Annotated in this window: 52 protein-coding genes and 3 pseudogenes (2 of these 55 cut by a window edge); 20 read left to right on the top strand and 35 right to left on the bottom strand. The window is 65.5% G+C overall.

Translation table 11 applies throughout. The features are described from left to right. Both mprF and QFZ91_RS22980 read right to left on the bottom strand, forming a co-directional pair. A protein-coding gene (mprF, locus tag QFZ91_RS22985; protein WP_429568524.1) for a bifunctional lysylphosphatidylglycerol flippase/synthetase MprF crosses the window boundary here: on the bottom strand, nt 1-663 show its beginning. The gene continues 1,929 nt to the left of window position 1, outside the view; the window shows 663 of its 2,592 coding nt (coding positions 1-663); it begins with the start codon at nt 661-663; the stop codon falls past the left edge of the window. Between the two features lie 366 nt (nt 664-1,029). Further along, the gene (locus tag QFZ91_RS22980) at nt 1,030-1,173 is read right to left on the bottom strand and encodes a hypothetical protein (RefSeq protein WP_013089588.1); all 144 of its coding nucleotides are present in this window, start codon (nt 1,171-1,173) and stop codon (nt 1,030-1,032) included. Nucleotides 1,174-1,403: 230 nt separating this feature from the next. On the opposite strand from QFZ91_RS22980, the gene QFZ91_RS22975 reads away from it, so the two are divergent. Then, nucleotides 1,404-2,807 carry an MFS transporter gene (locus tag QFZ91_RS22975; RefSeq protein WP_429568523.1) on the top strand — a complete coding sequence of 468 codons (1,404 nt, stop codon included), beginning with the start codon at nt 1,404-1,406 and terminating at the stop codon, nt 2,805-2,807. A gap of 63 nt (nt 2,808-2,870) precedes the next feature. On the opposite strand, the pseudogene QFZ91_RS22970 reads toward QFZ91_RS22975, so the two are convergent. The 5 genes and pseudogenes from QFZ91_RS22970 to QFZ91_RS22950 form a co-directional block, all read right to left on the bottom strand. Continuing rightward, nucleotides 2,871-3,366, bottom strand: a pseudogene (locus QFZ91_RS22970) (DUF421 domain-containing protein). Between the two features lie 89 nt (nt 3,367-3,455). Then, a complete protein-coding gene (locus QFZ91_RS22965) occupies nt 3,456-4,121 on the bottom strand; it encodes a glycosyltransferase (RefSeq protein ID WP_176385013.1) in 666 nt (221 codons plus the stop codon). After that, the gene (locus tag QFZ91_RS22960; RefSeq protein WP_429568522.1) at nt 4,118-4,723 is read right to left on the bottom strand and encodes an SAM-dependent methyltransferase; all 606 of its coding nucleotides are present in this window, start codon (nt 4,721-4,723) and stop codon (nt 4,118-4,120) included. The genes QFZ91_RS22965 and QFZ91_RS22960 overlap by 4 nt, the downstream gene beginning before the upstream one ends. Before the next feature lie 33 nt (nt 4,724-4,756). After that, nucleotides 4,757-5,911 carry an acyl-CoA dehydrogenase gene (locus QFZ91_RS22955; protein WP_429568521.1) on the bottom strand — a complete coding sequence of 385 codons (1,155 nt, stop codon included), beginning with the start codon at nt 5,909-5,911 and terminating at the stop codon, nt 4,757-4,759. Nucleotides 5,912-6,031: 120 nt separating this feature from the next. Next, nucleotides 6,032-8,002 carry a hybrid sensor histidine kinase/response regulator gene (locus QFZ91_RS22950; RefSeq protein WP_429568520.1) on the bottom strand — a complete coding sequence of 657 codons (1,971 nt, stop codon included), beginning with the start codon at nt 8,000-8,002 and terminating at the stop codon, nt 6,032-6,034. A gap of 281 nt (nt 8,003-8,283) precedes the next feature. Between QFZ91_RS22950 and QFZ91_RS22945 the strand changes: the two genes are divergently transcribed. Beyond that, nucleotides 8,284-8,517 (top strand): hypothetical protein, encoded by a 234-nt coding sequence (locus QFZ91_RS22945; protein ID WP_176385065.1) that lies wholly within the window; start codon nt 8,284-8,286, stop codon nt 8,515-8,517. Between the two features lie 48 nt (nt 8,518-8,565). Here the strand turns inward: QFZ91_RS22945 and QFZ91_RS22940 are convergent, their stop codons facing one another. Continuing rightward, a complete protein-coding gene (locus tag QFZ91_RS22940) occupies nt 8,566-9,624 on the bottom strand; it encodes an NAD(P)/FAD-dependent oxidoreductase (RefSeq protein WP_429568519.1) in 1,059 nt (352 codons plus the stop codon). Nucleotides 9,625-9,866: 242 nt separating this feature from the next. On the opposite strand from QFZ91_RS22940, the gene QFZ91_RS22935 reads away from it, so the two are divergent. Beyond that, nucleotides 9,867-10,304 carry a carboxymuconolactone decarboxylase family protein gene (locus QFZ91_RS22935; RefSeq protein ID WP_176126241.1) on the top strand — a complete coding sequence of 146 codons (438 nt, stop codon included), beginning with the start codon at nt 9,867-9,869 and terminating at the stop codon, nt 10,302-10,304. 53 nt (nt 10,305-10,357) lie between these two features. Here the strand turns inward: QFZ91_RS22935 and QFZ91_RS22930 are convergent, their stop codons facing one another. Further along, nucleotides 10,358-11,218: a LysR family transcriptional regulator gene (locus tag QFZ91_RS22930; RefSeq protein WP_018435610.1), complete on the bottom strand. Its 861-nt coding sequence runs from the start codon at nt 11,216-11,218 to the stop codon at nt 10,358-10,360. Between the two features lie 148 nt (nt 11,219-11,366). On the opposite strand from QFZ91_RS22930, the gene QFZ91_RS22925 reads away from it, so the two are divergent. From QFZ91_RS22925 to QFZ91_RS22915, 3 genes and pseudogenes are all read left to right on the top strand, one after another. Continuing rightward, nucleotides 11,367-12,767 (top strand): DHA2 family efflux MFS transporter permease subunit, encoded by a 1,401-nt coding sequence (locus QFZ91_RS22925; protein WP_429568680.1) that lies wholly within the window; start codon nt 11,367-11,369, stop codon nt 12,765-12,767. Nucleotides 12,768-12,861: 94 nt separating this feature from the next. Continuing rightward, nucleotides 12,862-13,328: pseudogene (locus QFZ91_RS22920) on the top strand (LysR family transcriptional regulator); the annotation flags it as partial. A 92-nt stretch (nt 13,329-13,420) separates the two neighbouring features. Continuing rightward, entirely contained in the window at nt 13,421-13,648 is a 228-nt protein-coding gene (locus QFZ91_RS22915) for a hypothetical protein (protein WP_368588725.1), read from the top strand. Nucleotides 13,649-13,688: 40 nt separating this feature from the next. Here QFZ91_RS22915 and QFZ91_RS22910 read toward each other — a convergent pair whose 3' ends face one another. After that, the gene (locus QFZ91_RS22910) at nt 13,689-13,871 is read right to left on the bottom strand and encodes a hypothetical protein (RefSeq protein ID WP_429568518.1); all 183 of its coding nucleotides are present in this window, start codon (nt 13,869-13,871) and stop codon (nt 13,689-13,691) included. A gap of 2 nt (nt 13,872-13,873) precedes the next feature. On the opposite strand from QFZ91_RS22910, the gene QFZ91_RS22905 reads away from it, so the two are divergent. Together QFZ91_RS22905 and QFZ91_RS22900 are read left to right on the top strand one after the other, a co-directional pair. Continuing rightward, complete coding sequence (locus QFZ91_RS22905) at nt 13,874-14,992, top strand: glycosyltransferase family 2 protein (RefSeq protein WP_429568517.1); 1,119 nt, start codon at nt 13,874-13,876, stop codon at nt 14,990-14,992. Nucleotides 14,993-15,146: 154 nt separating this feature from the next. Continuing rightward, nucleotides 15,147-15,368, top strand: coding sequence for a hypothetical protein (locus QFZ91_RS22900; protein ID WP_176108377.1), 222 nt, complete (start codon nt 15,147-15,149; stop codon nt 15,366-15,368). A gap of 135 nt (nt 15,369-15,503) precedes the next feature. Here the strand turns inward: QFZ91_RS22900 and QFZ91_RS22895 are convergent, their stop codons facing one another. The 13 genes and pseudogenes from QFZ91_RS22895 to QFZ91_RS22835 all read right to left on the bottom strand — a co-directional run bounded on the left by QFZ91_RS22895 (nt 15,504) and on the right by QFZ91_RS22835 (nt 34,247). Beyond that, on the bottom strand, nt 15,504-16,811 hold the full coding sequence (locus QFZ91_RS22895) for an MFS family transporter (RefSeq protein ID WP_368587241.1): 1,308 nt from the start codon (nt 16,809-16,811) through the stop codon (nt 15,504-15,506). Between the two features lie 288 nt (nt 16,812-17,099). Next, nucleotides 17,100-18,623, bottom strand: a complete 1,524-nt coding sequence (locus tag QFZ91_RS22890; RefSeq protein ID WP_176385035.1) for a SpoVR family protein — start codon at nt 18,621-18,623, stop codon at nt 17,100-17,102. 235 nt (nt 18,624-18,858) lie between these two features. Next, on the bottom strand, nt 18,859-20,130 hold the full coding sequence (locus tag QFZ91_RS22885) for a YeaH/YhbH family protein (protein ID WP_429568516.1): 1,272 nt from the start codon (nt 20,128-20,130) through the stop codon (nt 18,859-18,861). 162 nt (nt 20,131-20,292) lie between these two features. Then, nucleotides 20,293-22,215, bottom strand: coding sequence for a PrkA family serine protein kinase (locus QFZ91_RS22880; protein ID WP_176126234.1), 1,923 nt, complete (start codon nt 22,213-22,215; stop codon nt 20,293-20,295). A gap of 619 nt (nt 22,216-22,834) precedes the next feature. Next, complete coding sequence (locus tag QFZ91_RS22875) at nt 22,835-23,596, bottom strand: 2-keto-4-pentenoate hydratase (protein WP_176385037.1); 762 nt, start codon at nt 23,594-23,596, stop codon at nt 22,835-22,837. Nucleotides 23,597-23,962: 366 nt separating this feature from the next. After that, nucleotides 23,963-25,747, bottom strand: coding sequence for a methyl-accepting chemotaxis protein (locus QFZ91_RS22870; protein ID WP_429568515.1), 1,785 nt, complete (start codon nt 25,745-25,747; stop codon nt 23,963-23,965). A gap of 361 nt (nt 25,748-26,108) precedes the next feature. Continuing rightward, nucleotides 26,109-27,039 (bottom strand): annotated as a pseudogene (gene rbsK, locus QFZ91_RS22865) (ribokinase). Between the two features lie 48 nt (nt 27,040-27,087). Then, nucleotides 27,088-28,131 carry a LacI family DNA-binding transcriptional regulator gene (locus QFZ91_RS22860; protein ID WP_176385041.1) on the bottom strand — a complete coding sequence of 348 codons (1,044 nt, stop codon included), beginning with the start codon at nt 28,129-28,131 and terminating at the stop codon, nt 27,088-27,090. A gap of 115 nt (nt 28,132-28,246) precedes the next feature. Next, complete coding sequence (locus tag QFZ91_RS22855; RefSeq protein WP_176385043.1) at nt 28,247-29,362, bottom strand: ABC transporter permease; 1,116 nt, start codon at nt 29,360-29,362, stop codon at nt 28,247-28,249. Further along, entirely contained in the window at nt 29,362-30,954 is a 1,593-nt protein-coding gene (locus tag QFZ91_RS22850) for a sugar ABC transporter ATP-binding protein (RefSeq protein WP_429568514.1), read from the bottom strand. Before QFZ91_RS22850 ends, QFZ91_RS22855 begins: the two co-directional genes overlap by 1 nt. A 355-nt stretch (nt 30,955-31,309) precedes the next feature. Continuing rightward, entirely contained in the window at nt 31,310-32,284 is a 975-nt protein-coding gene (locus QFZ91_RS22845; RefSeq protein WP_429568513.1) for a sugar ABC transporter substrate-binding protein, read from the bottom strand. A gap of 315 nt (nt 32,285-32,599) precedes the next feature. Next, on the bottom strand, nt 32,600-33,577 hold the full coding sequence (gene corA, locus QFZ91_RS22840) for a magnesium/cobalt transporter CorA (RefSeq protein WP_429568512.1): 978 nt from the start codon (nt 33,575-33,577) through the stop codon (nt 32,600-32,602). 199 nt (nt 33,578-33,776) lie between these two features. Further along, complete coding sequence (locus QFZ91_RS22835) at nt 33,777-34,247, bottom strand: hypothetical protein (protein WP_429568511.1); 471 nt, start codon at nt 34,245-34,247, stop codon at nt 33,777-33,779. A gap of 238 nt (nt 34,248-34,485) precedes the next feature. Here QFZ91_RS22835 and cydX point away from each other — a divergent pair, with 238 nt between their 5' ends. Together cydX and QFZ91_RS22825 are read left to right on the top strand one after the other, a co-directional pair. Continuing rightward, a complete protein-coding gene (cydX, locus tag QFZ91_RS22830; RefSeq protein ID WP_026228716.1) occupies nt 34,486-34,632 on the top strand; it encodes a cytochrome bd-I oxidase subunit CydX in 147 nt (48 codons plus the stop codon). Next, a complete protein-coding gene (locus QFZ91_RS22825; RefSeq protein WP_429568510.1) occupies nt 34,629-35,210 on the top strand; it encodes an AAA family ATPase in 582 nt (193 codons plus the stop codon). Before cydX ends, QFZ91_RS22825 begins: the two co-directional genes overlap by 4 nt. A 110-nt stretch (nt 35,211-35,320) precedes the next feature. On the opposite strand, the gene QFZ91_RS22820 is transcribed toward QFZ91_RS22825, so the two are convergent. Both QFZ91_RS22820 and QFZ91_RS22815 read right to left on the bottom strand, forming a co-directional pair. Further along, nucleotides 35,321-36,418, bottom strand: coding sequence for a saccharopine dehydrogenase C-terminal domain-containing protein (locus tag QFZ91_RS22820; protein ID WP_429568509.1), 1,098 nt, complete (start codon nt 36,416-36,418; stop codon nt 35,321-35,323). 257 nt (nt 36,419-36,675) lie between these two features. Then, a complete protein-coding gene (locus QFZ91_RS22815) occupies nt 36,676-37,134 on the bottom strand; it encodes an Lrp/AsnC family transcriptional regulator (RefSeq protein ID WP_176108362.1) in 459 nt (152 codons plus the stop codon). 340 nt (nt 37,135-37,474) lie between these two features. Here QFZ91_RS22815 and QFZ91_RS22810 point away from each other — a divergent pair, with 340 nt between their 5' ends. Continuing rightward, the gene (locus QFZ91_RS22810; RefSeq protein WP_429568508.1) at nt 37,475-37,993 is read left to right on the top strand and encodes a Spy/CpxP family protein refolding chaperone; all 519 of its coding nucleotides are present in this window, start codon (nt 37,475-37,477) and stop codon (nt 37,991-37,993) included. A gap of 113 nt (nt 37,994-38,106) precedes the next feature. Next, nucleotides 38,107-38,544, top strand: a complete 438-nt coding sequence (locus QFZ91_RS22805; protein ID WP_176108360.1) for a PGDYG domain-containing protein — start codon at nt 38,107-38,109, stop codon at nt 38,542-38,544. Nucleotides 38,545-38,562: 18 nt separating this feature from the next. On the opposite strand, the gene QFZ91_RS22800 is transcribed toward QFZ91_RS22805, so the two are convergent. From QFZ91_RS22800 to QFZ91_RS22765, 8 genes are all read right to left on the bottom strand, one after another. Next, entirely contained in the window at nt 38,563-38,928 is a 366-nt protein-coding gene (locus QFZ91_RS22800) for a DUF3022 domain-containing protein (protein WP_429568507.1), read from the bottom strand. A gap of 96 nt (nt 38,929-39,024) precedes the next feature. Beyond that, a complete protein-coding gene (locus tag QFZ91_RS22795) occupies nt 39,025-39,930 on the bottom strand; it encodes a YhfC family intramembrane metalloprotease (RefSeq protein ID WP_429568506.1) in 906 nt (301 codons plus the stop codon). An 84-nt stretch (nt 39,931-40,014) separates the two neighbouring features. After that, on the bottom strand, nt 40,015-41,088 hold the full coding sequence (locus QFZ91_RS22790; protein WP_429568505.1) for a LacI family DNA-binding transcriptional regulator: 1,074 nt from the start codon (nt 41,086-41,088) through the stop codon (nt 40,015-40,017). A gap of 54 nt (nt 41,089-41,142) precedes the next feature. Next, the gene (locus QFZ91_RS22785; RefSeq protein ID WP_429568504.1) at nt 41,143-42,108 is read right to left on the bottom strand and encodes a 2-hydroxyacid dehydrogenase; all 966 of its coding nucleotides are present in this window, start codon (nt 42,106-42,108) and stop codon (nt 41,143-41,145) included. Next, complete coding sequence (locus tag QFZ91_RS22780) at nt 42,108-43,397, bottom strand: MFS transporter (protein ID WP_176108355.1); 1,290 nt, start codon at nt 43,395-43,397, stop codon at nt 42,108-42,110. Before QFZ91_RS22780 ends, QFZ91_RS22785 begins: the two co-directional genes overlap by 1 nt. 124 nt (nt 43,398-43,521) lie before the next feature. Next, entirely contained in the window at nt 43,522-44,505 is a 984-nt protein-coding gene (locus QFZ91_RS22775) for a sugar kinase (RefSeq protein ID WP_429568503.1), read from the bottom strand. A gap of 81 nt (nt 44,506-44,586) precedes the next feature. Further along, nucleotides 44,587-45,381 carry a sugar phosphate isomerase/epimerase family protein gene (locus QFZ91_RS22770; RefSeq protein ID WP_429568502.1) on the bottom strand — a complete coding sequence of 265 codons (795 nt, stop codon included), beginning with the start codon at nt 45,379-45,381 and terminating at the stop codon, nt 44,587-44,589. Between the two features lie 167 nt (nt 45,382-45,548). Then, nucleotides 45,549-46,439, bottom strand: coding sequence for a LysR family transcriptional regulator (locus tag QFZ91_RS22765; RefSeq protein ID WP_429568501.1), 891 nt, complete (start codon nt 46,437-46,439; stop codon nt 45,549-45,551). Between the two features lie 137 nt (nt 46,440-46,576). Between QFZ91_RS22765 and QFZ91_RS22760 the strand changes: the two genes are divergently transcribed. The 6 genes from QFZ91_RS22760 (at nt 46,577) to QFZ91_RS22735 (ending at nt 52,828) form a co-directional block, all read left to right on the top strand. Then, nucleotides 46,577-47,656, top strand: coding sequence for a YeiH family protein (locus QFZ91_RS22760; RefSeq protein ID WP_429568500.1), 1,080 nt, complete (start codon nt 46,577-46,579; stop codon nt 47,654-47,656). Nucleotides 47,657-47,859: 203 nt separating this feature from the next. Further along, on the top strand, nt 47,860-48,597 hold the full coding sequence (locus tag QFZ91_RS22755; protein ID WP_429568499.1) for a glutathione S-transferase: 738 nt from the start codon (nt 47,860-47,862) through the stop codon (nt 48,595-48,597). Between the two features lie 112 nt (nt 48,598-48,709). Next, nucleotides 48,710-50,443, top strand: coding sequence for a ClcB-like voltage-gated chloride channel protein (locus tag QFZ91_RS22750; RefSeq protein WP_429568498.1), 1,734 nt, complete (start codon nt 48,710-48,712; stop codon nt 50,441-50,443). A gap of 153 nt (nt 50,444-50,596) precedes the next feature. Beyond that, nucleotides 50,597-51,934, top strand: coding sequence for a C45 family autoproteolytic acyltransferase/hydolase (locus QFZ91_RS22745; protein ID WP_429568497.1), 1,338 nt, complete (start codon nt 50,597-50,599; stop codon nt 51,932-51,934). A gap of 216 nt (nt 51,935-52,150) precedes the next feature. Beyond that, nucleotides 52,151-52,405: a hypothetical protein gene (locus tag QFZ91_RS22740; RefSeq protein WP_368595065.1), complete on the top strand. Its 255-nt coding sequence runs from the start codon at nt 52,151-52,153 to the stop codon at nt 52,403-52,405. A 192-nt stretch (nt 52,406-52,597) separates the two neighbouring features. Next, nucleotides 52,598-52,828, top strand: coding sequence for a DUF2795 domain-containing protein (locus QFZ91_RS22735; protein ID WP_176379263.1), 231 nt, complete (start codon nt 52,598-52,600; stop codon nt 52,826-52,828). A 31-nt stretch (nt 52,829-52,859) separates the two neighbouring features. Here the strand turns inward: QFZ91_RS22735 and QFZ91_RS22730 are convergent, their stop codons facing one another. Further along, entirely contained in the window at nt 52,860-53,930 is a 1,071-nt protein-coding gene (locus tag QFZ91_RS22730; protein ID WP_429568496.1) for a LysR family transcriptional regulator, read from the bottom strand. A 266-nt stretch (nt 53,931-54,196) separates the two neighbouring features. Here QFZ91_RS22730 and QFZ91_RS22725 point away from each other — a divergent pair, with 266 nt between their 5' ends. Further along, nucleotides 54,197-54,409, top strand: a complete 213-nt coding sequence (locus tag QFZ91_RS22725) for a hypothetical protein (protein ID WP_368595067.1) — start codon at nt 54,197-54,199, stop codon at nt 54,407-54,409. Nucleotides 54,410-54,486: 77 nt separating this feature from the next. Here the strand turns inward: QFZ91_RS22725 and QFZ91_RS22720 are convergent, their stop codons facing one another. Continuing rightward, a complete protein-coding gene (locus tag QFZ91_RS22720) occupies nt 54,487-55,104 on the bottom strand; it encodes a TetR/AcrR family transcriptional regulator (RefSeq protein WP_176108343.1) in 618 nt (205 codons plus the stop codon). A gap of 217 nt (nt 55,105-55,321) precedes the next feature. Between QFZ91_RS22720 and QFZ91_RS22715 the strand changes: the two genes are divergently transcribed. Further along, a protein-coding gene (locus tag QFZ91_RS22715; RefSeq protein WP_429568495.1) for an efflux RND transporter periplasmic adaptor subunit crosses the window boundary here: on the top strand, nt 55,322-56,063 show its 5' portion. Its footprint extends 407 nt past the window's final position; 742 of the gene's 1,149 nt are visible here — the first part of the coding sequence; its start codon is at nt 55,322-55,324; the stop codon falls past the right edge of the window.

The following is a 56,063-nucleotide window of genomic DNA, read 5'->3' as shown; positions in this document are numbered from 1 at the left end:
CGCGGGAATATCGAACGACAGCCACTGCCAGCGCGTGCGAATCGGCCGCGTTTCGCGGCGGCACGCGGCGGCGGCGAGCGCCAGCGCGACCAGCAGCGCAGCGCCGCTCCAGCGCAGCGCGACCGGCGACAGATGCAGCATCGGCGCGAGCTGTGCGGCCATGCCGAGCATGCCCAGCGCGGTCATCAATACCAGGGCGAGCGCGAGCGACACGCTCGTGAACACGGTCATGCGGCCGATCTGCGCGGGCGTGATATTCGCGACGCCATACACGCGCGCGCGCACCGCTCCGCCCGTCAGCGCGCCGAAACCGGTCGCATTGCCGAGCGCCGAGCCGGCCGTCGCGCCGACCCACAGCGCCGCGCGCGGCACGCTCGCGCCGAGATAGCGCAGGCCGACCGCGTCGCGCCCGACCAGCGCGACGTAGCTAAGCGCGGTCGCGCCGAGCGCGCCGATCCACTCGCGCGGCGACAGCTCGCGCAGTTCGCGCATCACCGAACGGTAATTCACCGCCTCCGACAGATGCTGCAGCACGACCAGCAGCAGCCCGCAAATAACGAGCGCGAGCACGGGCGACAGAAGTCCCCGGCTGCCAAGCACTTTCGCTGCACGGCCGGGCAGCGCGCGCAGGCGCTCGAAGCTGTGTTGAAGTCGGTGGAACATGGTCAATGCGGGCCTTGCGAGAGCGGTCGCGGCGACGGGTGCGTCACGCGCGGTATCGCCTGTGGCGGCGATTACAAAGTGATAACGGCAAAACGTGCAAAAGGTTGACAGCAATAGCAATTTTGCTGTCGATTCACCTACGCGTCGCGCGTCAAAAGCGCGCGAGCGATATCTGGAAGGGAAACGGCGATGGCGGGCCAGAACTGGCCCGCTGGAAGGGGCTACTCTTTGGGGACCGATGTCAACGGCGCAGATGACGCGCTGAACGCGCCCTGCCTGGCGGGACCAGAAAGCACAATGCCCGCTACACGAGCGGGCATCGACACGGTTGGCGGGTCTTGCGCGGCCCGCGCGCGCAATACGCGCTTATTGCGGGCGACGATACGCTTCGGCGATCACCGCGCAGTTCTGCAGATGCAGGTTCAGCGCATGCAGCGCCAGCGCGCGCAGCTTGCCGAAGAACGTGGTGGCGGCGGGGGTGGAACGAACGACAGTCGATGCGGTGTTCATGGCGGCTCCTGACTAAGGGTTTGTACCTAAGCAATAACCCGATTATAGCCATCTCGTGCCGCAGCGCAACAAAAATCAATATTTATTGGCGGTGTCGCACCGCCGCCGTCGCGTGTCGGGTACAGAAACTGTAAAGGGTCGGCATCGGCCCAGCAGGTATTAACAATCCGCACCGTACAGGTGCAATAATGCCCCCTTTGCCTGCGACGCTTCGCCGCAGCTTCGCCGCCATGACCGTCGCCCAGACTCAGAAAGCTCTGATTGCGCCCCTTATCGTCGCGTGCGCGATGTTCATGGAAAGCGTCGACGCCAACGTGATCGTCACCGCGCTGCCGGCCATGGCGCGCGATTTCGCCCGCGACCCGGTCACGCTGAAAATCGCGGTCACGAGCTACGTGCTCGGGCTCGGCGTGTTCATCCCGGTCTGCGGCTGGCTCGCCGACAAGTTCGGCGCCCGCACGGTGTTCCGCACGGCGATCGGCATCTTCGTCACGGGCTCGCTGTTGTGCGCGGCGTCGAACTCGCTTGCCACTTTCACGGTTGCGCGTTTCATTCAGGGCGTCGGCGGCGCGATGATGGTGCCGGTCGGGCGGATCATCATCTTTCGCGGGGTGGAAAAAGCCGACTTCATCCGCGCGATGAATTATCTGAGCGTGCCCGCGATGCTCGGCCCCGCTGCCGGTCCGCTGCTCGGCGGCTTCATCACCACGTATCTGCACTGGCGTCTGATCTTCTTCATCAACGTGCCGATCGGCATTCTCGGCATTTATCTGACCAATCGCTATATCGCCAATACGCGCGAACCGGACCCCGGCCCGCTCGACTGGATCGGCTTCCTGCTGTCGGCGGCGGGCGCGGTGCTGCTGCTGCTCGGTTTGTCGCTGATCGGCGGCGAACTGATTTCAAATACCGACGCGTTCGGCATGTGCGCGCTCGGCGCGATGCTGCTCGCGATCTACGTCGTGTACGCGCAGCGCGTCGCGCTGCCGCTGCTCGACTTGCGCTTTTTCAAGGTGCCGACTTTCCAGGCGAGCGTGCTCGGCGGCTCGCTGTTTCGCATCGGTCTCGGCGCGCTGCCGTTCCTGCTGCCGCTGCTGCTGCAGGAAGGCCACGGCATGAGCGCGTTCCAATCGGGGCTGATCACCTGCGCGTCAGCGTTCGGCGGCATGTTCATGCGCACGATCGCCTCCACCGTTCTGCGCCGCTTCGGCTTTCGCCAGGTGCTCGTGTTCAACGCGGCGCTATCGGGCATTTCGATCGCCGCGTGCGGACTGTTTTTCCCGCACACGCCGACGTGGATCATCTGGGTCGTCGTGCTGCTCGGCGGCTTCTTCCCTGCATTGCAATTCACCAGCCTCAATTCGCTCACCTACGCGGAGATTGCGAGCCGCGACGTCGGCCGCGCGACGAGTCTCGGCAGCGTCGTGCAGCAGATGTCGCTCGGTCTCGGCGTGACGGTCGGCGGGATCGTGCTGCAGATTTCGCGCGCGCTGCATGGACATCCGAGCATCACGTGGTCGGATTTCTGGCCCGCGTTTGTGGTGGTCGGGCTGTGCTCGTTCGCGTCGATTCCGGTCACGCTGCGCTTGCCGCGCGGCGCCGGCTCGGAGATTTCGCGAGGCGGGCGCGGCTGAGCCGCGCGTCGAGCCCTTCCAGCCCGCCCGCACAAACGCCCCGCCCTTCCCGCGTTCAGGCGCTCACTCGCGCTTGCGTATCACGCTCACCTCGCCATTGCGTTCTAGGATCGCGGCGGCCACGTTGTCCATCGAGCGCGAGCCGGTTTTCTGCCGCACGCTTTCCTCGATGTCGGTGCGCGTGATGAGCGCCGCGTGCATTTCGTTCGCGTGGAACTTGCCGTCGCTGAACACCTCGCGCTCGACGCCGCACACCAGCAGCTCGAAACGGCGCGAACGTATGAACGCCCCACGCGAGCACCCGGTGACATACGACGATCACCAGCGACGCGACCACGGTCGCGATGAACGGCGACGCCCCGACAATCGCGCGGCTCAGCATCGCGCCGAGCAGAATCACGACGACCAGATCGAACGGCGTGCGCTGACCGAACGAGCGCCGCCCCGATACGCGAATCAGCACGATCGCGATCACGAACACGACGATCGAGCGCAGCCCCATCTGCAACGGGTCGAGCTCCCTGCCTTGGCCGAATAGAACGAAAAACACGTCCATCATGTTCGTCCTCCCCGCGGCGTATTGCCGTGCCAATGCTCCGGTATCCGGATGGTTGCGAGCGAGACCAGCTCGCGGCGCAGCGCCGTCGCTCAGGCCAGCGCGCGATCCGTCGCCCATGCGATGAGCGTATCGCCGAAACCGCCGCGCGCGCGGGCCGCGGTACGCGCGCTCGTGGTCACGCGCGGCGCGGCGCTCCACGCGATGCGCGCGCCCGTCGCGATCAGGCGATCGACGAGCGCAACGTCCTCGCTGCACCTGAGCGGCGGAAAGCCGCCCGCGCGCCGATAGGCTTGCGCGGATACGCCGAGATTCGCGCCGTGCACGTGACGATGTCCGTCGGCGTCGATATAGGTCTTGCGAAAATATTCGCGCACGCTGTGCGGATGCGCGCTCCAGTCGTCGACGGCGATCGAGCCGCACACCGCATCGGCGCCCAGCGCCAATTGCGCAGCGAGCCAATCCGGCGACACGCGGCTGTCGGCATCGGTAAACGCTAGCCAGCGCGCGCCGAGCGCGAGCAGCAGCGAGGCGCCCAGCGCCCGTGCGATCCCGACGTTGCGCGCCTTCAGCGTCAGCGTCTGCACGCCGTACGCGCGAGCGATCGCTCCGCTGAAATCGCTGCACGCGTCGAGCGCGACGACGATCCGCACCTCCTCGCCGGCGAGCGCTTCGTGTCGCGACGCTTCGAGCAAGGCCGCGAGGCACCCCGCAATCAACGCCTCTTCGTTATGAGCCGGGACGATCACGCCGATCATAGAAGCCCCTCTCGCTGCGCGACCGAACGTGCGTCGCGCGACCACACGTCGATCAGCAAGTCGGCTTCGTCGTGATGCGCGAGACGTGCGAGGCCGCAGCGCGCATCGAATAGCGCGTGCGCGCGGTCGGCCGATTCGCGCGCTTCGGCGAACGGCCGGCGCCAATGGCAGGCGAGCAGCGTGCCATCGGTCGTCAGCGAACCAGCGATGCGCGCGGCCAGCGTTTCGAGCTCGGCCGCGTCGAGGTAGTACGCAAACTCGCTGATCACGATCAGATCGAACGGCCCGTGCTCCGTCGGCCATTCGCACGGCACGCTGCGCCGTTGGATCCGCACGTTCGATGCGCCCGCGACGCGTTCGCGCGCGAGCTCGACGGCGCGCGGGTGTAGATCGGCAGCGAGCAGCGCGTCGCAGCGCGTCGCGAGCCCGGCCGTCAACTCGCCGTTCGCGCAGCCCGGTTCGAAGCCGTTGCGATAGCGCGGCCGCGGCAGCAGCGCGAGCGTCAGCGAACGCTTGCGGCGTTCATACCAGCCTTCGCGCAAACGCCACGGATCGTCGCTGCGTCGGTAAAGTTCATCGAAGTACGGCATCGGCGAGCTCATCGCAGCGATCCTCCGAAGGCTGGGGAGTAAAAGTCATAGCGTCCAGGACGTGAGTGTTTGCGACGACGCGTGATCCGATGCCGGCACTGCGGTCGTGTCAGCGCACGCAACGAGCCGTTCGCCAAGCGCGGCGAGATCGCATTCCGCGTGGCTTTGCCGCAGAAACACCGGCAGGTCGGCGAGCGCTCGGGCGAAGCGCGCGTCGCGGCACAACGGACCCGCGCCGAGCGCGCGCGTCGCATGATCGATGACGGCGCTCGCGGCCTGCTCGACGGCCAGACGCGCGCGCAACACGCGCGTCTGCGCATCATCCGAAGGTCGCGCGTCGATCCACGCGGCGGTTTCACGCAATACCGCGGCGGCCGACCGCAACGCGACATCGGTCGCGCCGAGATGAGCCAGCCGATGCGCATCCGCGCGCCGCGCGCACGCGTCGCGCAGCGTGCGGCCGATCTGCGCGGCTGCGCCGTACCAGCACGCGGCGATACCGGCGCCGCCATGCCAGAAGCCCGCGCGCCGCAGATATTCGTGCGGCGCGCCGACGAGCGTCGCCACGCTGTCGTTGAACGTGACATCGGCGCTCGCGGTTGCCCGCATGCCGACGGCCTGCCACTTCGATGTGTCGATCGAGATCGAGCTCTGGTCCAGCGCGACGGCCGCGAGCACCGGCTCGTCATCGCGCCATGCGGTCACGAGCGCATGGGTGAGCGCCTGCGCCCCGGAGCACCAGGCTTTGGTACCGGACAGGCGCACCTGAGCGCCCTCGCCGGAAACGTTCTGGATTCCTTGATTGACCGCGCGCACTCGCGCGTCCGGTGCTTCGGCGGCCCACACGCCCCAGCGGCTTGCCGGCGGCGGCAGCGGACCGTTCAGCTCGGCGAGAATCGCGAGCGCATCGGTATGGCCTTCGAACAGTTTGACGAGACCGAGGTCGCACGCAGCAACGGCGGCCAGCGCGCGCCAGCGCACCAGCGTCTCGCCATGCCCGGGCAACGGCAAGCTCGGCGCGCGATCGTAGCCGCGCTCGATCAGATCAGCGAGCAGTGCTCCGAGAGCAGCGGGATCGTTCGCATCGAAGCGCGCGTCGCGCAGGAACTTGTCGAGCGGCGGTGCGCGGCCGCCGTGTTGATTCGAGATCTGCCGTGACTGGGCGTTGAAGCTGGCCGCGTGGTCGCGCGTATCGAGCATCGTGCCTCCCTGCACCGTTTCGATCCGCGGCCCGCCGAGCGGCGGCGGACCGGAACGTATGCAGAGTCGGAGCAAACGTCATGCCCCGGCTGACGAGGCGGCCGCGCAGCGAAAAAGCGCCTACGTCCCCCCGCTTCCGCTCAATCGTCCATCCGCCTTCGTGAGCAATGCGTCGAGGACCGCCATCTCGACCGGCTTCACCAGGTGCGCATGGAAACCCGCGTTGCGAGTGCGATCGAGATCGCTCGCATGACCGAAGCCCGTCATCGCCGCGTACATCGTGCGAGCCATCTCGGGCAGCGCGCGCAACGCCGCGAGCGTCGCATAGCCATCCATCTTCGGCATCGCGAGATCGATCAGCGCGAGATGCGGCGAGAAGCGCGGCGCGACCTGCAGCGCCTGCTCGCCCTCGTAGGCGATACGCACCTCATGGCCCTTCAGTTCGAGCAGCATCGCGAGGCTGTCGGCCGAATCGCGATTGTCGTCGATTAGCAGAATCCGCAGCGGCTGCACGTGGGGCGCGGCACTGATCGCGCCGCTCTCCGCGGTGTCGGACTGCGCGGAGAGCGGCAGACTCAGCGTGAACGTGCTGCCGAGCCCCGGTCCTTCGCTGCTCGCGACGATGCTGCCACCATGCATCTCGACGAGCGACTTGCACAGCGTCAGGCCGATCCCAAGACCGCCTTCGCCGAAACTTTGCCCTTCCTTCTCCTGCGCAAATAGCTCGAAGATCTTGTCGAGCGAGCGCACCGGAATACCGCAGCCGGCGTCGCGCACTTCGAGCACCGCCATGCGAAAGTCGACCCGTCCACGCATCTCTATCACGCTGCCGTGCGGGGAAAATTTCGACGCGTTGTGCAGCAGGTTTTGCAGCACCTGCACGAGCCGCGTCATGTCGCCGCGAATGCTCACGGGGGCGTCGGTGACCTGCGCGACCACGCGCTGCTCGCGCGAGTCGGTGAACGGCCGCGCCGCTTCGATCGCGCGCGTGACGAGCTCGGTGAGGTCGACGCGCGCAATCCGCAGTTCGACCTTGTCGGACATGATGCGGCCGATATCGAGCAGATCGTCGACGAGTCGCGTCAGGTGCGTGACCTGGCGATCGATCAGATCGCGCGCACGCGCGACCACCGGGCTCAGATTGGCTTCCATCTGCATCGTGCCGACCGCGTTGCGCACCGGCGCAAGCGGATTACGCAGTTCGTGCGCAAGCGTCGCGAGAAATTCGCGCATGCGCTCACCGGAGCGCTCGAGCTCCTCGCGCCGGCGCCGCTCGGTCAGATCGCGCGTGACCTTGGCGAAGCCGCGCAAGCGTCGGGATTCGTCATAGACGGCCGTGATGATCACGTTGGCCCAGAACGTCGAGCCGTCCTTGCGCACGCGCCAGCCTTCGTCTTCGACGGCGCCGATCTGCCGCGCGATCGCGAGCTCGCGCGCGGGCTTGCCGGCCGCGGCCTCCTCGGGAACATAGAACTGCGAGAAGTGCCGACCGACGATTTCATCGTGCGTATAGCCCTTGATGCGCGCGGCGCCCGAGTTCCAGCTGACGACGAAGCCTTGCGGATCGAGCATGAAGATCGCATAGTCCTTCACGCTATCGACGAGCAGACGGAAGCGCTCCTCGCTCTGGCGCAGCGCTTCGAGATATTCGCGCTGCGCGCTCAGATCGCGCGTGATCTTCGCGAAGCCGGTGACCTCGCCCTGCCCGTTGCGTATCGCGGTGATCACGACGTTCGACCAGAACGTCGTGCCGTCCTTGCGCACGCGCCAGTCCTCGTTCTCGAAGCGGCCGGTGAGCGCCGCCTGCTCCAGCTCGTAGCCTGGCCAGCCGCGCGCGACGGCTTCCTCGGTGTAGAAGCGCGAAAAATGCTGGCCGACGATCTCGTTTTCCGTGTAGCCCTTCAGCTTCTGCGCGCCGGCATTCCAGCTCACGACGTGGCCTTTCGCGTCGAGCAGAAAAATCGCGTAGTCCGAGATCGCCTGCACGAGCGACCAATAATCGACGCCGACGAGCGCCGACGGCGCGGCCTCGGCCTGCACTCGAGCGGGCTCGCCGTGGACGCGGAGAGTAGAAGCATCAAGCTGGGTCATGGCGGACACGTAATTGGAATTGTTGTGTTGAGCAAATCTCGCGCCTGGCCGGCGCCAAAGCCTTCGTGCAAACGGTTGCGCGGCCCACGCATGGGCCGGGATACCTCGCGAAGAGCGCTCGGGCGCCGGCTCATCAGGCGCAAAGCTTATAACGGCGGGCCCCGCGATTGCTAGCCGGTCATCACTGAAAGCGTCGCCGCTCGGCGGTTTCGGCTTTCGGTTTCACCCTTCGATAGCAAAAACAGGAGTGTCAATTGAAAAACGTATTCACGACTTTCGCCATGAACTTCGCGGCCCCGTGTGCCCTCGCCGCGGCATTGAGCTTCGCCTCCACCGTCGCGCGGGCGGAAGGCTGCGCCAAAGGCGCGGTCGTGGGCGGGGTGACCGGCCACGTTGCCGGACATCATGGGACGGCGGGTGCGGCCGCGGGCTGCGCGATCGGCCACCATGAGGCGAAGAAGAAAGAGAAGGCCGCGAGCGCCGCGGCCGCCGCGAGTCAGCCCGCTGGAAAATGATGCCAATGGCCGGTCCGGCTCGACATCGCTGCGTTTGCGCGCACGCCGTCAACCGGCCGCGCCGATCTTTTCCGCGAGCTTCGTGTCGTAGCTCGAATGGACATGCACGCGTTTCTTGTCGGGATACGCGTATGCATACGCCTTGCGCAGCGCGAGCGACGCCTCGTGAAAGCCTGACAGGATCAGCTTCTGCTTGTTCGGATAGTTCGCGATGTCGCCAACGGCGAAGATGCCCGGCCGCGAGCTTTCGTAGTTCGAGGTATCGACATCGATACGCCCGCCGTGAATCTTCAGTCCCCACTGCGCGATCGGGCCGAGATCCGCGACGAGTCCATACAGCGCGATCAGGTGTTCGGCTTCGAGCTGGGTCTCGCCATGGATCTGCCGCAGCGTCAGCGAACGCAGCGCGCCGTCTTCCACCTCGAGCGCCGCGATCGCGCCGATGATGAAGTCCATCTCACCCGCCTCGACCGCGCGCCGCATCAGCTCGACGCTCGAATCGGCCGCGCTGAAGCCGGCGCGCCGATGCACGAGGGTCACCCGCCGCGAGACCTTGCGCAATGCCAGCGCCCAGTCGAGCGCCGAATCGCCGCCGCCCGCGACGACCACGTTCTTGTCGGCGAAATCGGCGAGGCGTGCCACGCTGTAGTGCACATAGCGCTTTTCCAGCGGCACGGCCTCGGGAAGCCCGAGCTTTTGCGGGACGAACGCGCCATTGCCGGCGGCGAGCAGGATCGCCGCGACGTCGAACACGAGCCCGCGCTGGGTGCGCACGGTCCAGCGGCCGTCGTCGCGTTGCTCGACCGTATCGACGCGCTGTTCGAGATGAATCGGCACATCGAACGGCTTGCATTGCGCGACCAGTCGCTCGACCAGTTCGCGCGAAGTGCACGACGGAATCGCGGGAATATCGTAGATCGGCTTGTCGGGATACAGCTCGATGCACTGGCCCCCGACCCTTCCGAGTATGTCGACGATCTGGCAGGTGAGGCCGATCACACCGGCCTCGAATGCCGCGAACAGACCCACGGGACCGGCGCCGACGATCAGGACATCGGTGCGGATCGGCGAGGTGGACACAGGGGACGGGTCGGCGGCAACGGTCATGAGGCAGGTCTCCAGGTCACGGTGAAACGCGCAAAGCAAGCGTCGATAACTTACCTTACCGAATCGGCCCGCACGCGGCAACGATGCCATCGTCGGCGGTAAGGATGCTATGCGGACCCGCTCAACGCCCCAAAGTGGCTACCTGAAAATATCTGGAATCGGCCATTTTGATGATCCAGATGACGGACTAAGCTAACACCTGTCCAATCCATCGCAGCGTCCCATCCGCCCAGGAGCCCATCATGGAACAACGTCTCGACTTCTACAAAGCCAACCCCGCCGCGATCAAAGCGCTGCTCGGCGTCGAAGAGCGCATCGGCAAGTCGGCGCTCGAAAAATCGCTGACCGAACTGGTGCGGCTGCGCGCGTCGCAGATCAACGGCTGCGCGTATTGCGTCGACATGCATACGAGCGACGCGCGCAAGGGCGGCGAAACCGAGCGGCGTCTCGCGACCGTCGTCGTGTGGCGCGAAACGCCGTTCTTCACGGACCGCGAACGCGCGGCGCTCGAGTGGACCGAAGCGGTGACGCTGGTGTCGCACGATCACGTGCCCGACGCGGTATGGCAGGCGGTGCGCCCGCACTTCAGCGACGAGGAACTGGTCGACTTGACACTGCTCATCTCGGCGATCAATGCCTGGAACCGCTTCGCGATTTCGTTCCGGAAGATGCCGGCCTGAGCGGTGAATGAGTGGCGGCATAAGCGGCGGCATGAGGTGATGCACTGCCCGCCTCACTCGCCGATCCACGACCCGCGCAGATCGCTGTCATGCAGCAACTGCAGCAGCGTGCCGGCCGGGCGGCTCAAGCGCTTCGCCGCCAGCGCAATGAATTCCACCGACGGCAACGTCGGCAACCCGGCCGCATTCAACGGCGGCGCGAGCCCGCGTGCGGCCAGATACTGCGGCCGCACGGTGATGCCGAGTCCGCCGCGCGCAGCCGCGATACAGCCGGAATGACTGCTGCTCGTGCAGACGATCTGCCAGCTCGCGCCGGCTTCGGCGAGCGCATCGAGCACGACCGCGCGCGTCACGCTCGGCTCGGCGACCAGAATTAGCGGCAACGGCTGGCTCAGATCGACGAGCGTGCCGGTTCGCGCGAGCCATTCGAGCCGCCCGGTGAAAAGCGGCACGCCGCGCCGGTCGCCGAGCCGGCGCTTGCCGACCAGCAGATCGATCGCGCCCGCGTCGAGCAGCTCGTAGAGCCTGCCGGTCATGCCGATCGTGATTTCGAGCTCGACGTCGGGATGCGCGTTGCGAAACGCCGCCAGCACGGTGGGCAGCGGGCCGAGCGCGATGTCGTCCGACGAGCCGAGCCGCACGCGCCCCTTCAGACGCGGCGCGCGAAATTGCGACTCCGCGCGCGATAACGCCTGCAGGATCACGCTTGCATGCGCGAGCATCGCTTCGCCGTCGGGCGTCATCGCGAGCGAATGGGTGTCGCGCACGAACAGGCGCCGGCCCACGCTCTGTTCGAGGCGCCGGATATGTTCGCTGACGCTCGACTGCGTCAGGTCGAGCCGCCGCCCCGCCTCGGTGAAGCTATGGCAGGCTGCGACGGTCGAGAAGGTCTTCAGCCAGATGGGATTGAGCATGCGTGATTGTCGCGCTGCTTATCGGCATTGTCGATAACAGTCAGCGAGCTTAGTGGGGTTCCCGATTGACGGGGATGTCAATAAGATGACGGAATTCCGCCTGCCCCCGCTCTGGTGGCGCTTTGCCGCCGCGCCCGCTGTCGAAACCATGACCAAGCATTCGTCTCAAACCGCCCTACTGTGGATCGTCGCCGCCGGCTTCTTCATGCAGTCGCTCGATACGACGATCGTCAACACCGCGCTGCCGTCGATCGCGAACAGCCTGCACGTCGCGCCGCTCGCGATGCAACCGGTCGTCGTCGCCTACACGCTGACGATGGCGATGCTGACGCCCGCCTCCGGCTGGCTTGCCGACCGCTTCGGCACCCGCCGCGTCTATTTCGCCGCGATTCTCGTGTTCGTGCTCGGCTCGATCTGCTGCGCGAGCGCGCACACGCTCGGCGAGCTCGTGATGGCGCGGGTGCTGCAAGGCCTCGGCGGCTCGATGCTGCTGCCGATCGGACGTCTCGCGGTGCTGCGCAGCGTGTCGGGCGAGCAATATGTATCGGCGCTCGCGTTCATTTCGATCGCGGGCCAGCTCGGGCCGATCGCCGGGCCGACGCTCGGCGGCTGGTTCGTGCAGGCGATCACATGGCACTGGATCTTTCTGATCAACGTGCCGATCGGCGCGCTCGGCCTGTACGCGGTGCACCGCTTTCTGCCGTCGCATGACGAGACGCAGGCGCCGCCCTTCGATGTGATCGGCTGCGCGCTGCTGTCGCTGTGCATGATCGCGTTTTCGCTCGCGATCGACGCGCCGGTCCCGTCGCATCGCGCGGCGTGGTCGGCGGGGCTGTTCGCGTTGGCTGTCGCCTGCGCGCTCGCCTACATTCCGTACGCGAAAAACCGCCGCAATCCGCTGTTCAAGCTGTCGCTGTTCGGCGAGCCGAATTTCAGCGTCGGCCTGATCGGCAACCTCGTATGCCGGGTCGGGTCGAGCGCGGTGCCGTTCCTCGTGCCGCTCCTGCTGCAGTTGCAGCTCGGCTACTCGCCGCTGCACTCCGGGCTGATGATGCTGCCCGCCGCGCTCGCCGGCACGCTCGCGAAACGCTGGATCGCGCCGCTCGTGCGCCGCTACGGCTACGACACGTTCCTGCTGGTCAACACGATCATCGTCGGCTCGGCGATCGTCGCGTTCTCGCTGATTTCGCGCGGCACACCGCTCGTGGTCGAAATCGCGATTCTCGCGGTGTTCGGCGCGGCCAACTCGATGCAGTACGCGGCGATGAATAGCGTCACGCTGAAGGACCTGTCGCACGAAGACGCGGGCATGGGCAATAGCCTGTTCTCGATGGTGCAGATGCTGGCGATCGGGCTCGGCGTGTCGATCGGCGGCGGGCTCGTCAATCTGTTCGCGGATCAATGGGGCTCTGCGGAACTCGGCTTCCGGCTCGCGTTCGTGTGCGTCGGCGTGATCACGCTGGTGTCCGCGTGGATCTTCCGTCATCTCGACGCCCCATCCGGTACGCGCGTGATTCGCGGCCAGGCTGCGCAGAGCGCGGGGCGTTGAGCCGCGACGCGTTTGCTCGCGTGTCGACGCATGAATTCGAAAGGTCTTCGCGTTAGCATGTCTGGCATCCATGGCTACCCGGCAGGTACCCCCGATGCCATTCGATGAGCGCGTGCTGAACGGCATCGGCGTGCTGACGGCGATCGTCGATTGCGGCAGTTTCGAGGCCGCGGGCGAAGCGCTCGACATGTCGCAATCGGGCGTAAGCCGCTCGGTTGCCCGGCTCGAAGCACGCCTCGGCATTCGCCTGTTCGACCGCACCACCCGCTCGGTTACGCTGACCGACGAAGGCCGGCGCGCAGGGTACGACCGCAGGGGCGGCTGACCGTCAACGACGTCGGCACGCTGCATAGCGTATGCGTGGCGGGCCAAGGGATCGCGCAGATTCTCGCGCTCGGCGCGGAGTCGCTGCTCGCGAGCGGCAAACTGATCGAGCTCTTTGCGGATTGGGGCGACGAGGTGTACCCGCTGTATGCGCTGTATCCGTCGCGGCACCACCCGCCGGCCAAAGTGCGCGCATTTCTCGACTTCATCATCTCGCTGACCGGCCCAAGCCGCGCCACCCGGCCGCCTGAGCGCAGGGCTGCTGTTTGCCGCCCGCCGGGGTCCGCGTCTTGCTATCGGAGCTTTGTCTTCCCTCCAGGAGAGCAGCGATGAGCAAGACGACGGAAAAACCCCAAGGCGAAACCAAAAACCCGGGCGAAAACGAAACGAAAAGCGAGGCCGGCACCCAGACCGAGGATTTAGCGCATCCGCACCACGCCGTGCATAGCGACAATGCGAAGAGCAAGATGCCCGAGCGCCACGGCGAGGGCCACAAGCAGTCCCCGGCCGACCGTCCGGGCAAACAGCGCGGCGACGACGAACCGTCGGTCGGTTGAAAAAACCCCCGTACCACGGCGGCCTGACTGCTTCATGCATTCAGGCCGCATCACTTTTGCCTTCCAGTGCCTTTCTGTAAGCAAACATTTCTTCCTCATTTTTACCGAATATTTTTTCAGCGCCTTGGACTATTTTGCTGCTAGCAGCGAAGTGTGCGCCATCCGAACCGGCCGCTCCGCTTTGCGCCAATTCATGCCGCTTCCGATCGTTAAAAGGCGTCATTCATGTCCAACGCGTCCAGTACTCTCCTCGTCCGTGCGGCCATCGCCCAAGTGTCCATCTGTGTGCCGACCTGCAATCGTCCCGAACTGCTCGTCGAGTGCGTCGACTCGTGCCTCGCGCAAAGCTATCCGCATGTGGAAATCTTGATCGGCGATGATTCGACGGACTCCCGCTCACGGCAACTGATCTTGCAGCGTTACCGCGACGAGCCGCGCGTGCACTACGAGAAGCACGAGCGGCCGCTTGGCCAGGCGCGCAATGTGTCGAGCCTGTTCGAGCGGGCGCGCGGCGACAAGATCCTGTTGATCCACGACGACGATCTGCTGACGAGCGACGCCGTCGGCAAACTCGTGTCGCTTTGGCAGCGCTATCCGGGGCTCGATGCGGCATTCGGCGCCCAGTACGAAGCGGATCACGACGGCGCGATCGACCTCGCCGCGAGCGAGCGCCTGAACGCGGCGTTCCGGCGCAGCCAGGCCAATGAGGGGCTGCAGCCGCTCGCGGGCCGCACCGGCCTGATCCAGATGTTTCCGAACAATGGCTGGATGGCCGACGCGCAGCTCGTGAAGCGGATCGGCTACGACGATCGGTACGGCGTCTGCTGCGACTACGTGTTCGGCACCGAGCTATGCCTTGCCGCGCGCGAGGTGTTTTATCTGCACGACTACGTGTCGGTGTATCGGAAGACCGCGACGTCGATCTCGCACAGCACGCGCGGCACGAACACGGCAGCGCCGTTGAGCGCCTATGGGTTCGTGAAGTCGCTGCGACTGCCGGCGCGGCTCGAAGCGTCGCGGCGGCTGGCGCTGCGGCGGCTCGTACCGATCGTCGTGTCGATTCACGCGAGAAACGGCGACGCGCGCGCGGGCTGGCGGATCGCGCGCACGCATCTGTTCGCCTACGACTACGGCTTTAGCGCGCGGCTTTACTACCACCTGCTGATGCTGGCGCGCGCGGCCTGGCGCGCACGTCTGCCGACGGCGAGCGCGGCGGCCGATGCTGCCGCCCGCGGGGCGGCCCCGTCGATGGCGACGGTCGCCGCGCATGAGGCCGCGAGGGTCGAAGAGTTTGTCGACAAGCTGGTCGATGAATTCGTCGGCGACCGCTCGAAGCCGGTGTGAGCAGCGAGAAGCGCGTCGCGAACCGGACGGAGCGCGAGCGCAAGCCGATTTTCTGCTAAGCATTCCCTGCTTAGCAAACGCGTATTCGTTACTTGGTGCCGAGCGCGCCGCTGATTACGATGGGCACGACCCGTCATCGCAGAGGTGCTTCGCCATGTCAGACAATGCGTGTTTCAGACCGCGCGTGATCGAACCGGTCGTCGAAGATCAACCCGAAGGACTCGGCCTCGCGGTCGAGCTATGGTTTGCCCAACCGATCGACGGCATCGCGGGGCGTGCGGTACAGATTCATCTGCGCAGCGGCGCGAGGATGGAACAGGCCGAGAGCTTGCGCGACCTGCTGCATGCGTGGGGGACACGGATCGTCGTCAGTTGAGCGGAGCGCGCTGCTGCCCGTTCGCGTAGTGGCGCGCGAACGTCGATGCGATGAAAAACGGCGGTCCGGTTGCCCCCGGACCGCCGCTCGAATGCTTCATCGCGGCACGGCGTTTCGCCGTGCCGGGCTAGCGGCTCACGGCTCGTGCCGCAGATACCCTTCCGTCGATGGATCACGCATGCGCAGCGACACGATACCCGCGAGTGCGCACAGCGCCGTTACATACCAGAAGAACATCGTCTCGACGCCGGCCGATTTCAGCCACAGCGCGACATATTCTGCCGAGCCGCCGAAGATCGCATTGGCGACCGCATACGACAGCCCCACGCCGAGCGCACGCACTTGTGGTGGGAACATTTCCGCCTTGATCAGGCCGCTGATCGACGTATAGAAGCTGACGATCGCCAGCGCGACGACGACGAGCGCGAACGCCGCGACCGGACTCGTCACGTCCTTCAGCGCATGCAGCAGCGGCACCGTGCCGAGCGTCGCGAACAAGCCGAAGCACAGCATCGAATTGCGTCGGCCGATCCTGTCGGACAGCGCGCCGAACGCCGGCTGCATCAGCATGTAGACGAACAGCGCGGCGGTCATCACCGAGCTCGCGGTCTTCGCGTGCATGCCGGCCGTGTTGACCAGGTATTTCTGCATATACGTGGTGAACGTATAGAAGATCAGCGAGCCGCCGGCCGTGAAGCCGAGCACCGTCATGAACGCGGCCTTGTGCTCCCACAAGCCGCGCAGCGTACCCGCCTCCTTGCGCTGACGGGTCGCGGCGGTGGTGGTTTCGTCGAGCGATTTACGCAGATAGAGCGAGACCAGCGCAGAAATCGCACCGATTGCAAACGGCACGCGCCAGCCCCACGCCTTCAGTTCGTCGGTCGTCAGCAACTGCTGCAGGACCACCAGTACGAGCAGCGCGAACAGCTGACCGCCGATCAGCGTCACATACTGGAACGACGCGAAGAAGCCACGCCGGCCCTTCAATGCGACTTCGCTCATATAGGTCGCGCTGGTGCCGTATTCGCCGCCCACCGACAGGCCCTGGAACAGCCGCGCGATCAGCAGCAGCGCCGGCGCGAGCGCGCCGATCTGCGCGTACGTGGGCAGCATCGCGATCACGAGCGAGCCGCCGCACATCATGAAGACCGACACCATCATCGCGGTGCGGCGGCCGCGCTTGTCGGCGAGCCGGCCGAAGAACCAGCCGCCGATCGGGCGCATCAGGAAGCCGGCGGCGAACACCCCGGCCGTGTTGAGCAACTGCGTGGTGGTGTTGCCGCTAGGAAAGAACGACGGCGCGAAATACAGCGCCGTGAACGAATACACGTAGAAGTCGAACCATTCGACAAGATTGCCCGATGAAGCGCCGACGATCGCGAAGATGCGGCGCCGGGTGTCGTCCGCTTGTGCGACGACGGGTTGGTCGGTTAGATCGTTCATGCTGATGTCGGTCCTTTTTTCTCTAAACGAGGATGACGCTCGTGACGCCGCCTTCATGCGCGTCGCGGACAACCGCACACGCGCGCGCGGCGAATTTTACATAAGTGAAAAGTTCAGATGGGGTTTTGTCTGCGGAACTGCAGGAAAGCCCTGGGTACGGGCCGGCTGCGAATTTAGAACTGCAACGAAAACGAAGCCCCGCCAGCCGCGAGGCTGCGGGGGCTTCGGGTAATCGACGCGGACCGCCCGGGCAAGGTTTCGAACCGTCGCCGCGCTCGGACCGAGACGTCAGATTCTCACGGACGGCGGCACGTACCGGCACTCGTAGCGCTTTCTGACGGTACCGTTTTCGTCGACGCTTTCGAGGTACACATCGAATTGCCACAAGCGCGCCATGTGCTTGAGCACTTCGTCGCTATCCGACGACAGGTGCCGGTTGTCGCTCATGAAATGCCGCAACGTCAGGCTGCGATCGCCACGCGTATTGACGGCCCATACCTGAATGTTCGGCTCGCGGTGATGCATGTCGTACTGCCGCGACAGCGCCTGGCGCACGTACTGGTAGCCGCTGTCGTCGTGAATCGCCGACACCTCCAGCGCGTCGCGCATGTCGTCGTCGAGCACCGAAAACAGGCGCATTTCGCGGATCAGATGCGGCGACAGGTACTGCGCGACGAAGCTCTCGTCCTTGAAGTTGCGCATCGCGTAGTGCATCGAGGGCAGCCAGGGACTGCCTGCCAGATCAGGAAACCACTTGCGGTCTTCGTCGGTCGGCGCTTCGCAGATGCGGCGGATGTCGCTCATCATCGAAAAGCCGAGCGCATACGGATTGATGCCGCTGTAATACGGCTTCGTGACCGGCGGCTGATAGACGACGTTGCTGTGCGAGTGGAGGAACTCCATCATGAAGCCGTCTTCCAGCTTGCCCTGGTTGTACATCGTGTTTAGCAGCGTGTAGTGCCAGAACGTCGCCCAGCCTTCGTTCATCACCTGGGTCTGCCGCTGCGGATAGAAATACTGACCGATCTTGCGCACGATGCGGATCACCTCGCGCTCCCACGGCTCGAGCAGCGGCGCGTTTTTCTCCGCGAAATACAGCAGGTTTTCCTGCGGCTCGGGCGGATAGCGCTCCTCGACCTCTTCGGGCAGCGGCGTATGGCGCGTGGGCAGCGTGCGCCACAATTCGTTGACCTGCGACTGCAGATACGCCTCGCGCTCGCGCCGCGCGGCGAACTCCTTCTCGAGCGACAGCTTCTGCGGGCGCTTGTAGCGGTCCACGCCGTAATTCATTAGCGCGTGGCACGAATCGAGCAATTCCTCGACGCGATCGAGCCCATAGCGCTCCTCGCATTCCGCGATGTAGTTCTTCGCGTAGACGAGGTAGTCGATGATCGCGTGCGCGTCCGTCCACAAGCGGAACAGATAGTTGCCCTTGAAGAACGAGTTGTGACCGTACGCCGCATGCGCGATCACGAGCGCCTGCATCGTCATCGTGTTCTCTTCCATCAGATACGCGATGCAGGGGTTCGAATTGATGACGATTTCGTACGCGAGCCCCATCTGGCCGCGACGATAGCTTTTTTCGGTAGAAAGAAAGTGTTTGCCGAACGACCAGTGACGGTAGTTCACCGGCATGCCGACGGACGCGTAGGCGTCCATCATTTGTTCAGCGCTGATGAGTTCGAGCTGGATCGGATACACGTCGAGCTCGTATTGCTCCGCAACACGGGCAATATGCGAGTCGTACTCTTCGATCAATTCGAAGGTCCAGTCGGACGGGCACGGCAGAGGCCGTCTATCGGCTACGTTCATACGGACTTCCCTTTGCCCCTCGATGGGCGTTCCGGTGTGTCCCGTGCTGCAGCATTGCGGACTGCTCCGGCGCGAGCGGCTGCCGTGCTAGCCGCTCCTGCCTCGGCATGCCCCGACAGTTGCTGCGGCACGCCTTTGTTGCGCTGCGGCGCAGTCGTACGACGGCTTGCCCCAAGTCGTACGATTCATCGCCGCACGCGTCGTGATCCAGATGCGGAGCGCAATCAGCGTTCCATCACGAAGTCGCCGCCTGCTTCTCGAACAGCTCGCGAAACACCGGATAGATATCGGCCGCGGTTTCGACCTTCTTCATCGCCATATGCGGTTGCGATAGCGCCAGTTGCGCGTATTCGAGCCACAGATTCTGCTCTTCGGGCGTCACCTGAATATACGCAAAATACCGCACCTTCTGCAGGATGTCATCCGAGAGTATCTTGCGGCACTTCGGCGAATCGTCGGTCCAATTGTCGCCGTCGGAAGCCTGCGCCCCGTAAATGTTCCATTCAGTTGGCGAGTAGCGTTCGTCCATCACCTTGCGCATCAGTTCGAGCGCGCTCGACACCACCGTGCCACCGCTTTCGGTCGAGTGGAAGAACGTATCTTCGTCGACTTCCTCGGCGCGCGTGTGGTGGCGAATGAACACCACTTCGATGCGCTCGTAGTTACGCTTAAGAAACAGGTACAGCAGGATGAAAAAGCGCTTCGCGAGATCCTTGCGCTGCTCGTCCATCGAGCCGGACACGTCCATCAGGCAGAACATCACTGCCTGACTCGACGGCGTGGGTTGCTTCACGCGATTCACGTAGCGCAGATCGAACGGATCGATGAACGGAATCCGCCAGATGCGTCCTTTCAGATGGTGGATGTCGTCTTCGAGCAGCTTGATCTCTTCGCGGCGATCGGCGGGATCGGCCTTCAGCTCTTCGAGCTGCCGCTCCATTTCGTGCAACTGGTTGACGAGCGGCGCGCCGAGCGCGATGCGCCGGCCGAGCGCGCTGCGCAGCGAGCGCACCACGTCGATGTTGTTCGGCGTACCCTCCGCGGCCCAGCCCGCGCGGATGCTTTTCCACGTCGGCACGGCCATCAGATGGGTTTTGACGAGACGCGGCAGTTCGAGGTCGTCGAAGAAATACTGCATGAACTCTTCGCGGCTCAGCTCGAACACGAAGTCGTCCTGACCCTCGCCCTCGTTGCTGGCCTGACTGCCTCCGCCGCCACCACCACCGCCTTGCGGGCGCTGGATCTTGTCGCCGCGGATGTAGTCCGAGTTGCCGGGATGCACCATCTCGCGCCGGCCGCCCGGTCCGTGACGGAACGACGGCTCCGCGATGTCCTTGCGCGGAATGGTGATGCTCTGGGTGTTCTGGATATCTTTGATGCTGCGGTCGCGCACCGCTTCCGAAACGGCGCGACGGATATAGTTCTTGACGCGGCGCAAAAAACGCTCGCGATTCGCAATACTCTTGTTCTTGCCTGCCAACCTGCGGTCGATGATTTGATGAAGCACGCCCGGTCTCCCGTCCGTGCAACCGCGTTTGCTCTGCGGCCGCACTAATATTTCCGGTGCGCGAGACGCCCGCCGCGCAGTGCATGCTATGCGGCTTGCGCCTCGCCGGTTGCCCGTACGGTCGAACCGTACGGGCGGCACATCATGAGTATCATGCGCGCATCACGATGACTTGCGCACGCGCAGATACCAGTCGCACAACAAGCGCACCTGTTTCGGCGTATAGCCCTTCGCCACCATGCGATTGACGAAGTCTTCGTGCTTGCGCTGCTCTTCGGCCGAGCCCTTCGCGTTAAACGAGATCACCGGCAACAGTTCTTCCGTATTCGAGAACATCTTCTTTTCGATCACGACGCGCAGCTTCTCGTAGCTGATCCACGCGGGGTTCTTGCCCGCATTCGCAGCCCGCGCGCGCAGCACGAAGTTCACGATCTCGTTGCGGAAGTCCTTCGGGTTGCTGATGCCCGCCGGCTTCTCGATCTTCTCCAGCTCGGCGTTCAACGCGGCACGGTCGAAGCTCTCGCCGGTGTCGTGGTCGCGGAACTCCTGATCCTGGATCCAGAAGTCCGCATACGTGACGTAGCGGTCGAAGATGTTTTGACCATACTCGGAGTACGACTCCAGATACGCGGTCTGAATCTCCTTGCCGATGAACTCCGCATAGCGCGACGCGAGCACGTCCTTGATGAAGGAAAGATACTTCTGCTCGGTTTCCGGCGGGAACTGCTCGCGTTCGATCTGCTGTTCGAGCACGTACATCAGATGCACCGGATTGGCCGCGACCTCGGTCGAGTCGAAGTTGAACACGCGCGACAGAATCTTGAACGCGAAGCGGGTCGACACCCCGGTCATGCCTTCGTCGACGCCCGCGAAGTCGCGGTACTCCTGGTACGACTTCGCCTTCGGGTCCGTGTCCTTCAGATTCTCGCCGTCGTAGACCTGCATCTTCGAGAACAGGCTCGAGTTTTCCGGCTCCTGCAAACGCGTGAGCACGGACATCTGCGCCATCATCTTCAGCGTGCCAGGCGCGCAGACCGCGTTGGCCAGCGACGAGTTGCGCAGCAGCTTCTCGTAGATCTTGACCTCTTCGCTATAGCGCAGGCAGTACGGCACCTTGACGACGAAGATCCGGTCGAGCAGCGCTTCGTTGTTACGGTTGTTGCGGAACGCCTTCCACTCCGACTCGTTCGAGTGAGCGAGGATGATGCCGTCGAACGGGATCGCGCCGAAGCCTTCCGTACCCTTGAAGTTGCCCTCCTGGGTCGCGGTGAGCAGCGGGTGCAACACCTTGATCGGCGCCTTGAACATTTCGACGAACTCGAGCAGGCCCTGATTGGCGAGGCACAGGCCGCCCGAGTAGCTGTACGCGTCGGCGTCGTCCTGCGCGTACTGTTCGAGCTTGCGGATGTCGACCTTGCCGACCAACGACGAAATGTCCTGATTGTTCTCGTCGCCCGGTTCAGTCTTCGAGATAGCGATCTGACGAAGGATCGACGGATAGCGGCGCACCACGCGGAACTTGCGGATGTCGCCGTTGTACTCGTGCAGGCGCTTGACCGCCCACGGACTCAGGATGCCTCGCAGGTAGCGGCGAGGAATGCCATATTGCTCTTCGAGGATCGGACCGTCTTCCTCGTAGTCGAACAGACCGAGCGGCGATTCGTTGACGGGCGAGCCCTTGATCGCATAGAACGGTACGCGCTCCATCAGTTGCTTCAGCCGTTCCGCGATCGACGACTTACCGCCGCCGACCGGTCCTAACAGATACAGTATCTGCTTCTTTTCTTCGAGCCCCTGGGCCGAATGCCGGAAGTAGGCGACCACCTGCTCGATCACCTCTTCCATTCCGTAGAACTCACGGAATGCGGGGTATACCTTGATGACCTTGTTCGCGAAGATACGCGATAAACGCGGATCGTTGCGAGTGTCGATCTGTTCCGGTTCTCCGATTGCCGTCAACATGCGTTCGCCTGCAGTGGCGTACGCGGCGGGATTGTCTTTGCAGAGCGCGAGATACTCCTCGAGCGAGAGTTCATCCTCCCGTGTTTTCTCGAAGCGGGTCGCGAAACTGCTGTAGATATCCATGCTACCTCCTCGCCGAAGTCTGGAGCGATGTCGTGCGCGGCGCGCTATTCGGAAACGACATCGCTCGAATTCATCCTAAACCCTTTTAAATTTTTTTTCACGGACTACGTTGCGAAAATCGCTCCGTAACCGCGAAGCTACAGTCCTCACTTGGAAACAAAGAATCGACCACCTACAATTTTTCACTCGCGCCGCCACGAATCAAATCATCCGCTGCTCCGCTGTACCGTTACTTTCTTCAGCACCGGATCGCTATTCAGTGCTCCTGCACGACTTCGCTTTACCGCTGCATCGCGCCATGACGTCGCATTGCTATTGCACATCCCGTACCTGCACCGTCGACCCTTCACAAAAATGCGGCTGTCTGCGCACGCACACTTCGTCACGAAAAGCAGGCACACCCCTGATCCGTATGACTGGATGACGGCAGCCGCTCGCGCCGCTCTCATAGGTGTATACGGAAAGAAGCGGCAAAGTTGCAACAAATGGATTCGAACAGGTTAACGATTCAAAGACTGCCACTGTTTCGAATTCGCCAAAATAAAAACGGCTGCCCGCGGGCAGCCGTTTGGAATGGATGAAGCGTTGTAATTTGCGGTTACAACCGCCGCAGCATCGATCAGGTCAGTTCAATTTCCACTTCACCCAACCCATCGATATGTCCACGCACGATGCCGGGCTCGTCGATCTTGTGCGCGCCGACGTATGAGCCGGTGGTCAGGGTCCAGTCGCGCTCGATCGTGATGCCCATCGCCGCGCAATGGTTGACGAACCAGACGAGCAGCTCGCGCGGATCGCCGGCCGGATTGCCGGTCACTTCCGGTATCAGCGAGCGGCCGTTGAAGCTCAGCTCCAGTTCCGGCGACACGAAGTCGAAGCCGCGCGCGAGGCTCGCATAGACGGCCGGATGGCCAGTGATCAGCGCGCCGTTGTTCTGCGCGTCGGCTAGCTGCGCGAGCGGCGCGACGTTCGGCCACTCGGTGAAGCGGCTGTCGACGATCTCGATGGCCGGCAGCACGGCGCCGAGCCTGGACAGCACCTCGTCGCGCGCATAGGCCTGAGCGCGCGGCTCGATCGTCACGTCGAAGCGAAACGCGATCTCCAGTTCGACCAGCACGCGAAAGAATCCGTCATGCGCGAGCCGCGCCGGCGACGGCACCACCAGCGAGGCCGGAATCGGCGCGCCCGACGCGGCGCCGCCCGGGGACTTCGCGCCGATCTTCCACGCGCCGGTCGATTCGCCCAGCCCCGCGATCACCGCCTGCTGGATCGCGTAGGCGGTCGCCGCGTCGGGCGGCAGGCTGTCGGGGGCGGGCGCGTCGATCGGCAGGTGCTGCCGGCGTGCCTCGACGAGGTGTTGCGCAAGATCGTAACGCGTCATGTCGGTTCTTTGTGGCTGGCGCATGGCAGGTTCGCAGGACGTAGCAATAAGTGGGAACCACCTGTTGAAGGTGCGGGCAGCCGCGCGCCGCGCACGCGGATCGGGGCCGTGCCCGTCAATGTACCGGATCGCGACACGCGCCGGTGAAAGCCACGCAGCGCGCAAACGTTATTTCTTGCGCGAGCCGAAAAAAAGCCGCACCTGGGTCCCCAGGTGCGGCTTTTCGCGAAGCTATCGTCGTTCGTACGACGCGGATGCCGGACAGCCAGCGAGCGGACAGGAACGGATGTTGCAACGAACGGCGCGTGTTCAATCACCTAACGCGCGACAGCGCCGCCGCCCATGTACACGTGAACCCGAGCCCGCTCAGAAGGTCTCCCAACCCTGATCACCGCCGGCCGTCGCCGCGGACCTGGCCGGCGCGCGGGTGGGCGCGGGCGCGGCGGCAACCTGCGGCGCGGCAGCGGCCACCGTCGCTGGCTTCGCCGGCATCGCCGCCTGCGCCGCAGCCGGCGTGTGCTTGCGTGCGCGCGCGGCGACCGGGCTCGTGGACACCGGGCGCTTCGGCGCCGCAAGCGCGGACGCCCCGTCGTGACCGCCACGGCCGCTGTCGTCGAGCTGGAACACCGCGACCACGTTGCGCAAGCGGGCCGCCTGCTCCTCGAGCGACGACGCCGCGGCGGCCGCTTCCTCGACGAGCGCCGCGTTCTGCTGTGTAACCTCGTCCATCTGCGTGACCGCGCGCGCGACCTGGTCGATGCCGCCGCTCTGCTCTTCGGACGCCGACGCGATCTCGCCCATGATGTCGGTCACGCGCTGCACCGCGCCGATGATTTCGCTCATCGTGCGGCCGGCCTCGTCGACCAGCGCCGAGCCCGACTGCACGCGCTCGACCGACGTATCGATCAGCTCCTTGATCTCCTTGGCCGCCGCCGACGAACGCTGCGCGAGGCTGCGCACCTCGCCCGCGACGACCGCGAAGCCGCGCCCTTCCTCACCGGCGCGCGCCGCCTCCACGGCTGCGTTCAGCGCGAGGATGTTGGTCTGGAAGGCGATGCCCTCGATGATCGAGATGATGTCGGCGATCTTCGCCGAGCTCTGGTTGATGTCGCCCATCGTGCCGACCACCTGGCCGACCACCGCGCTGCCCTTATTGGCGATCTCCGACGCGCTGGCGGCAAGCGCGCTCGCCTGTCGGGCGTTATCGGCGTTCTGGCGTACGGTGCCGGTCAGCTGCTCCATGCTCGACGCGGTTTCCTGCAGCGCGGACGCCTGCTCTTCAGTGCGCGACGACAGATCGACGTTGCCCGCCGCGATCTGCCGCGTCGCGGTCGCGATCGACTCGCTGCCGCCGCGCACGCTGCGCACCGTTTCGGTGAGGCTGCGCTGCATTCTGGCGATTCCTTCGAGCAGTTGCCCCATTTCGTCGCGCGAAGTCACGACCACCGGACGACGCAGATCGCCGGCCGCGATCGCCTCGAAGTGGCCGAGCGCTTCGTCGAGCGGACGCGCGATCGCACGGCTCAGCGTCAGATACGACAGCGCCGCCGCCAGCACGCCGAGCACCAGCGCGCCGATGCTGACCATGCGGAACACGTGGAAACTGTTCTGCGCGGAGTCGAAGCCCTGCTTCGCCGAATCGAACTGATATTTTCGCAGTGCGTCGTCGGCGCCGACGAGGTCATTGAAGACGGCCTGCAGATTCTTCGCGTGCTCGACCAGCTTGCTCTGATCGTTCGCCTCGATTGCCGTCGCGAACGCTTCGAGCTGCTGATGCAGCGTGTTGCGCTTCGCGGCGACGTCCTGCGCGAGCCGGTCTTCGTCCGCGTCGCGCGGCAGATCGAGATATTTTTTCCACCACATGTCTGACGTGCTGCCGAGCATGCGCGCACGCTCGATCGTGGATGCCGCTTCCGGCGTGCCGACGAGGAACGCGGCGCGGTCGAGCGCGAGTCGCTCGCGCGCCGCGTACATTTCCGCGTTGCCGATGTTCACGGCGCTCGGCATCGCATCGGTGAAAGTGGCTTCATGGGCGTCGTTCGAACGGCCCATGCCGAACAGACCGAAAACGCCGATCGCAACCAGCAACGCGGCGAGGAACGCCATCGTGAGTCCAATTCGCGCCTTGATCGTGATGCCTTTATTCAACATGCTTGGTCCTGTGTGCTGTACTCGATGAGAGACTGCTGCTTACGCAGCGTGGGGCGGCGTGAGTTTGGTTCCGGCGCTGTTTTTGAGTCATTGCTCTAACTACCGTTTACGGCAGCGCGTTCATAGACTTGAAGCAATTAAAAGGTATGAACAAAGACGATGTAAGACGTTGAAAGCGAGTTGACGGGAGACGTGTGGGTTCGCGTCGGGTTGGGGAAACGCGACGGTATTCGTCAAAGCACGACTTTTGACGTTTGAGCGGCAGGGAATTGGGCGGATTGCGAGCCGTACGGAGTCGCCCGAAGCGATCGCAGCACAGCGCCGTCAGGCGGCTCGCGGGGGCGCTAATGCCGCGATGGCATCAGCCCGACGCGTCGACTTCGGCGCGCGTCGGAATCGACGGCTGTGCGCCCGCGCGCGTCACCGAAAGCGCGGCGGCGCGTTGCGCGAAGCGGATCGCCGCTTCGACGCTCGCACCCTGGGCGAGTTGCGCCGCGAAGCCGCCGATGAACGTGTCGCCGGCTGCGGTCGTATCGACCGCCTCGACGCGCGGCGCGTCGTACAGCGTCGCGGCCGCGCCTTCGAGCGCCGCGTGCACGCCGCGCGCACCGAGCGTGACCAGCACGTTGCGCACGCCGGCCGCGCGCAATGCGGCGGCGGCTCGCGCGGCGTCCGCGGGCGAGTCGACGGCGACACCGCTCAGCGCGGCGGCTTCGAGTTCGTTTGGAATCAGGTAATCGATCAGCGGCAGCCAGGCGGCTGGCAATGGGCCGGTAGCGGGCGCCGGGTTAAGGATCACGATCTTGCCGAGGCGCCGCGCCGCGGCCAGCGCCGCATGCACCGATTCGGGCAGGGGTTTCGAGCTGGCAGATCACGACATCGGCGGCGGCGAGCGCCGCTTCGTGTCGCGCGATGCTGGCCGGCGTGAGCTCGCCGTTGCTGCCCGCGACGATTACGATCGTGTTCTGGCTCGCATCGTCGACGACGATCAGCGCCACGCCGCTCGGTTCGCTGCCGGTTTCGAGCGCCGCACAGTCGATGTGCTCTGCTTCGAGGCCCGCGCGCAGTTGCGCGCCGTTCGCATCGGCACCGACGCAGCCGAGCATCGACACCTGCGCGCCGAGCCGCGCGGCGGCGACCGCCTGGTTGCCGCCCTTGCCGCCCGCGACCTGCGCGAAGCCGCGGCCGGCCAGCGTTTCGCCCGGCTGCGGCAGGCGCGGCGAGCGCACCACCAGGTCCATGTTCAGACTACCGACCACCGTGACGTGTGAACGCGTTGGGTTGCTTGCCACTCGTGTGCCCTCCATTGCGCGACGTGTCGCGTTGCTATCGCGGGCGTGTCAGGCCGCCAGATTCCGCCGTGCGTCTCCCGCCCATGTCGCGGTGGATTCGCGCACGATCAGCCGCGGCGACACCACCCGCCGGCGCGCCGGGCTGCGCGCGGTGCTGTTCGACGCCGCCTCGGCGATCCGGTCGATCAGCGTCTGCGCGGCCGTGTCGCCAAGCGCGCGCACCGACTGCCCGACCGTCGACAGCGACGGGAACGTGAAGCGGCCCAACTCGATATCGTCGAAACCGATGATCGAGCAATCGCGCGGCACGCTGATATTGCGCTCCGCCGCCGCGCGCAACGCGCCGATGCCCATCATGTCGTTGACCGCGAAAATCGCCGACGGCCTGACCGTGTCGAACAGCTGCGCGGCCGCGCGGTGGCCGCCCGTCCCCGAAAAATCGCTTTCGACGATCGCATCGGCGGCAATCTCGATGCCGCGCTCGGCCATCGCGCGAATGAAGCCGTGCACGCGCATCGCGCCGACCGCGGTCTCCACCGGCCCCGTGATGCAGCCGATCCGCACATGCCCGAGCTCGAGCAGATGACGGGTGGCGAGGTAAGCGCCCTTCTCGTGATCGATCTGCACGAGGTCCGCGACGACCCCCTCGATGTTGCGGTCCACCACGACGAGCGGCTCGCGCGAGTCGGCGAGCGTCTGCGCGAGCACGGCGTCGTCACCGGCCGACGCGACGATCAGCCCGTCGATGCGCTTTTCCTGCAACACGCGCAGATAGTTGCGCTGCTTCGCGGGGTCATCGTCGGAGTTGCAGAAGAACACGCAGTAGCCGTTGCGCGCGCAGCCGTCCTCGATGCCGCGCGCGAGCTCCGCGAAATACGGGTTGGTGCTGTTCGGCACCACCAGTCCGATCGTCGCGGTCGCGCGCGCCTTCAGCGAGCGCGCCACCGCCGACGGCACATAGTGCAGTTGACGAATCGCGTGCTCGACTTTCGCGCGCACATCGGCCGACACCGGCCGCGAGTTGTTCACGACGTGCGATACCGTCGTGAACGACACGCCCGCCACGGCCGCTACATCCTTGATCGTCGCCATAACCTGTTGCTCTCCTACTGCCTGTTGTTCCCGCCGGATGCGCCGCCTGGCGACCCGCGGACGTCTTCATCGAAGACACACCACACTGATTCATCGCTGCGCCGCGGCGCACCCCTCAGCCGCGTTTGCGGTGGCTGCGGTAGGTATCGAGCACCACCGCCACCACGATCACCGCGCCGGTAATCATGCGCTTGGTCGGCTCGTTCGCGCCGATCTGCGCGAGGCCCGCCGCCAGCACCGAAATGATCAGCACGCCAAAGAACGTGCTGATCACCGAACCACGCCCGCCCATCAGACTCGTGCCGCCGATCACGACCGCCGCGATCACCTGCAGCTCGAGGCCGACGCCCGCATTCGGATCGGCCGCCTCGAGCCGCGAAATCTGGAACAGCGCCGCGAGTCCCGACAGCGCGCCCATCAGCGCGAATACGATCACCTTGTACGGCCGCGGATTGACGCCCGCGAGCCGCACCGCTTCCTCGTTGGTGCCGATGCCGACCAGATAGCGCCCGAACACCGTGCGCGTCAGCACCAGCTGCGCGATCACCATCACCGCCACCGCGACCAGAAAGGCCGGCGAGATGCCGAGCGCGATCGGGTTCGACAGAAAATCGAACGCGTCGCCGATATACGCGGTGCGCGAATTGGTCATCTGGTACGCCATGCCGCGCGCCGCCTCGAGCACCCCGAGCGACACGATGAACGACGGAATCCGCCAGCCCACCGTCACCGCGCCGGTCACGGTGCCGGTCAGCGCCGCGACCGCGACACCGAGCAGCGCCCCCGCGGCCGGCCCCCAGCCCCACTTCAGCGTCACCACGCTGACTACCGACGCCCCGAGCGCGAGCACCGAGCCGACCGACAGATCGATCCCGGCGATGATCAGCACGAAGGTCATGCCGACCGACATCACGACGAGATCCGGAATCTGGTTCGCGATCGTGCTGAACGTGTCGTAGGTCAGAAAGTGCGAACTCAGCAGCGAGAACAGCACGATCATCGCGAGCAGCGCGCCGGCGAGGCCCAGGTAGTTCGAAAAGCCGAGCCGCGTGCCGGCCGGCTTGCCGCTCGCGAGCGGCGCCGACGGATCGGCCGGCGGTGTCACGACGGGCGCGTCTGGCGCGCCGGCTGGCTTTTCGCCCTGCTTGCCGCCCTGCTGGTCACCCTGCTTGTCGCCCCGTTTGTCACCCTGCTTGACACCCGCCGCCTCGCGCCACGGTTGATCGGTCATCACAGACTCCCTGCTTCGTTGACGCCGTGCGTGTGCAGCAGCGCCTCGCGGCCGCGGTAGCCGGCGAACGCGGCCGCGAGCAGCGCATCCTGGCTCCAGCTCGCGCGCTCGAACACTCCGCTCATGCTGCCCGCCGACATCACGCCGATCCGGTCGCAGATCAGCATCAGCTCGCGCAGATCGCTCGACACCACGACCAGCGCGCGGCCGTCGCGCGCGAGCGCGCCCATCAGTCCGTAGATATCGAACTTCGCGCCGACGTCGATGCCGCGCGTCGGTTCGTCGAACAACAGCACGCGGCAGTCGCGCGCGAGCCAGCGGCCGATCACGACCTTCTGCTGGTTGCCGCCCGACAGCTCGCCGACGATCTGCGCGGGCCCCGAGCTGCGAATCCGCATCGCGGCGATCTGCTTGTTCGCCAGCGCGTTCTCGCGCTTCGCGTCGACCACGCCATGCCGCGCGACGCTGCCGAGATTGCCGAGCGACAGGTTGGCCGCGATCGGCTGCGGCAGCAGCAGGCCTTCGCCTTTGCGGTCCTCGGTGATCAGCGCGATGCCCGCGCGCACCGCGTCCGCCGGCGAGTCGATCTGCACCGGCGTGGGCGGCGCGCCCGGCGTCGCGGCGAGCGACACGCTGCCGCCGTCCTTGCGGTCGGCGCCGTAGATGAGCCGCATCAGCTCGGTGCGGCCCGCGCCGATCAGCCCGCTGACGCCGAAAATCTCGCCCGCGCGCACCTCGAACGACACGTCGCGCACGACCTTGCCGCGCGCGAGCCGCTCCACTTTCAACAGCGGCGCGCCGATGTTGCGCGCGCCGAGATCGATATGCTCGCCGAGCTCGCGGCCGACCATCCACGTGACGATCTGCTCGCTCGTCAGATTCGCCATCGCGTCGACATGCACGAGGCGGCCGTCGCGCAGCACCGCGACCCGTTCGGCCACCCGCGCCAGCTCTTCGAGCCGATGCGAGATATAGACGAGCCCGACGCCGCGCGCCTTCAACCGACCGATCTGCTCGAACAGCAGATCGACCTCGCGCGCGGTCAGCATCGCGGTCGGCTCGTCGAGTATCAGCACGCGGCAGTCGCCGATCAGGTTGCGGGCGATCTCGACCATCTGCTGATGACCGATACCGAGTTCGCCGACCAGAGTGTCGGGATCGATCGCGTCGAGCCCGACCTGCGCCATCGCCTCGCGCGCGTTCTCCCGCAGCTTGCCGCGATCGATCCAGCCGAAGCTGAACGCGCCCGCGCGCGGCAGCCGGTTCAGGAACAGGTTTTCGGCGACCGACAAGGTCGGCAGCAGATTCAACTCCTGCATCACCATGCGCACGCCGAGCGCCTCGGCCTCGGTGCGGCTCGCGGGCGCGTACGGCGCGCCGGCGAGCTGCATCGTGCCCGCGCTCGGCTCGACCAGCCCGCCGACGATCTTCGACAGCGTGCTCTTGCCCGCGCCGTTCTCGCCGGTCAATGCCAATACCTCGCCTGCTCGCAGCGACAACGATACGTCGGCGAGCACCGGTTCGACATAGGTCTTGCCGATGCCGCTGACGCTCAGCACGACAGGCAAGGCGTCGTGATCGGTCGAATCCATCGCGCTCCTGATTGCATGGTGCCTCTGGCGCCTTCGTGACACCCTGGCGGTGGTCCGCTGCGCTTGCCGCACAGCACATCGCTCCTGGCTGCCACGAGTCATGCCGGCCCACTGCGCGGAATGCGCAGGCGCTCACGGCCGCGCTTCTCTCACCGCGCGAGCCGCCGTCATGACGCTTATCTCTGGAATTAACGGCGGCCGGGCGGAATTCTTGAGCGTTCGTTGAATAAAAGCGGACGGCGGGTTGCCGCATTGCCGCTGAAGCGTGCGGTGCGCGCTTCGCGGCGGCATTGGCGGTTTCCCGCGAGCCTGTCCGGCCGCGCCCGGCTCGCGCTCGACGCCGGGCGCGCCGCGCTTACTTCAGCGTGTCCTTCGTCACCAGCACGACCGGCGTTTCGACGACGCCCGACAACTCCGACTGCTTCCTGTTTTCGCTCAACGCCTTCAGCGCGGTATCGATGCCGAACACTGCCTGCTTCGCCGCGAACTGGTCGGCGGTGGCGAGCACGCGGCCGTCCTTCAGCATCGGATGGATCGCGTTGATGTTGTCGTAGCCGACCACCTGCACCTTGCCCTGCTTGCCGGCCGCGCGCACGGCCGACACCGCGCCGATCGCCATGTTGTCGTTGCCGGCGAGCAGCGCCTTCAGGTTCGGATACTCATTGAGCATTGCCGACGCGACCGCGTTGCCCTTGTCGATTTCCCACTCGCCCGACTGCACCGACACGATCTTCGCGCCGACCGCCTGCATCGCGTCCTTGAAGCCCGCGGTACGCTGCTGCGCGTTGGTGGTGGTCGATACGCCTTCGAGGATGCCCACCTCGTCGCCGGCCTTCAGCCGCTTCGCGAGGTAGTCGCCGACGAGCCGCGCGCCCTTGCGGTTGTCGGGGCCGACGAACGGCACGTTCAGGTCTTTCGACTTCAGCACGTCCTGGTCGAGCCGGTTGTCGATGTTGACGACGATGATGCCCGCGTCGACCGCCTTCTTGACGACCGGTACGAGCGCCTTCGAATCGGCCGGCGCGAGCACGATCGCGTCGACCTTCGACACGATCATCTGCTCGACGATGCGGATCTGGTTGGCGGTGTCGGTTTCGTCCTTGATGCCGTTGGTGATCAGGTCGAACTTGGCGGGGTTCTGCTTCTGATAGTCCTTCGCGCCGGTCTCCATGGTCAGGAAGAACTCGTTGGCGAGCGACTTCATCACCAGCGCGACCTTGGGTTTATGAGCCGGGGCGTTCTGCGCGTGGGCGACGGAAAAAGGCAGGACGGCGGAGGCGGTGGCGAAAACTGCGGCGGCAAGAATGCGACGACGGGTTCGATGGCTCATGCGTATCTCCAAGTTTGTCAGGCTCGCGGGCGAGCCGTATTTTTTGTGATGCGCAGACGTTTGCGAGGCCTATTCTCAGCGCAAGCTTTTCGGAATGTCAACGATTCGCGGTGTTGCAACGCACCGGCGCGCAGCATGTGCGGCGCCGCGATGCGCTCGATCGATTCGGGCAGCGTGTGGCAAGGTCCCCTCGCTCAGTCCGTGCAGTCGAGAACGCCGATGCATCGCGTGCGGCGCGACACACCGGCCGCTTATGCTGGCCTGGTATTGCGCGCGCTGCAAGCGAAACCGCGAGGATCCTGAAAGGCGCGCCGGCTACAGCCAGCCGGCCTTGCGAAAGCGCCGGTACAGCAGGAAGTCGATCGCCAGCATCACGATCAGCACGACCGGATAGCCGAACTTGAAATGCAGCTCGGGAATGCGCTCGAAGTTCATCCCGTAGATACCGGCGATCATTGTCGGCACCGCGAACAGCGCCGCGAACGAGCCGAGCCGCTTGGTGATTTCGCTCTCGGCGAGCGAGATCATGCCGAGGTTCACCTGCACCGCCGTGACGACGATTTCGCGGCGCCCCTCGATGGTTCTGACGATCCGGTCGAGGTGGTCGTAGACATCGCGGAAGTACGCCTGCATGCCGGAGCAGATGCTCGGAATGCGCCCGCCGGTCAGTTTGCCCACCGCTTCACGCAGCGGCAGGATGTGGTGTTGCAGGGTCACGAGCCGGCGCTTCATCGTGTACAGGTCCTGCACGATCGCGCGCGAGGCGGCCGAATCGTTCTTCTCGAAGATGCGGTCCTCGAGCGCTTCGAGCTCGGTGCTCATCGCCTCGACGATCGGGAAATAACGGTCGACCACGTCGTCGATCAGCGCATACAGCACGAACGCCGAGCCTTCCTTCAACAGATGCGGCTCGTGCTCGCAGCGCGTTCGCACGCTCTGAAAACCGGCGCGCGTGCCGCGCCGCACCGACAGCACATAGTTGCTGCCGACGAATACGGCGACTTCGCCGATCACGAACTCGCCGTTCTCGTCCATCTCGACCGTGTGCATCACGGTGAACAGCGAATCGCCGTACTCCTCGATCTTCGGGCGCTGATGGCCGTGTTGCGCATCTTCGATCGCGAGTTCGTGCAGATCGAACTCCTCTTTCATGACCGCGAGTTCTTCGGGGCTCGGGTCTTTCAATGCGACCCAGACGAAGCACTCGGGCCGCGCGACGTAGTCGCTGATGGCGTCGATATCGATGTCGGCGAGCTTACGGCCGTCCTGATAGGCGGCGCAATTGATCAACATGTTCGGATTACCCTCGAAACGAAAACAGACCGGGCCGCCCTCTCGCGTAAGCGTTGCGTAAGACGGGCGACCTGTGTCGCGTGAACGGACAAGCACACTTTCAGCAGGCTTGGATCAGCCGCCATGTTAAGGCGCGCTGCATAAGGTGCGCGTTTCGAATTGTTAATGCCCGGCCGCATTGCTACTGCCGCTACCGCGGCTACTGCGCGACCCGCTGCAGGCCGATGCGGTGATCGTCGTTGAACGTGACCGATGCGCGGTTCGTGTAGCGCGGGTCGGCCGTCACGACGAAGTTCAGCTCGACCACCGGATCGAACTGCGTCGATACGCCGATCCGATGCGTGCCGGGCGGCAGATAGAACACCACGTGCTCGCCGTTCATCAGGTCGGTCACGCGCTCGCCGTCGATATAGACGAGCGCATCGCGGAACCGCACGATCACGTCGCGCGAACGCTCGCGCCGCACGTCCACCGCGACGAGGCCGGGGCCCGGCTGCGTATAGCCCTGTCTGACGATGCGCTCGGCCGGCACCGATTTGAACGGCACCGGCTCGGCCGGGGTCGACGCGCAGCCGGCTAGCGTGAGCACGCTGAGCACGCTGAGCGCGACGCATGCGGCCAACGCGGCGCGGCGTGCGGCCCGGCCGCGGCGAGACGGGCGCATCGGCATGCTGGTTCTCCCGTGTGCTCTCGATGGTGGGCCGAGTTTGTGACTACGCGGTGCGGGTCTTACGCATGACTGTCCCGCATCATAGCAACGCGCGCGGAACTCGGGCGCCGCGCCCTCTTGCATGGCGCGGCGTTCTTCTTCATGATCGTTGAAGGCGGCCGCGCTCACGGCTGGCCGTCGTGGGTAACTGGCAAGCCTGTCGATTGGCGTCGCCGGACGCACGATCAAGGAGACTGCGATGTGGTATTTCACCTGGATTCTCGGCGTGGGTGTGGCGCTCGGCTTCGGCATCATCAACGTGATGTGGCTCGAGACCAACGGCAAGTTCGCGCGCGACCCGCGCCCCGATGCGGCCGCCGCGCCGCGTGAGGACAAGCCTGCGTGACTTCTCTGGTTTTCTTTTGCGGTCATGCGGGCACGGGCAAGACGACGCTGGCGAAAAAACTGTTCGGCCCGCTGATGAAAGCGAGCGGCACCCCCTTCTGCCTGCTCGACAAGGACACACTGTACGGCGGCTATAGCGCGGCCGCGATGGCGATGGTGACCGGCGATCCGAACGATCGCGACAGCCCTCTTTTCCTGGAGCATCTGCGCGACCCCGAATATCGCGGCCTCATCGATACCGCGCGCGACAATCTCGAACTCGGCATCAGCGCATTGGTCGTCGGCCCGCTGTCGCGCGAGGTGCGCGAGCGGCGACTGTTCGATCATGCGTGGCTCGGCGTCGCGCCGGACGTGAGATTGCGTGTCGTGTGGGTGCGGACCTCGGATGACGTGGCGCGGCAGCGGATCGTCGCGCGCGCGAATCCCAACGATGCGTACAAGCTCGCGCACTGGGACGATTACCGGCGGCGGCGCTTCGAGCCGAGCGGCGCGAGCCGCGAGGGTCTGCTGATGTTCGACAATACCACGCCCAGTTCGGCGGACTATCAAGCGCTCGTTGCGCAAATCGTGGCTGGATGACGGCTACGCGAGTGCGGCGCAGCGCAGCCCCGCTGATCGGCTGAAAAACGAAAAATCCCCGTACGTCAGTGACGTACGGGGATTTTCATTTGGCGCGAGCTATTCGAACCTCAAACCGTCACCGCCGCCTCCAGTGACTGCCCTTCGTACAGCCTGCCGAAGCGGTTCGCGAGGAAATCGCCAAGCGACACCTGCTCCTGCCGCACGAAGCCCTTTTGCGGCAGCTTGCGCTCGCGGAACAGATCGAGCACCGCGCACATCGCGCCGGCGGTGGTGATCTGGATCGCGCTCATCGGCACGCCGCAGACGGTCTTCGCGAAGATCTTGCGCGTGAAGACCTCCTGCACGAGCTGGCCGTCGCGCATGCCGCTCACGGTGATGAACACCAGCACGACGTCCTGCGCGGTCGATGGCACCGAGCGGCGCATGATGGTCTTCAAGGTATCGCGGTCGCTCGACAGACGCAGGTCTTCCAGCAGGAACTGCATCAGGTTGCGATGTCCCGGATAGCGCACCGACTTGTAGTCAAGCGATTCGACGCGGCCCGCCAGCGTCTCGCACAGCGTGCCCAACCCGCCCGACGTGTTGAATGCTTCGTACTCGGTGCCGTCGAGCGAGAAATGCTCGAGACCTTCGAGCGGCTGCACCCACTGCGTGCGGCCGTCGCGGATCGCCTCGCACGGCTGGCAGTACTCGTTGATCAGGCCGTCGACGCTCCACGTCAGGTTGTACTTCAGCGCATTGGTCGGAAACTCGGGCAGCGCGCCGACGCGCATCTTAACGTCGCGGATTTCCGTGAAGCGATTCGCAAGCTCGTGCGCGGCAATGCCGATGAAGCCCGGCGCGAGACCGCACTGCGGCATGAACGCGTGATCGGCATCGTCGGCGATCGCGCGGATCGCGTGCGTCGCGCGCACGTCCTCGGTCAGGTCGAAGTAATGGACACCCGCGCCCTTCGCGGCCGATGCGACGTTCACCGCGAGGTAGTACGGCAGCGCGTTGATCAGCACGTCGAAGCCCTGGATCGCGGCGCGCAGCACGGCGGCGTCGGCGGAATCGATGCGGCGGGTCGGAATGCCCTGGGCGGCGAGCTTGTCGAGTGCGTGCTGATCGCGGTCGAACGCGACGACTTCGTAGTCGCCCGTCTCGCGCAGCATATGAGCAATGGTGTGACCGATCAGACCTGCGCCAACGATAGCTACTTTCATCTGTTTCTCCTTGTTATCCATGTGCTGTCTGTGAGCTTGGGAAGTGCGCCGCGTATTGCGCGCGGCGCCTGCGGGCCGAACCCTTGAATGACAGTGTAGGAAGAAGCAAAAACAGTTCATACGCGCAAAATGCTGCGGTATGACCATCAGGTTCGACGTTCCGACGAACTTCTCAAACGATTCGTCGAAAACGCGCAAAAAACGCGTAAACGACAGACCGTCGAAGCATTCGCGAAGAGGTTACGCCGCGCGCCGACTCACACCGTGCCGCGGTCGATCTTGCGCGCGAGAATGATCGACGTCGTGGTCCGCTCGACCCCTTCGAGCCCGCCGATCTGATCGAGCAGATCGTTGAGCCGCTCAGGCGAATCGGCACGCAGCCATGCCACGTAGTCGTACTCGCCGCTGACCGCGCACAGCAGTTGCACCTCGGGCATCTTGCCGAGGCGCTTCTGCACGGCCGGCCCGTGCTTCGGCGCGATGATGATGCCGACATAAGCGACGATGCTCGAATCGAGCACGTCCTGGCCCAGCCGCACGCTGTAGCCGGCGATCACGTTGCTGCGTTCGAGCCGCGCAATGCGCGCGATCACGGTCGTGCGCGCGACGCCGAGCTGTCGCGCGAGATTCGCGACGCTCTCGCGCGCGTTGGCTTGCAGCAGTGCAACGAGATTACGGTCGAGGTCGTCGAGCTGGTCGAGGCGCGGAGGTCTCATCGAAGGGACGGGAAGTTGGTATGGAATGTCGCGGATTATCGCGCGTCTGCGCGGGCAGCGGCGCCGTGTGATGGTGCGCGGTCACCGCTGCCCGGCACACTGTGGGGCGTCCTCGGCGCGGCAGATCGGCGCACTTGCCGCGCAGGCGCGAGCCGTTTCGTGTTCGTTTCGGTTGTAAGCGTTTGTCGCACAGCAGCCGTATTGCGGGGATATCGTGTTACTAATAGCGGCGACGGGCGAAGGCGGCAGCTGGTTGCGGCGCGCCGCTATTCGTCGCTGGCGCGAGGCGATACGCACGCCGCGCGCCGAGTCTCAATACGAACAGACATCAGGAGTTTCGATGAAAAAAGCACTCGTTATGCTGGCTACGGCCGTTTCGATGGGCGGCGCGTTCGCTCAAACCGCCGCGCCGGCCTCGGCCTCGGCACCGTACACCACGGCAACGGCTTCCGCGGCCAAGGCCGGCCATGAACGCAACGTCGAAGACCGCATCGCTTATCTGCATTCGCAACTGAAGATCACGCCCGCGCAGGAAACGCAATGGAAGGCGTTCGCCGACGTGATGCGCAGCAATGGCGAAACGATGGGCCAGCTGTTCGAGCAGCGCAAAGCCGCCACCAACGTGAGCGCGCTCGACGACATGAAACAGTATGCAACGATTGCGCAGGCGCATGCGGACGGCATGAAGAAGCTCGTCGATGCGTTCGAGCCGCTGTATGGCAGCCTGTCTCCGGAGCAGAAGAAGCTCGCCGATGCGACGTTCCACCGTGGCGGCCCCGAGGGTCATCAGCGCGGCCACCATGGCAAGGGCAGCAAGCCCGCGGCCGAAGCCGCGAGCGACGCGGCCGTCAAGCCGTAATGAAAGAGCGCCCGCGGCGGGGGCTTGCCCCGTTGCGGGCATCTGGCATGATTCGGGTTCGCAAAGCGGAGAGTCTCGCCGCAATGCCCACCCCCTAATCTCCCACCCGCTTCATGACCGAACTCAGGAATCTCGATCTGCGTGACGATCCGCACGCCCAACGCGTCGTCAAGGACGAAACGGTAAGCGTCGAATTCGCCGCCTCCGAAGGCCAATTGATGAGCCTCGAAGGCCCGAACCGCTATGTGCGCGGCGATGCGCTAATCACCGGCTCGACCGGCGACCGCTGGGTCGTGTCGCGCGAGCGCTTCGACGCGAAGTACCTGCCCGCCGATCCAGCGCTCGCGCACGGCGAAGCCGGCGCCTATCGCAACATCCCGGCAGTCGTGCTTGCCCGCCGGATGGACGAGCCCTTCTCGCTCGCGCGCTCGGCCAGCGGCGGCGACGTGCTGCACGGCGCGGCCGGCGACTGGGTCATGCAGTACGCGCCCGGCGACTATGGCGTCGTGCAGGCCGCGCGTTTCGCGAAGGTCTATCGTCTCGCGGATTGAAGCAGATTCACCCGCGCTTCATGCGAACTCGTCGCCGAGCTCGACCGTGACTTCGCGCGGCACCGCCTCGCCGTTCGCGTACATTTCTTCGAGCGAGCCCAGGCTCGCTTCGACGTACGCGCGCAAAACCGCGAAGCTGCGGCCACGCAGCCGCGCCGACATCGCGCGATAACGCGCGAGCGCCGCCGGCGCGATCGCGACCGTCATCTCGATGCGCCTCGCGGTCGAACCGAAGCGCATCGCTACCCAGTGAATCGTCAGTGTGGGCGCGCCATTGTCGGCGGCACGCTCGATGAACTGCGTCTGCTCGGGAAACAGATCGCTGATGACGCGCGCGAGCTCGCCGAACTCCGGATGCGCGCAGTCGTATTGGTAAGCTTCCATGAAGGCTGCCGGGAAAAGAGGATCCTGAAACGTAGGCGCATTTTAGAGAAACGCTGAAGGGATGGCGAGGCGCCTGCGATCCAGCGGTTCATCCGCTCACGCCGCCGCTGGCCGCCGGTAACTGCGGATCAACAGTCCCGCGACGAACACCGCCGCCACCGCATAGATCGTATCGACCGCCGCGAGCGGCAGCAGCCGCGCCTGCGTCATCGCCGCGGGCGTGTCGATCAGCGCGTGCACCACGATCGCGAGCGGCAGGATGGCGCGCGAGCCGGCCCGCACTCCGCGCCACATCAGCACCGACAGGCCGATCTGGAACACCAGCGCGGCGACGCGTTCGAGCGCGAAAATGCCGGCCAGTTGCGGCGTCAGGCTTGCGAGAATCAGATGCACGCGCATCACTGCTTCGGCCGGCAGATTGCCGAGGTAATCGCCGAGCTGGCCACGGTTTTCGAGGACCGCGAACACGAGCCACTGGAACTGCACGAGCACGCCGACCATCCATGCTTCCGCGCCGCCGTGGCCGAGGCCGTAGCTCAGTGCGGCGCCATCGTCGGCGCGCAAGGCGGCGGTGCGGGTGTCGGCGTCGGCGCTCGGGCTGGCGGCGGCGTTGGCGCCCGCGCTTGCAGCGACGCCGGTGGGCGCTTCCACGCTCGACTTTTTGCGCACGACCGGCCGCGTCGCCGCCCGCTTCATCAGCAGCCGCATGCCGAAGAACCGCCCCACTTCCTCGCAAACGCCCGCGACCAGAGCTCCATAGACGACGAACGCGAGCGGCTGCGAAAGGAACGCCGCCGTCGCCGCGTTACCGCGCAGCAGATAGTCGTTCAGCGCCCGCTCGATCACCATCGCGAACAGCGCAAACACCGCGACGCCGGCGATCGCGTCGCGCGGCCTGAGCGCGAGCGGACGGCGCAACTGCCGGTAAAGCAGAAAAGGTAAAGCGGCGATGACGAGGGTGGCGAGCGCGAGGCTCGCGAGGGTAAGCGGTGGCACGACCATGAGTATCCTTGCGGGGTTCCTTGCAATCCCCGGCGCGCAACCGCTGCGCGCCGCAGCCCCGAATGATCGCAGATTGACCGGAAATCAGCGCGCGGTCGACGCACGCACGACCAGCTCCCCGGGCAGCAGGCAGTCGCGCGCGCCCGTCTGCGCGCCTTCGATGCGCTCGTGCAGGAATTCGACCGCGCGATAACCGATGTCATAGGTCGGCTGACGGATCGTCGTGATGCCGGCGAGCTCGGCCCAATCCGGATCGTCGATCGAAAGCAGCGCGACGCGGCTCTGCCAGTGCGCGCCGTAACGCGCGTTCAGGTGCAGCGCGAGGCGCAACGCGACCGGCGCGTTGGCCGCGAACAGCGCGACACGCGGGGCGGTGCCGGCCCCGTCCAGCGAGTCGATCACACGATCCAGCTCCGCAAGGCCGCGTTCGACAGCAGTTTCATCGGCGAGATCGAGCACCAGCGTATGACCGCGCGCGCGACCTGCGTCGCGCATCGCGCGGTCGAACGCGTCGACGCGCTGCCGCCGCGAGCTGACCCGCTCGAACGGCTGCACGACGAACCAGATATGCTCGAAGCCCCGTTCGAGCAGATGCCGCGTGCCGAGCTCGGCGGCCGCGCCATTGTCGAGGCCGACCATGTCGGCGACCAGCCCCTCCACTCGGCGATCGACCAGCACCGCTGGAATCCCGCCGTCGCCGACCGGCCGCAGCGTCTCCTCGCGCACGCCGAGCGCATTGACGATCACGCCTTCCACGCGATACGTGGTCAGCAGTTGCAGGTAACGGCGCTCCATCTCGACTTCGTTCGCCGCGTGGCAGATCAGCGGCATCAAACCGAGCGCGTGGCACGCGGCCTCGACGCCTTGCAGCACTTCGACGGAGTACGGATTGGTCAGGTCGGCGACCAGCATGCCGATCAGCCGGTTGCGGCCGCGCTTCAGGCCGCGCGCCATCTGATTCGGCTGGTAGTCGAGCCGCGCGATCGCGGCTTCGATGCGCGCGCGCAGCTCGGGCGACAGCGCGCTGAACTCGCCGTTCAGATAGCGCGAGATGCTGGTCTTGCCGGTGCCGGCTTCGCGCGCGACATCGGTGATCGTCGCGCGGCGCGTCGGCGCGGACGGCGGATTGGGTGGCGTGGCGGGCGGGGTCGTGCTCATTCGCTGATCGCTCGTGTCGGTCCGAGGGTGGCAGCTTGCGCGCCGCCCTGCGATTCACTTCGCCAGGACTTCACGGTTGACGATGTTGGTCGTCAACGTGCCGTCGAGCGCGGCGACCAGGTTCTCCGCCGCGTTGAGCGCCATCGCATGACGGGTCTCGTGCGTCGCCGAACCGATATGCGGCAGCGCGACCACGTTCGGCATCGACAGCAACGGCGAGTCGGCCGGCAACGGTTCGGTGTCGAACACGTCGAGGCCCGCACCGCGAATCGTGCCGTTCTTCAATGCCTCGATCAGCGCCGCTTCGTCGACGGTCGCGCCGCGCGACGCGTTGATCAGGATCGCGCTCTTCTTCATCGCGCGCAGTTCGGCCGCGCCGATCAGATGCCGCGTTTGCGGCGTGAGCGGCACCTGCAGACAGACGAAATCGGACTGCGCGAGCAATTCGGCCAGTTCGACGCGCCGCGCGCCATACGCCTCTTCCGCCTGGCGGTTCGGGCTGCGGTTCGTGTACAGCACCTTCATGTTGAAGCCGAGCGCAGCGCGCCGTGCGACCGCGCCGCCGATCCGCCCCAGGCCGACGATGCCGATCGTCTTGCCCTGCACATCGACCCCGAACTGCGCGGGCCCGATGCTCGTGCGCCACTGGCCCGCCTTGACCCAGTCGGCCAGCTCGACCACGCGCCGCGCGGACGCGAGGATCAGCGAGAACACGGTATCGGCGGTCGATTCGGTCAGTACGTCCGGCGTGTACGCGAGCACGATGCCGCGGCGCGTGAGGTCGTCGACGTCGAACTGGTCGTAGCCGACCGAGATCGTCGACAGCGCCTTAAGCCGGCTCGCGCCTTCGAGCATCGCCGGCGCGATCTTCACGCTCGCGCCGATGCCGCCGTCGGCATCGCGCAACGCGGCGACGAAAGCATCATGCTGTGACGGATCGACCTGCACGACCTGCGCATGCTGTTGCAGATAGGCGAGCACATCCTCGGGCAGCGATTTCCAGGCGACGATCTTCTTCATCAGCTAATTTTCCTTGCGACGGTGGGACGAGCGGGGTCGCGTCGTTCGGCGGCGGCCGGCTTGACTGCGAGCGTCAGGATCACCGCGGCGACGAGCGCCACGCTCATGAACGCATACGATGCCGCGGGCGAGCCGGTCGCGCCGTTCAGATAGCCGACCACGTACGAGCCGACGAACGAACCGAGCGCACCCATGCTGTTGATCAGCGCCATCGCGCCGCCCGCGACGTTCTTCGGCAGCAGTTCCGGCACGATCGCGAAGAACGGGCCGTACGGCGCGTACATCGCGGCGCCGGCGATCACGAGCAGCGCATACGAAATCCAGAAATGCGCGGAGCCGAGCCCGTACGACGCCGCGAACGCAATCGCGCCGACCAGCAGGAACGGCCACACGAACACCTTGCGGCGGTTGAGTTTATCCGATGCCCACGAAGCTGCAAGCATCGCGATCGTCGCGGCCGCATACGGCAGCGCAGACAGCCAGCCCGTCTCGACCATGCCGATCGACGAGCCGTTCTTCAGGATCGACGGCAGCCACAGCACGAAACCGTACACGCCGATGCTCCAGCAGAAATACTGCGCGCACAGCTTGATGACCGCGGGCGTGCGAAACGCCTCGCTGTAGTTGCGCACCGGCTTGATCGCGGCCTGCTCGGCGCGCAGCGTCTGCGCGAGCGCATCCTTTTCCTGCTGCGTGAGCCACGACACCTGCTCGGGCTTGTCCTTCACGAGGAACCACCAGCACACCGCCCAGAGGATCGCGGGCGCGCCCTCGGCGATGAACATCTGCCGCCATCCGAACGAATGCACGAGGTAGCCCGACACGACCGACATCCACAGCACCGTGACCGGGTTGCCGAGAATCAGGAACGTGTTCGCCCGCGAGCGTTCGCTCTTGGTGAACCAGTTGCTGATGAAGATCAGCATCGCCGGCATCACCGCGGCTTCGACGACGCCGAGCACGAAGCGGATCGCCATCAGCGATGGGATGTTGCTGACCATGCCGGTCAACGCCGCGCAGCCGCCCCACAGGATGAGGCTCCAGAACACGAGCTTCTTCACGCTGCGGCGCTCGGCGTAGATCGCGCCCGGAATCTGGAAGAAGAAATAGCCGAGGAAGAACAGCGCGCCGATCAGCGACGCGAGCCCCTTGCTGATGCCGAGATCCTGGTTGATGCCGGCCGCCGCCGCGAAGCCGAAATTCGCGCGATCCAGATACGCGAGGCTGTAGGTGATGAACACGATCGGCATGATCGTCCACCAGCGGCGAATCGCAAGTGATGAGGTCATGGAAGTCTCCTTGGACGGCGTCGTCCCGAATCAATGATGAAAAAATCTTGGCGCGCTGAGGGCGCTCTTGTTGTCGTGTGATGCTGGTCGTGTGTGCATCGCTATCGATGCAGTCCGAGCCGCGTCAGGCCGCGCTTGCGATGCCCGGCACCTCGGCCAGTTCCAGCGCGTCCAGTTCGGCGCGGTTCGGCAAACCTTCCGAATCGCCGATCACCTGAATCGCGAGCGCGCCGATCCGGTTGCCGCGCGCGACCGCCTGCGCGAGCGTGCGGCCTTGGAGCAGCGCGCTGATCACGCCGACCGCGAAACCATCGCCGGCGCCGACCGTATCGACGACGTTCGCGACCGGCCGGCCGGCGATCGTCGCGGCATCGGTCGCGGTGCGGTAATACGCGCCCCGCGCGCCGAGCTTGACGATCACGCCGCGCGCGCCGCGCTCGAGGTAGAACTGCGCGATGTCCTCCGGCTGCGTATAGCCGGTCAGAATCTCACCCTCGCCAATGCCGGGCAGCACCCAGTCGGCGAGTGCCGCGAGCGCGTTCAGGCCTTCGACCATCGCCGCGCGCGACGGCCACAGCGTCGGGCGCAGGTTCGGGTCGAACGAGATCGTCCTGCCTGCCGCACGCATTTCACGGGCCAGATGGAACGCGAGTTCGCGCGAACTCGCCGAGATCGCCGGCGCCACGCCGGTCAGATGCAAATGACGCGCGGGCAGCACGTATTCGGCGACGTAGTCGTCGCGCGACAGATGGCTCGCCGCCGAGCCTTTGCGGAAGTATTCGACCGCCGGATCGCTGCCGTCGTCGTTCTTCGACTTCAGCTGGAAGCCGGTCGGATAGCGCGCGTCGGTGCTCACACATTGCTGGTCGATGCCCTCTTTCGTCAGCGTGTCGCGCACGTACTGGCCGAACGAATCGTCGCCGACGCGGCTCATCCAGCCCACCCTGAAGCCGAGTCGCGACAAGCCGATCGCGACGTTCAGATCCGCGCCGGCGATGCGCTTCGTGAAGTGTCCGACGCCTGCCAGCGGGCCGGTTTCGGTGGCGACGAACATCGCCATCGCTTCGCCGTAGGTGATCACGTCGAGGGCGGGGTGCGGGTGGGTCATGCTGGGCTCCTGGTGGTGCTTCCGATGCCGATGATTCAGGTTGCGTTGCGTTGTTTGCTGCCTTGCTTGCCGCGTCGCGGTCTATACCCGCGCTAGCCAGTTCACATAGTGCGCGGCATCCGCATCGATCCGGCTGGGGTCGAACGGAAACTCGATGCCACGCGGCACATCGCGCGGCAGCAGGTCGAGGACTGCGCGGAATGTCGCGTCATCGCCGGCCGGCGCGGTCGCGAAGCGCCGCGCGCCCTCGCCCGTCGTGCTCTTGCAATGGATGTATTCGACATATGGCGCGAGCTGCGGCGCGATTTCGAGCGGCGCGACGTCGAGCCACGCCCAGTTGCCGGTATCGAAAGTCATACCGAGCGCGTCCGCGTGGCCTTCACGCGCGAGCGCGTCGAACAGACCGACGAACTGCGCGGGCGAGCCGCCCTGCGCCAGTTGCCCGTTTTCGACGACGAGCCGTGGCTGCGCGCCGTCCGTGGTGCCGCAGCCGCTCGCCACCTGCGCGACGAGCGCCGCACCGTGAGCCTCGCCCGCGAAGCCGCCGAGTTGCAGCTTGACGAAGCGCGCGCCGAGCGCCGCCGCTTCGTCGAGCGCCAGACGCAGCGCGTCGGTATCGAGCTGGCCGTTCGCGGCGTACAACGATGCCGGCGTCGAGAACACCGGCCACAGCCCGAGATCGGCCAACGCCGCGCCGAGGGCGCGCAGCCGTTGCGGGTCCGCGTCCGCGTCGCTCGCGAACAGCTCGCGACGCACTTCGAAACCCGCCGCGCCGGCTGGCTTTGCCGCCTGCGCCCATTTCAGATGGCCGTCGGCGCGCACGGCGTTCACACCGAACGCGCTGGCGACGATCACGATCTCAACTGCATCAGCCATGTCCAACTCACTCGATCCTGACGCGAAACCGCTCTTGGAACCGGTTCCAATCTCACTTCGAAAAAAAGCGCCGAGGCGCTGCGATGTGCGAATAGTGCGCGGGACGGCCATCGCGCACCATAGAGGAAATCCCCAGGCGCGCCGGCCGCACGCCGCCAGCGCTGCAGTCAGCCGCCGTCCGCGATACACATCGCCAGAAACTGTTCGACCACCCGCGACGGCGCGCTCGCATGGGGCACCAGAATCGACAGCCGCCGCGTCAGCGGCTGCGGGCTCAGCGACATCAGCCGCAGCGCACCGTTCTCGTGCCGCATCGACATCGCCGACACGAAGCCGACGCCCATGCCGGCCCGCACCGCCTCCTTCACGCCTTCGACCCCCGCGATCTCGAGCGCCACGCGCATCGGCACGCCCGCGCGTGCGAACTCGCGCTCGACCGTCTGCCGCACGCCCGAGCCTTCCTCGCGCAGCACCAGCGGATAGGCGCCGAACGCGGCCAGCTCGATGCGCTCGCCGTTGTCCGCCTGCGCGAGCGGATGCGAGCACGGCATGATCGCGACGATTTCATCCTCGCGCCACGCATGGACGACCGTATCCGGCGGCAGATCGGCGCCGGCGGGACCCTCGATCATCGCGATGTCGACCGAGCCCAGTGCGCCGACGATCTCGGCTGTATTGCCGTTGGCGGTATGCACGGTCACGTCCGGATAGCGGCGATGGAATTCGGCGATCAGATAGGGCAGCAGATAGCTCGCCGGCGTCGTGCTCGCGCCGATCCGCAAAGTGCCCTGCTCCAGACCGCGCAGCGCGTCGCGATACGCATGCGCCTGCCGCCAGGTATCGCGCAGCCGCGCCGCATAGCTGGCGAGCTGCTCGCCGGCCGGCGTCAGCCGTACGCCGCGGCCATCGCGCTGGTACAGAGGCTCGCCGAATTCGTCCTGCAATTGCCGTAGCTGTCCGGACACCGCCGGCTGCGACAGATGCAGCGCCACCGCCGCCCGGCTGATGTTGCGGTGCTCAGCGACGGCCGCGAACGTTATAAGTTGATCCGGGGTCATCTCGATGAAATATTGGTTGGGCTGATACCTCATATTCTAAATCACGATTTTTCATATCGTTATATCTAATTTAGGATTAGCCCCGTTGCTGCTCATGCAGTTCTGTGCAAGTTCGCTACGAAGTCAGGCACCCGATCATGTCGACACCCACCGTCCCGCTCACTGCCGCCTCACCCGCGCTGTCCACTCGCGGCCAACTCAATGGCGTGCTGTTCGTCGCGCTGTTCGCCGCCGCCGTCACGCGCATCGCGGCGATTCCGGCGGTTGCCGGTCTTGGCCTGAGTCCGCTGATCGTCGGCATCGTCGCCGGTGCGATCTATGGCAATGCGCTGCGCGACAGCATGCCGGCCAGCTGGGCGGCGGGCGTCAACTTCTCGGCGCGCAAGCTGCTGCGCATCGCGGTCGCGTTCTTCGGCCTGCGCGTGAGCCTGCAGGAAATCGCCCAGGTGGGTCTGCCGGGCCTCGCGGAATCGGTGCTGATCGTCGTCAGCACGCTCGTGATCGGCACCTGGGCCGGTATCAAGATCATGAAGCTCGATCGCGACACCGCGCTGCTGACGGCGGCCGGCAGCGCGATCTGCGGCGCGGCCGCGGTGCTCGCGTTCGAATCGACGCTGCAATCGAAGCCGCACAAGAGCGCGATGGCGGTCGGCACCGTCGTGCTGTTCGGCACGCTGTCGATGTTCCTGTACCCGGTGCTGTTCAACGCGGGCTGGCTGCATCTCGATACGGTCGGCGCGGGTCTCTTCTTCGGCGGCACGATCCACGAGGTCGCGCAGGTGGTCGGCGCGGCGAGCAACGTGAGCCCGGAAGCGACGCACATCGCGACGATCGTCAAGATGACCCGCGTGATGCTGCTCGTGCCGGTATTGCTGGTGGTCGGCCTGTGGGTGAACCGCGCGGCGCGCGGCGCGAAGGATGGCAGCACGGACGGCATCGTCCCGCGCAAGCTTGCGATCCCCTGGTTCGCACTCGGCTTTCTCGCCTGCGTCGCGATCAACTCGCTGCATGTGCTGCCGCAAAGCGCCACCTCGTCGCTGAACCTGCTCGACACCTTCGCGCTGACGATGGCGATGACCGCACTCGGCATGGAAACGCGTATTTCGCAGATTCGCGAAGCGGGTCCGCGCGCGCTGACCACGGGCCTGATTCTGTATGTGTGGCTGATCGCCGGCGGACTGGGCATCACATGGGCCGTCCAGCACCTGTTGCGCTGAGCCGTCGCCGGCTTCCCCACCTTCCCCGACACCCCGCCGCGCGCGGGGTATTGGGCATTCTGGCGCCCCATCCGGCCCGTTCACACGGCATACTCGTTGCTGCGAACTTTGCTCCCACAACCCGCCTGTGCGCATGGTCCGATGGCAGCGGTGAAACCGTCTTCGCGCGACGCGTCCCGGCGGACCGGAATGAGGATCGATCGATGAGCCTGGAACTGTACTACTGGGATGGCCTGCAAGGCCGCGGCGAATTCGTGCGGCTCGCGCTGGAGGAAGCCGGCGTTGACTATGTCGAAGTCGCGCGCGGCAAGCCTTCGAAAGGCCTTGGCACCGAGGCGATGATGGCGGTGATGGACAGCCCCGACGAGCCGTATCCGCCGTTTGCGCCGCCGTTTCTGAAAGACGGCGATCTGGTGATCCCGCAGACCGCCAACATCCTGTTCTATCTCGGCCCGCGGCTCAATCTCGCGCCCACGGTGGAGAGCCTGTGCTACGTCGCGAACGGCCTGCAACTGACGATCGCCGACGTCGTCACCGAAGCGCACGACACCCACCATCCGCTCGCGAGCGGCCTCTACTACGAGGAGCAGAAAGACGCGGCGAAGGTGCGCGCGCACGATTTCATCGAGCATCGGATTCCGAAGTTCATGTCGTACTTCGAGCGCGTGCTTGCGCAGAATCCGGCCGGCGACAGCTTCATGGTCGGCGACGCGCTGACCTATGTGGACCTGTCGATGTTCCAGCTGATCGATGGTCTGCTGTATGCGTTTCCGCGCGCGCTGAAGCGCTTCGGCGAGCACTATCCGCGGCTCGCCGCGCTGCACGACAGGGTGATCGCCAGACCGAACATCGCCGCTTATCTGGACTCGGACCGGCGCATCGCCCATAACGAAAGCTGCGTCTTCCGGCACTACCCGGAACTCGACGAGGCGGCGACTTGAACCGCGCCGCCCGGCCCCGCCCGCTCGCCGCCGCGCGCCCGCCATTCGATGCGGGCGCGCTGTCGTTGTGGCGCGGATTCTTCAATCTCCGATCACGCCCCGTACCGTCGACGTGCTTTCATTCCTGCTGAAGCTGCGCACCCGCGCCCAACGCCTTTTCCGCCTCTCCGATGCCCATACGATGCTGGTCTGGTCGGTCGTCGTCGGCATTGCCGGCGCGTTCGCCACCGTGGCGTTTCGCAAGGGCATCGAACTGCTGCAACTGGCGATAACCGGCCACTCCGGCAGCTTCGTCGAAACGGCGCGCAGCCTGCCGTGGACCGTGCGCATCTGGGTGCCGGCCGCCGGCGGTCTGGTCGCCGGCGTGTTTCTGCTGATCGCGCAGCGTCACGCTGACAGGCACCCGCACTCCGACTACATGGAAGCCGTCGCGATCGGCGACGGCGCCGTGCCGGTGCGCCTGAGCCTGTGGCGCAGCGTGTCGTCGCTGTTTACGATCGCGAGCGGCGGCTCGATCGGCCGTGAAGGTCCGATGGTGCAGCTCGCGGCGCTCGCCTCGTCGCTGATCGGCCGCTGGGTCCACTTCGATCCGCCGCGGCTGCGCCTGCTGGTCGCGTGCGGCGCGGCGGCCGGTATCACGTCCGCGTACAGCGCGCCGATCGCGGGCGCGTTTTTCGTCACCGAGATCGTGCTCGGCTCGATCGCGATGGAGAGCTTCGGGCCGGTGGTGGTCGCTGCGGTCGTCGCGAACATCACGATGCGCGAATTCGCCGGCTACAAGCCGCCCTACGAGATGCCGGAATTTCCGACCGTGACCGGTCCCGAGGTGCTGCTGTTCGTCGCGCTCGGCGCGCTGTGCGGCGCGGCCGCGCCGCAGTTCCTGCGGCTGCTGGATGCCTCGAAGCAGGCCTTTCGCAAGCTGCCGGTGGCGCTGCCGGTGCGGCTCGCAATCGGCGGTCTCGTGGTCGGCATCATCTCGGTCGCGGAGCCCGAGGTGTGGGGCAACGGCTACAGCGTCGTGAACTCGATCCTGCATTCGCCGTGGACGTGGTCCGCGCTCCTGCTCGTGCTCGTCTGCAAGCTCGCGGCGACCGCGGCGACGGCCGGCTCCGGCGCGGTCGGCGGCGTGTTCACGCCGACGCTGTTCGTCGGCGCGGCGGTCGGCTCACTGTTCGGCCAGGGCATGCACGCGTTGTGGCCGCACGCGACGTCGGCCGCTTATGCGTATGCGATGGTCGGCATGGGCGCGTTCCTCGCGGGCGCGACCCAGGCGCCGCTGATGGCGATCCTGATGATCTTCGAGATGACCTTGAGCTATCAGGTCGTGCTGCCGCTGATGGTGTCGTGCGTGGTCGCGTACTTCATCGCGCGCGCGATCGGCAAGACCTCGATGTACGAGATCACGCTGCGCCGCAATCGCGAGGAGCAGGAACGAACGCGACTGCGCGCGACGCAGATGCGCGAGCTGATCCGCCCCGCGCAAACGGTCGTGCCGCCGAACGCGACCGTGCACGACATGACGCGCGTGTTTCTCGAATATCCGGTCAAGTACCTGTACGTCGCCAACGACGCGGGCGCATTTCTCGGCGTGGTCGCGCTGAAGGACATCACGTCCGATCTGCTCGACCGGACCGACACGTCGATGAAAACCGCCGCCGATTATCTGCAGCCGCATTTCGACGTGCTGACGCCGGACATGTCGCTCGCCGTCGCGTTGCAGCACTTCATGGCGTTTCAGGGCGAGCGGCTGCCGGTGATCGAAAGCACCGCGCGTCCGTTGCTTGCCGGGGTCGTCTACAAGACCTCGCTGCTCGACGCGTACTTCCGCATGAATCCGTCGCGCTAGGGCCTTCGCGCAAGCTTCGCGGCGCGCGATGCAAAGCGCCGCGGATTCTCTACAATGAACAGACCGCCGGCCCTTCATGCGGCCGGCACGCGTGAGCCCAGCATGGGCGCGGCGATAGCGCCCACCCTATACGCGGTATCGTCGGAGCCGAAGATGAGCGAACCGTCCCCCGAGGCCGTACGCCGCGATCAGGCCGGCTGGATTTTCGTGCATATCGAAGGCGAGCCGTACGATCGCGGTGAGCAGCACGGCCAGTTGCTCGCCGACGAAATCAGAAACGCGATCCGCACCGCGCGATATCTCGCCAGGTGGGACACCGGCGAGGAGTTCGACACCTTCGTCAACGCCGCGACGAGTCAGTTCGCGAGCAAGCTCGACACCGAATTCGCCGACGAAATTCATGGCATCGCCGATGGCGCGAAGCTGCCGTTCGCCGAAGTGCTCGCTTGGAACGGCTACATGGATCTGCTGCAAAGCTGGTGGCCGACACATGCGGCGCAGGCACAGCCGCATCTGGGCGCGAAACTGTGGCGCGGCCGGCGCGGTCACCACTGCAGCGCGTTCATCGCGACCGGCAGCGCGACGCGCGAGGGCCGCATCGTGATGGCGCACAACTCATGGGACCGCTATGCGGCCGGCGACGCGTTCAACGTCGTGTTCGACATCGTGCCCGACCGCGGCAACCGCATCCTGATGCAGGGCCTGCCGGGCTGCATCTCGAGCCTGACCGATTTCTGGGTTACGGCGGCCGGCCTGATGATCACCGAAACGACGATCTCGAACTTCGCGGGCTACAACCCGGCCGGCGCGCCCGAGTTCTATCGCTCACGGCGCGCGTCGCAATATGCGAACAGCATCAAGGAATGGTGCGAGATGTTTTCGCTCGCAAACAACGGCGGCTACGCGAACAGCTGGCTGCTCGGCGACACGAAGACCGGCGAGATCGCGCGTTACGAACTCGGGCTGCACTACTCGGGCTTCGAGACCACCAGGGACGGTTTCTACAGCGGCTACAACACCGCGACGGATCTGAAGATCCGCAACCAGGAATGCATCGGCGAAGGCGAGGACTATACCGACGTGCGCAAGAACGGCGCGCGGCGTCTGCGTTTCATGCAGCTCGAGGAAATGCATCGCGGCAGCATCGACGTCGAGCTCGCGAAGCAGATGATCGCCGATCATCACGACGTCTATCTCGATCGCAACGACAACCCGTGCTCGCGCACGATCTGCGGACATCTGGAGCTCGACGACGCGCGCTTCGGCGGCACCGATCACGGCCCGTTCAATCCGTGGGGCGCGAACGACGGCAAGGTGGTCGATAGCGAAATGGCGCGCGAGATGGCGTTTACCGCGCGCTGGGGGCATCCGTGCGGCCGGCCGTTCGATGCGCAGGCGTTTATGAAGCGGCATCCGCAGTGGAACTGGCTGAACGGCTATATGCGCGACCGTCCGTCGTGGCCGTGGACGCGCTTCGACGTGCTGCGCTAACGCATGGCGGACGCGCGCGGTGGTTCGTGCGATGATGAAATCTACAATACGGTTTTGTCGCAAACGTGCGCGCTTTGCAGTATTTGCCGTCTAAGATGGTAAGGAGCTTGGGCCGCGTAGCGCTACGCCGTCCTTGGCTTGCACCGTCCTTTCGACGCGGGACGGCACAGGGTTTGCTCGATTGTCAGCGCCGCATGAGCTTTAGGAGGTCGGGCGATGAAAACCTCGACACTGTTAATCATGGTGACGCTGTCAGCCTCGTGTTTCGCCGCACCGGTTCATACCGCGCCGGACAGCAAGGATTCCATTACGCTTGCGCAACGCGTGGACGCCGCGCCGGTCGCGCCTCCTGCCCCGGACGTGGCGAGCGCCGACTCGAACCGTCCGCAGCACTGGGAGCATATTGCGCTGCCAAAGTCCCGACATCTGGAACGCAGCCTAACCGGGCAGCACGAGCATCTGACCACGTGACGGCGGCCGCAACGGCACGCGATGGCGCGGCCGCGACGGCGCGCTGGCCCGGCTTGCGCCGGCTGTCATGAAGATGAGGTGGCGATGCGCGCGGGTTTGCGACACACTGCGAGAAACTCATCGCGGCGAGGCGCTGTCTTTTCGCGGCGGCAATAACAACGTGACTAAGTCGAGCTCGATAGGAGCATGCGCATGACGGCCTCGGACATCCCCGGCGAATCGATCGATCTGCAGATCGCCGATCTTCTCAGCGAAGTCGAATTTCCGACCAACAAAGATGCGCTCGTCGACGCGGCGCGCGAAGCCGGCGCGAGCAACGAGGTGCTGGCGATGCTCGATAGCATGCCGGAGCAGGATTATGTCGACATCGAGTCGGTCACGCGCCTGATCGGCGGCAATTATGGTCCGGGCTTAGGCATCTAAAGCCGGATTCAGACACGCGTCACCTCACCCTTCAGAACTGCGACGACGCCGCGATCCGCGTGCGCGGCACCCTTGTCACACGGCGTGTCGTGCGGGTGCGTTCGAGCGCGTCTTCGGCCATCTCGCGCGCGACCTGATCGTCGTCGGACCCGCTCACCTGCGCTACCGCCCGCACCAGCGCCGCACTGCGCGAATCCCGCGCCTGTGCGCTTTCCGGCTGGAAATGCTCGACCAGATGATCGATGAACGTCCGTACCTTCGCCGGCAGATGCAGCCGGCTCGGATACGCAATCGTGATTTCGATGGGCGGCAGGCTGTACTTTTCGAGCAGACGCACGAGCCGCCCCGCCGCCAGATCCCGCCCGATCAGGTAGCTCGGCAGAATCGCCACGCCCATGCCCAGCAGCGCGAACTGCCGCAGCATCTCGGCGTTGTTCGCCGCGATCGCGTTGGTCGGCCGCACCCGCACTTCGCCGTCCGGCCCGCTGAACACGCGCTCCTCGCCGCCACCCTGCTCGGCCGGCCGGCTCAGGCACGAATGCCCGAGCAGATCGTCGGGGCGTTTCGGCGTGCCGTGTTGCGCCAGATACTCGGGCGTCGCGCACACTGTCATATAGCCGGTCGTGAGCCGCCGCGTGACGATGCTCGCGCTGCGCATCTGCCGCGCAACCAGAATACCGACGTCGAAGCCCTCTTCGACGAGATCGACGTGGCGGTCGGCGAGCGTGACGTCGGGCACGACGTCCGGATAGCGCGCCGCGTACGACTGCACGACCGGCGCGAGACTATGCAGCCCGAACACGACCGGCGCGACGATGCGCAGTGTGCCGACTGGTTCGTGATTGCGCGCCACCACCATCTGCTCGACGCCTTCGAGATCGGCGAGGATGTGACGTACGCGCTCCAGATAGGTCGCGCCGGATTCGGTCAGCGACAGACGGCGGGTCGTGCGGTTCAGCAAACGGGTGCCGAGCCGCGCTTCGAGATCCGCCACGTGCCGCGTGACGACCGCGGTGGATAGATCCAGCGCGCTCGCCGCGCCAACGAAACTGCCGAGGTCCGCCACCTTGACGAACACGCGCATCGACTGCAGTTGATTCATGGGACGACTCCTGCCTCGGTAAAGCCGGGCCGGCGCAATGGTTGCCGCCTGTGTGGACCCGCGCGGCATGCGCGCGGGCCTGCCCAACCCAACCGATTCTAGCTATCGGACATGTCCCAACCCTGACCCAGACATGACATTCCGGTCAGATTCGAGGTGGCGTGTCGATCCCGCCACTATTGCGGCGTCTATTGTGGGTTTTAACTAGGTATAAACCCTAGTCTATTGGTAAAATAGCGGCCGAATGAAATTACCGCCACATCGCCATGCCACATCGTTTTCATCTGCTCGAAAAAATCGCGTTTTCGCTGGTTTGCTGGTCGGCCGCCGCTAGCTCGGCATATATCGCTTATGAGCGCTGCCCGGATATCAAGGTCGCCCTGCACGCAGGGGCAAAGATCCTCGACGCCAGCGGCCAATACGCGTTCGCTTGCACGGCACCCGCCGCCGAAGCCTGCGCGCAACTGCCGGTCGACTGATTTTTGCGGTTCCAGCCGTATCTGATGCGCGATCCGCCGGGGTCGCGCGTTCTCGCATCCGGGCTCAACGCCCACTGTCACGCATCGCGCCCGAACACCACGCGCGAGAAAAACCCCGCCAGCACCATTTCGGCCATTTCGGTCGGCACATTTTGCGGATCGACCGTGTAGAAGAACTGCACGCCGTCGCATAGCCCCATCAGTCCGATCGCGAGCTGCTCGGGCGGCATCGACATCGGCGTGCCCACGCGCTCCGAGAACTCGCGCACATAGGCGCTCAACTGTTCGATCTTCTCGTGCATGAACGCGTTGAAGCGCAGCCGGAAACGGCCGTCGCGCACCGCCAGCAGCTTCGCCTCGACCCATAGCAGAAAACACTTGTTCTCGCGATGCAGCGAGCTGTAGTAGCGCAGCACGCGCGCCTCCATCTCCTCGCGCGACGCCGCGTTTTCGAAGATCGCATGCAGTCCCGCCTGCATCGCTTCGTGATCACGCCGCAACAGCTCCAGAAACAACTCGGTCTTGCTGCGGAAGTTCGAATAGAACGCGCCACGCGTATAGCCGGCCGCCGCCGCGATGTCCTCGACACTCGCCGCGACGAAGCCCTTCTTCATGAAAGTTGCCTGCGCAGCATCGAGCAGCCGCCCGCGCGTCTGGTCTTTGCTCTGCTCTCGTGTCAGTCTTTGACGTTTCATGGCCGCAAGCCTAGCATCCAAAAGAATTCAAATCCATCTTTACATTCAGATACAGGAGTGTATTAGAATGCATTTCGTCATCCAAAGCCATATCTGTATGCCATTAGCATGAACGGCGTGCAGGTCTTCGCTGGCGGGCCGCGCGGCTTGCCGTGTTCGTTCGCTGTCTCCAGTTGGGGTAATTGTGAAGCGTCCCGGTTCTCCCGCATCGTCAGCGATGCGCCAGCAGTCTCCCCCATCCCATCACCGCGGTTTCGCCATGCAGACCTGCGCGCTGGCGCTGGCAGGCGTGCTCGCGCTCTCGGCCTGCTCGAAGAAGGAAGCCGCGGCACCCGCGCCGCGCCCGGTGGTCGCCCTCGCCGTGCATGCGGACGGTCACGCGCTGCAGGCGGCGTCGCTGCCCGGCGAAGTGCAGGCGCGCTATTCGACGCCGCTGTCGTTCCGCGTCGCCGGCAAGATCATCGAGCGGCGGGTGCGGCTCGGCGACACGGTGAAGAGCGGCGAAGTCGTCGCGCTGCTCGACCCGGCCGATGCGCAGAAAAACGCCGCGAGCACGCAGGCGCAGGTCGAAGCCGCGCAGCACAACCTCGTCTATGCGCAGCAGCAGCTCGAACGCGACAGGGCCCAGGCCAAGGAAAACCTGATTGCGCCGGCGCAGCTCGAACAGACCACCAACGCCTACGCGTCCGCGCTCGCGCAGCGCGATCAGGCGCAGCAGCAGGCGGCGCTCGCGAAGAACCAACTGCAGTACACGACCCTCACCGCCGGTCATGCGGGCGTCATCACGGCTGAACAGGCGGACACGGGACAAAACGTGTCGGCGGGCCAGGCCGTCTACAACCTCGCGTGGAGCGGCGACGTCGACGTCCTGTGCGACGTGCCCGAAAGCGCGCTCGCCGCATTCGCGGTTGGCCAGAATGCGAGCGTCACGCTCGCCGCGCTGCCGGGCCGCAAGCTCA

Origin of the sequence: Paraburkholderia sp. JPY419, assembly GCF_050435705.1 — a bacterium.
Lineage (GTDB): Bacteria > Pseudomonadota > Gammaproteobacteria > Burkholderiales > Burkholderiaceae > Paraburkholderia > Paraburkholderia youngii.
Note: the sequence above shows the minus strand (reverse complement) of the source record. Positions and strands in the feature narration are given on the sequence as shown.

What these genes read in the sequence shown, in the direction of transcription:
- QFZ91_RS22980 (WP_013089588.1), bottom strand. Translation starts at nt 1,173, where the DNA reads ATGAACACCGCATCGACTGTCGTTCGTTCCACCCCCGCCGCCACCACG.
- QFZ91_RS22975 (WP_429568523.1), top strand. Translation starts at nt 1,404, where the DNA reads ATGACCGTCGCCCAGACTCAGAAAGCTCTGATTGCGCCCCTTATCGTC.
- QFZ91_RS22965 (WP_176385013.1), bottom strand. Translation starts at nt 4,121, where the DNA reads ATGATCGGCGTGATCGTCCCGGCTCATAACGAAGAGGCGTTGATTGCG.
- QFZ91_RS22960 (WP_429568522.1), bottom strand. Translation starts at nt 4,723, where the DNA reads ATGAGCTCGCCGATGCCGTACTTCGATGAACTTTACCGACGCAGCGAC.
- QFZ91_RS22955 (WP_429568521.1), bottom strand. Translation starts at nt 5,911, where the DNA reads ATGCTCGATACGCGCGACCACGCGGCCAGCTTCAACGCCCAGTCACGG.
- QFZ91_RS22950 (WP_429568520.1), bottom strand. Translation starts at nt 8,002, where the DNA reads ATGACCCAGCTTGATGCTTCTACTCTCCGCGTCCACGGCGAGCCCGCT.
- QFZ91_RS22945 (WP_176385065.1), top strand. Translation starts at nt 8,284, where the DNA reads ATGAACTTCGCGGCCCCGTGTGCCCTCGCCGCGGCATTGAGCTTCGCC.
- QFZ91_RS22940 (WP_429568519.1), bottom strand. Translation starts at nt 9,624, where the DNA reads ATGACCGTTGCCGCCGACCCGTCCCCTGTGTCCACCTCGCCGATCCGC.
- QFZ91_RS22935 (WP_176126241.1), top strand. Translation starts at nt 9,867, where the DNA reads ATGGAACAACGTCTCGACTTCTACAAAGCCAACCCCGCCGCGATCAAA.
- QFZ91_RS22930 (WP_018435610.1), bottom strand. Translation starts at nt 11,218, where the DNA reads ATGCTCAATCCCATCTGGCTGAAGACCTTCTCGACCGTCGCAGCCTGC.
- QFZ91_RS22925 (WP_429568680.1), top strand. Translation starts at nt 11,367, where the DNA reads ATGACCAAGCATTCGTCTCAAACCGCCCTACTGTGGATCGTCGCCGCC.
- QFZ91_RS22915 (WP_368588725.1), top strand. Translation starts at nt 13,421, where the DNA reads ATGAGCAAGACGACGGAAAAACCCCAAGGCGAAACCAAAAACCCGGGC.
- QFZ91_RS22910 (WP_429568518.1), bottom strand. Translation starts at nt 13,871, where the DNA reads ATGACGCCTTTTAACGATCGGAAGCGGCATGAATTGGCGCAAAGCGGA.
- QFZ91_RS22905 (WP_429568517.1), top strand. Translation starts at nt 13,874, where the DNA reads ATGTCCAACGCGTCCAGTACTCTCCTCGTCCGTGCGGCCATCGCCCAA.
- QFZ91_RS22900 (WP_176108377.1), top strand. Translation starts at nt 15,147, where the DNA reads ATGTCAGACAATGCGTGTTTCAGACCGCGCGTGATCGAACCGGTCGTC.
- QFZ91_RS22895 (WP_368587241.1), bottom strand. Translation starts at nt 16,811, where the DNA reads ATGAACGATCTAACCGACCAACCCGTCGTCGCACAAGCGGACGACACC.
- QFZ91_RS22890 (WP_176385035.1), bottom strand. Translation starts at nt 18,623, where the DNA reads ATGAACGTAGCCGATAGACGGCCTCTGCCGTGCCCGTCCGACTGGACC.
- QFZ91_RS22880 (WP_176126234.1), bottom strand. Translation starts at nt 22,215, where the DNA reads ATGGATATCTACAGCAGTTTCGCGACCCGCTTCGAGAAAACACGGGAG.
- QFZ91_RS22875 (WP_176385037.1), bottom strand. Translation starts at nt 23,596, where the DNA reads ATGACGCGTTACGATCTTGCGCAACACCTCGTCGAGGCACGCCGGCAG.
- QFZ91_RS22870 (WP_429568515.1), bottom strand. Translation starts at nt 25,747, where the DNA reads ATGTTGAATAAAGGCATCACGATCAAGGCGCGAATTGGACTCACGATG.
- QFZ91_RS22860 (WP_176385041.1), bottom strand. Translation starts at nt 28,131, where the DNA reads ATGGCGACGATCAAGGATGTAGCGGCCGTGGCGGGCGTGTCGTTCACG.
- QFZ91_RS22855 (WP_176385043.1), bottom strand. Translation starts at nt 29,362, where the DNA reads ATGACCGATCAACCGTGGCGCGAGGCGGCGGGTGTCAAGCAGGGTGAC.
- QFZ91_RS22850 (WP_429568514.1), bottom strand. Translation starts at nt 30,954, where the DNA reads ATGGATTCGACCGATCACGACGCCTTGCCTGTCGTGCTGAGCGTCAGC.
- QFZ91_RS22845 (WP_429568513.1), bottom strand. Translation starts at nt 32,284, where the DNA reads ATGAGCCATCGAACCCGTCGTCGCATTCTTGCCGCCGCAGTTTTCGCC.
- corA (WP_429568512.1), bottom strand. Translation starts at nt 33,577, where the DNA reads ATGTTGATCAATTGCGCCGCCTATCAGGACGGCCGTAAGCTCGCCGAC.
- QFZ91_RS22835 (WP_429568511.1), bottom strand. Translation starts at nt 34,247, where the DNA reads ATGCCGATGCGCCCGTCTCGCCGCGGCCGGGCCGCACGCCGCGCCGCG.
- cydX (WP_026228716.1), top strand. Translation starts at nt 34,486, where the DNA reads ATGTGGTATTTCACCTGGATTCTCGGCGTGGGTGTGGCGCTCGGCTTC.
- QFZ91_RS22820 (WP_429568509.1), bottom strand. Translation starts at nt 36,418, where the DNA reads ATGAAAGTAGCTATCGTTGGCGCAGGTCTGATCGGTCACACCATTGCT.
- QFZ91_RS22815 (WP_176108362.1), bottom strand. Translation starts at nt 37,134, where the DNA reads ATGAGACCTCCGCGCCTCGACCAGCTCGACGACCTCGACCGTAATCTC.
- QFZ91_RS22810 (WP_429568508.1), top strand. Translation starts at nt 37,475, where the DNA reads ATGAAAAAAGCACTCGTTATGCTGGCTACGGCCGTTTCGATGGGCGGC.
- QFZ91_RS22805 (WP_176108360.1), top strand. Translation starts at nt 38,107, where the DNA reads ATGACCGAACTCAGGAATCTCGATCTGCGTGACGATCCGCACGCCCAA.
- QFZ91_RS22800 (WP_429568507.1), bottom strand. Translation starts at nt 38,928, where the DNA reads ATGGAAGCTTACCAATACGACTGCGCGCATCCGGAGTTCGGCGAGCTC.
- QFZ91_RS22795 (WP_429568506.1), bottom strand. Translation starts at nt 39,930, where the DNA reads ATGGTCGTGCCACCGCTTACCCTCGCGAGCCTCGCGCTCGCCACCCTC.
- QFZ91_RS22790 (WP_429568505.1), bottom strand. Translation starts at nt 41,088, where the DNA reads ATGAGCACGACCCCGCCCGCCACGCCACCCAATCCGCCGTCCGCGCCG.
- QFZ91_RS22785 (WP_429568504.1), bottom strand. Translation starts at nt 42,108, where the DNA reads ATGAAGAAGATCGTCGCCTGGAAATCGCTGCCCGAGGATGTGCTCGCC.
- QFZ91_RS22780 (WP_176108355.1), bottom strand. Translation starts at nt 43,397, where the DNA reads ATGACCTCATCACTTGCGATTCGCCGCTGGTGGACGATCATGCCGATC.
- QFZ91_RS22775 (WP_429568503.1), bottom strand. Translation starts at nt 44,505, where the DNA reads ATGACCCACCCGCACCCCGCCCTCGACGTGATCACCTACGGCGAAGCG.
- QFZ91_RS22770 (WP_429568502.1), bottom strand. Translation starts at nt 45,381, where the DNA reads ATGGCTGATGCAGTTGAGATCGTGATCGTCGCCAGCGCGTTCGGTGTG.
- QFZ91_RS22765 (WP_429568501.1), bottom strand. Translation starts at nt 46,439, where the DNA reads ATGACCCCGGATCAACTTATAACGTTCGCGGCCGTCGCTGAGCACCGC.
- QFZ91_RS22760 (WP_429568500.1), top strand. Translation starts at nt 46,577, where the DNA reads ATGTCGACACCCACCGTCCCGCTCACTGCCGCCTCACCCGCGCTGTCC.
- QFZ91_RS22755 (WP_429568499.1), top strand. Translation starts at nt 47,860, where the DNA reads ATGAGCCTGGAACTGTACTACTGGGATGGCCTGCAAGGCCGCGGCGAA.
- QFZ91_RS22745 (WP_429568497.1), top strand. Translation starts at nt 50,597, where the DNA reads ATGAGCGAACCGTCCCCCGAGGCCGTACGCCGCGATCAGGCCGGCTGG.
- QFZ91_RS22740 (WP_368595065.1), top strand. Translation starts at nt 52,151, where the DNA reads ATGAAAACCTCGACACTGTTAATCATGGTGACGCTGTCAGCCTCGTGT.
- QFZ91_RS22735 (WP_176379263.1), top strand. Translation starts at nt 52,598, where the DNA reads ATGACGGCCTCGGACATCCCCGGCGAATCGATCGATCTGCAGATCGCC.
- QFZ91_RS22730 (WP_429568496.1), bottom strand. Translation starts at nt 53,930, where the DNA reads ATGAATCAACTGCAGTCGATGCGCGTGTTCGTCAAGGTGGCGGACCTC.
- QFZ91_RS22725 (WP_368595067.1), top strand. Translation starts at nt 54,197, where the DNA reads ATGCCACATCGTTTTCATCTGCTCGAAAAAATCGCGTTTTCGCTGGTT.
- QFZ91_RS22720 (WP_176108343.1), bottom strand. Translation starts at nt 55,104, where the DNA reads ATGAAACGTCAAAGACTGACACGAGAGCAGAGCAAAGACCAGACGCGC.